This is a genomic window from Herbiconiux daphne, assembly GCF_024979295.1.
GTDB classification, from domain to species: domain Bacteria; phylum Actinomycetota; class Actinomycetes; order Actinomycetales; family Microbacteriaceae; genus Herbiconiux; species Herbiconiux daphnes.
In genome coordinates this window covers 342,576-400,246 of the sequence record NZ_JANLCJ010000003.1, presented here as the reverse complement: position 1 = coordinate 400,246, position 57,671 = coordinate 342,576, and the positions used below count along the sequence as shown (strand labels likewise).

Genomic DNA, 57,671 nt, shown 5'->3' with positions numbered 1-57,671 from the left:
ACCCCGGTCACGCAGCGGTTCGGTGCTCGTCACCACCCCCACGGGCGCCGTGGGCATCGACGTCGAGGTCGTGGTGGTCGCCGTCCTGCAGGAGTCGGTGTGGCCGAACCTGCGCCAGCGCGGCTCACTCCTGCACGCGCAGACGCTCAGCGCCCTGGCCGAGGCGGGCGGCGCCGCTGTGGCTGCGCCCGGTGGCGTCTCGGTCGAGGTCGACCTGACGCTGTCCGCGGCCGGTGGCGCAGCCACCGACCCGGATCGCGCCGCGAGGGAACGCGACGGCGTCGAGGCGCACCTCGGCGGGCCCTCTGCCGTGTCCGCCCCGCGCACCGGTCTGCCCGCCGATGACACCCGCGCCGACGTGCTGGCCGACGAGCTGCGCATGTTCGCCCTCGCCGTGTCGCGCTCCACCGAGCTCACCGTGCTGAGCTGCGTGGCGAACGACGACGAGCAGCCCTCGGCCTTCTTCGGGCTGGCACCGGATGCCGGCCCGGTGCGTGTGGTGCGGCATCCGCTCACCCTGCGCGGCACCACCGGCTATCTGCGCCGCCGCCTCACCGAAGAGGGCGACCAGCGCGCCGCCGCCGCCCTCGCGCGACTTGCCGCCGAGGGCGTGCCGGGCGCGCACCCGGCCGAGTGGTACGGCCTGCTCGCCGCGTCGACCGACGAGCCCGTCGTCGACCCCGACGACCCCGACGCCGTGGTGCGCGTCTCGCCCTCGCGCATCGAGGCCTTCGAGAGCTCGCCGCTGATCTGGTTCATCGACCAGGTCGCCGGCGGATCGAAGGGGCTCGCGGCCGGCATCGGCACCATCGTGCACTCGGTGATGGAGCAGGTCTCCGCCGATCCCGACGCCGATCTCACCAGCGACGAGCTCTGGAACGCGTCGCAGCAGCGCTGGCAGGAACTGCGCTTCGAGGCGCCCTGGATCGAAGAGCGCGAGAAGCGCGCGCTGCGCACCAAGTTCGACGGGCTGAGTGCCTATCTGCGCAGCTTCGCGGCGTCGCAGCACGAGCTGGTGGGCGCCGAGGCGACGTTCGGCTTTCGCCAGGGGCGCGCCGAGGTGAACGGCTCGATCGACCGCATCGAGCGGCGCGCCGACGGCACCGTGGTGGTGATCGACCTCAAGACCGGCAAATACCCGGCGTCGGCCCGCGACCTGCCGCGGCACGCCCAGCTCGCGACCTACCAGCTGGCCGTGAAGTCGGGTGCGGTCGAGGGCTTCGCTCCGGATGCCGCGGCCACCGCCTCGGGCGGAGCCGCCCTGCTCTACGTGGCCAAGGGCGAGCGCGGGCTGCGGTTCACGGTGCGGGCGCAGGATCCCCTCGACGACGACGCCCTGGCCGACATCGCCGATCGCATCGAGAAAGTGGCCGAGGGTATGGCCGCGGCGACCTTCCCGGGCGTCGCCGACCCCGAGGAGCGCGACTTCCAGAACAACTACGACTACCGCATCCAGTTGATCAAGGCGGTGTCCGAGTGACCGACGCGCTGTTCGACCTCGACGACCTCGACGACCCCCGCGCATTCGAGCGGTTCGAGCGCCCAGCTCGGAGACCTGGCTCGAGCGAACACGCACATGCACACGAAAACGATGACGCCGATGACTTCGGCGACTTCGGCGAAGCCACGAGCGCGAACACGGGCCAGGCCGCCGGCCCGAGCACCGGCCCGGGAGCCTCGACGGGCTCGCGCCCGGTCGCACCCTTCCCGCGCGCCGCCGGGCGCATCTCGGCCATCGAGATCGCCGAACGCCTCGACCTGCCCCGGCCCACCGATCAGCAGCGCGCCGTGATCGAGGCGCCGCTCGATCCGCGCATCGTGGTCGCGGGCGCCGGCAGCGGCAAGACCGAGACGATGGCCAACCGGGTCGTGTGGCTGATCGCGAACGGCCTGGTCGCCGTGCCCGAGGTTCTCGGTCTCACCTTCACCCGCAAGGCTGCCGGCGAACTGGCCGAGCGCATCCGCACGCGCCTGCAGCAGCTGGTGCAGGCCGATTTCGCGCACGTCGCCTTCGACCCCTTCGACGCGCCGTCCATCGCGACCTACAACGCCTTCGCGAACAGCATCTTCCGCGAGAACGCAGTGGTCATCGGCCGCGAGAGCGAGGCCGCCGTGCTGAGCGAGGCGTCGGCGTGGCAGCTCGCCCGCAAGGTCGTGGTGTCGAGCGCCGACCCGCGTCTGCTCGAGGTCGAGAAATCGGTCGACGTGGTGACGTCGGCGGTGCTGTCGCTGAGCCGCGCACTGGCCGACAACGTGATCACGTCGGCGGGCGTCAGTGCCTATGCCGAGCGGTTCCTGCAGCTCGGCGAACTTCCGCTCGGATCCGCCCGGCTCAAGGGCGTTCCCGGCGACCTCGCGAAGGCGCTCGGCAACGTGGCGGCCCTTCCGCTGTTGCTCGACCTCGCCGACGCCTATGCGGCCGAGAAGATCCGGCGCGGCTACGTCGAGTACTCCGACCAGATCGCGCTCGCCCTCGCGATCGTCGAGGGCACCCCGCGCGTGGTCGACGACTACCGCGACCGCTTCCGGGTCGTGCTGCTCGACGAATACCAAGACACTTCCGTGGTGCAGACCCGGCTGCTGTCAGCCCTGTTCCGCGGCCAGGCGGTGATGGCGGTCGGCGACCCGCACCAGTCGATCTACGGATGGCGCGGCGCGAGTGCTGCGAACCTCGCCCGCTTCTCGGCCGACTTCGCCCCGGCGCAGCGCGACGTTGCCGCCGAGCCCGACCGTGCCGCGCTGTCAGGCCTCGCGGCGCAGCCCCACCTCCCGGCTCCCTCCGCGGCGCCCGACCCGGGGCATCCGTTCGCCCTCTCGACCAGCTGGCGCAACCCGAGCCTCGTGCTCGACGCGGCGAACACGCTGGTGGCCCCGCTCACGGCGACCGCGGGTGTTCCGGTCGAGCGCCTCGGTCCGCGGCCGGGAGTCATCCGGGGGAGTCTCGACGTGTCCTTCAGCGAGACCGTCAGCGACGAGGCCCGGGAGGTCGCCGTCTGGCTCGAGGCGCAGCTGAGCGTGCGCGACACCGAGGGCCGTCGCCGCTCGGCCGCGCTGCTCTGCCGCTCGGTGAAGAAGATCGAGCCGTTCACCGCGGCGCTCGAGGCGCGGGGCATCCCCTATCACGTGCTCGGCATCGGCGGCCTGCTCGGGCAGCCGGCCGTCGCCGACCTGGTCTCGACCTTGCGCGTGCTCTACTACCCGACGGCCGGGCCCGACCTCGTGCGCGTGCTCGGCGGCGCGCGCTGGCGCATCGGAACGAAAGACCTCGTCGCGCTGCGCTCACTGGCCTCGTGGATCTCTCAGCGCGACCACCGCTTCCAGAAGCTCGACGGGGCAGTCGCCGGCCAGCTGCGCAGCTCGGTCGTGGCCGACGAAGACCGCTCGATCATCGACGCCCTCGACTTTCTCGCCACCGCGTCGCCCGGCCACACGGCGGTGGCGGGGTTCAGCGACGTCGGTCTCGAGCGCCTCACGGCGGCGGCCCGGCAGTTCGCCTCGCTGCGCACGCGCGCCGGTCTCGGTCTCGTCGACTTCGTCGACCTCGTGCAGCAGCAACTGCTGCTCGACATCGAGGTGCTGGCGAGCCCCCACGCCACCGCCGGGCGGGCCAGCCTCGACGCGTTCGAGGAGCAGCTGACGTCGTTCCTCGCGCTCGATCCCACCGCGGGTCTCGGCGACTTCCTCTCCTGGCTCGAGGAGGCCGAGAAGCGCGACCGGCTCGAGCCGCGCACCGAAGAGCCCGAGCCGGGCACCGTGCAGATCCTCACCATCCACGGTGCGAAAGGGCTGGAGTGGGATGTCGTGGCGATTCCGCGCATGGTCGAGAGCGAGCTGCCCGGCGACCCGCGATCCAACCTCGGCTGGCTCTCGTTCGGGGAGCTCCCGTTCGACTTCCGCGGGGATGCCGCCGAGCTGCCGTCACTGGCGTGGCGCTCGATCGAGGCGCAGTGCGACTTCAAGCCCGCTCTCGACGCGTTCAAGGCGGCGAACGCCGACCACTACGCCGCCGAGCAGCGCCGCCTGATCTACGTCGCGGTCACGAGGGCCCGGGTGAACCTGCTGCTGTCGGGCTCGTTCTGGACCACGGGCGTCAAGAAGGTGCGCGGCCCCGGCCTCTATCTACGCGAACTCGAAGCCGCGGGGGTCATCGGCACGGGCTTGCTTCCCGCAGTCTCGGCGTTCGACGAGAACCCGCTCGCCGAGTCGGAGAACTGGACCACCTGGCCGAGAGACCCATTGGGCTCGCGTCGGCCTCGCGTGGCCGCGGCGGCGCAGGCGGTGCTCGCGGCCGACCCGGCCATGGCCACTCCCTACGACCACGACATCGAGTTACTGCTGGCCGAGCGTGCCGCCCTGCGGGGCGAACGGATGCTCGATGTGCCCGTTCGCATCCCGGCCTCGCGTTTCAAGGACTACGTGGCCGACCCCCAGGCGGTCGTGCGCGCCCTGCAGCGCCCGATGCCCGAGCGTCCGTTCCGCCAGACCCGGCTCGGCACGCGGTTCCATAGCTGGGTCGAGGAGCGGTTCCGCCAGGCCGGCGGGTCGGAACTCGTCGATCTGGCCTTCGTGGCGGGGGAGAGCCTCGACCTCTTCGACGACGAGCTCGAACCGTTCGACGACGAGTTCGAGCCCTTCGGCGACCGACTCGATCCCCTCGGGCTCGATGAGGAGGGGGTCGGGTCACTCGAGACCGCGGCCGACGACCTCGCCGACGACCTCGATCGGCCCACGACCTCAGCCGCGACCGCGCCCACAACCGCGGCCGCGCCCACGACCGACGTCGACGAGGACCGCCGGTTCGCCCAGCTCGTCGCGACCTTCGAGGCCTCGGAGTTCGCCGGTCGCCGTGCCGAGGAGGTCGAGGTCGAGATCCACCTCGTGCTCGCCGGCCGCGTCGTGGTGTGCAAGATCGACGCGATCTTCGCCGACGGAGACACCTTCACGGTGGTCGACTGGAAGACCGGAAAAGCTCCGGTCGACGCTGCCGATCTCGAACTGAAGCAGCTGCAGCTCGCCCTCTACCGCCTCGCCTACGCGCGGTGGAAGGGCATCGACGTCGACCGGGTCGACGCGGCCTTCTACTTCGTCGCCGACGACGAGGTGGTGCGCCCCGAGCGGTTGTTCAGCGAAGACGAGCTCGTCGCCCTGCTTCGGGAATCGATGCTCTGACCGGCATCCGGCGACCCGCATCCGGCATCCCCACGCCGGGCCGTAGGCCGCCGCAGCCGTCAGTCTTCGGCGATGCGGTTCGCGTGCTCGGTGCGGCTGTCGCCCCCGCGGCCAGGAACCGGGGTGCGGTCGAGCATCGCCTCGACGTCTTCGACGGCCATGATCTGGCCGGTGTCGGTCGACAACGGGTTGAGCAGGTCGTTCTGAACCGTGGCGCTCAGGCTGCCGAGCATCGCCTCGGCGTCGGCGATGACCGACTGGTCACGGATGTCGACACCGTGCAGCAGCCAGCGGGCGATCTCGAGCTCGGCGTAGAGCCGCGCACGCTTGCGCAGCTGCCGGTCGGCCGGGCGCGAGACGGAGTGCTCGTAGGCGGCGTAGACGCGATCGGCGCTCTCGGCGCTCGACGCGGAGTTGAGCCAGAAGAGGTCGAGGGCCGGATCGCCGACGCGCAGGTTCTGCCAGCCGAGGATGCCGGTGACCTGCTGATCGACGAGCAGGAACGACTCGGGGGCGAGCGCACCGTTGACCACGGTGGGCTGGAACTGCCAGAGCGCGCTGTCTTCGAGGGCGAGCGACCAGCGGGTGAGCAGCTCTTTGGGCACCTTGCCCGACGCGGCGGCGCGGTCGGCCAGCTTGCGCGAGGTCGCCGCGATCTGGGTGGCCGTGTTGGTGGCCAGCCCCGCGTCGGAGACGACGGAGGTGGGCAGCGAGTGCACCGCCGCGATGGCCCGGCCGATCGAGTCGGAGGCGCTGTTCTCGCCCCCGATGTCGTCGAGCGCACCGGGCAACCCCTGGATGTAGTCGTAGACCACCGCGCGTGTCTCGCCGATCGGCGCCTGCCCGACGTAGGAGGGGATGTGGAAGGGCAGCCGCGACCGCACCCCCGGGGTCAGGGCGTTGAGCGCCACGAGGTCGCGCGACTGCTCCGATTCGGCGTCGCTGGAGACGGGAACACGCACCACGTACTCCTCGCCGGAGCGCAGCGTCACGACCGCGGCGTCGAAGCGCCCGTTGGTCGCGCTGGTGAGCGCGCGGGTCGTGACGATGTCGGCGCCCGAGACGGCGGAGGTCGCGAGCGCGGCTAGAGTGAGGTGGGATCTCGCCATGTCTCTAGGGTAGGGCGGGTCCTGTCCGGCCACGGCTTTCGCCACGCACGATTGGGCAACCATGTCACGCGCTTTCCAGTCAACGCTGCCGCTGTCACGACACCGGATCGACCGCGATCATGTCAGCCGCGCCGACACCGCCCTGCTCGACGCACGCTGGGCGGGCTCCGAGGCGCGGGTGCTCGTGCTGCACCGCGGCCAGGCCCTCGCCACCCGGGGCGCCAACCCTGCCGACTACGACGGCTTCGGCCCGGCGCCGACGGTGCGGGTGCATCCGGAACTCGATCTTCGCTCACCCCGCGACCTGCCCGCTCTCGTGCTCGAGCAGCTTCAAGGGGAGGGCGGCATCCGCCTCTATCTCGGCTTCTCGCTCGACGACTCGGCCGCACTGCCGCAGAACACCCCCCTGTTCGCGATCTCGGTGACGGATGCCGCCGCCGCAGCCCTTGAGACCGCGACATCGAGCTGGCTCAACCTGCGCATGGTGGCCTCCGACCTCGACGACGTGAGCGCCGGAGCCTTCACCGAAGCGCTCGCCGTCACCAACTGGCACACCACCCACACGCACTGCCCGCGTTGCGGTGCCCCGACCACCGTCGAGAGCGGCGGCTGGGTGCGCCGGTGCACGGTGGAGGACATCGAGCTCTTCCCGCGCACCGACCCCGCGGTGATCGTGGGCATCGTCGACCACGACGACCGCATCCTGCTCGGCTCGAACGCGCTGTGGGAGAACAACCGCTACTCGCTGCTCGCGGGCTTCGTGGAGCCGGGGGAGTCGCTCGAGGCGGCCGCCATCCGCGAGATCGGCGAGGAGTCGGGGGTCGTGATCGACGACCCGCACTACGTCGGCTCGCAGCCGTGGCCGTTCCCGGCCTCGCTCATGGTGGGCTTCATGGCGACGGTCTCCGAGGCGCATCCGGCCGGACTGCGGCCCGACGGCGACGAGATCCTCGACCTGCGGTGGTTCAGTCGAGCCGAGATCGCCGATCCGGCGACCGACGTGCTGCTGCCCGGGCACGCCTCGATCGCCCGTGCGATCATCGAACGGTGGTTCGGGGGCCCGCTGCCGGAACCGGAGGACGGATGACCGAGCCTTCCGCCGACGATATGCTGACGGCCCTCGACCCCCAGCAGCGCGTCGCCGCGAGGTCGCTGCTCGGGCCGGTGTGCATTCTCGCCGGAGCCGGAACCGGCAAGACGAGGGCGATCACGCACCGCATCGCCTACGGTGTGGCGACCGGCGTCTACTCGCCGAACCGCGTGATGGCGCTCACCTTCACGTCTCGTGCCGCCGCCGAGCTGCGCACGCGACTGCGGCCGCTCGGTGCCGGGGGAGTGGCGGCCCGGACGTTCCACTCGGCCGCGCTGGCGCAGCTCAACTACTTCTGGCCGCAGGTCATCGGCGGCGAGGCGCCGAAGATCATCGACAACAAGGCGAAGGCGATCGCTCACACCGCCGAGCTGCTGCGCCTGCGCGTCGACACGGCGACGCTTCGCGACATCGCCGCCGAGATCGAGTGGCGCAAGGTCTCGAACATCAGCATCGCCGACTACGCCCTCAAGGCCCGCACGGCGCGCACGATGCCGTCGACGATCTCGGTCGAGCAGATGATCGCGCTGCACGAGGGCTACGAGAAGCTCAAAGACGAACGCCGTCAGCTCGACTTCGAAGACGTGCTGCTGGCCACGGCGGGCATGATCGAGATCGAGCCGTCGGTCGCCATCCAGGTGCGCGAGCAATACCGGTTCTTCATGGTCGACGAGTACCAGGACGTGTCGCCGCTGCAGCACCACCTGCTGCTGCAGTGGCTGGGCGACCGGCGCGACCTGTGCGTGGTCGGCGACGCGAGCCAGACCATCTACTCGTTCGCCGGCGCGAGCGCCGACTACCTGCTCGACTTCGAGCGCCGCCACACCGACACCACCGTCGTGACGCTCGAACAGAACTACCGGTCGACGCCCCAGATCATCGCGGTGGCGAATCGGCTCATGCGCGGGCGCCCGGGCGCCCTCACGCTGCACGCCGCCAAACCCGACCTCGACGACGAGCCGTCAGCGACCGCCCCCGCGAGCCCGGGCTCGAACGCCGATCAGCAGGGCTCCGCCACCGCCGGCACGACTACCGAGGGCGTCGAACCGCGCCTGACCGCCTACGCGAGCGACCTCGCCGAGGCGGACGGCGTCGCTCGCGAGATCGCCGAGCTCGTCGCGTCGGGCGTGGAACCGCAGCACATCGCCCTGCTCTACCGCACCAACTCGCAGTCGGCGGTGCTCGAGCAGGCGCTCGCGGCCGCCGGCATCAGCTACCAGCTGCGCGGAGCCACCCGCTTCTTCGACCAGCCCGACGTGAAGCGCGCGGTGATGGAACTGCGCGCGGCCTCGGTGTCGATCGTCGACGAACCCCTTTTCAAATCGGTCAGCGACGTGCTGCGCACCCGCGGCTGGTCGCAAGACCCTCCCGAAGGCGTGGGCGCCGTGCGCGACCGCTGGGAAGCGCTCAACGCCCTGATGGGTCTCGCCGAGAGCATGCCGCAGGGCAGCACGTTTCGCCAGTTCACCGACGAGCTCATGGAGCGGCAGTCGTCGCAGCACGAACCGACCGTGCGCGCGGTGACGCTCGCCACCCTGCACTCGGCGAAAGGCCTCGAGTGGCCCGTCGTGTTCATCGTCGGCGTCGCCGAGGGTCTGCTGCCGATCAGCTACGCCACCGGCTTCGAGGGCATCGACGAAGAGCGGCGCCTGCTCTACGTGGGCATCACCCGCGCTCGCGAACGGCTCGGGCTGTCGTGGGCGGCGGTCGGCACTCGGCGGGGTGGGGCCCGACAGCCGTCGCGCTTTCTCGAGGAGAGCGGCATCCGCACAACGGATGCCGCCGCACCCGCTCGACCGTGATCGCGTGACCGGGCAACCCCGGTCGTCGCACGCGCACGGCATGGGTCGTCCACACGCCATCGCCGGAACCCGGGGATGCTGTCGCGAAGAACTCCGTCGCCACCCGCCCGACCGTCGCAGCGGCCGTGGCGACCCCGAGCGCGTCGGCTGACGGCGCCGGGCGCACCACCGCCTGGCAGGCGATCGCCACCCAAGCCGGGTCGAGATCGATCCGATGGTGCTCGAGACAGGCCGCGCACGGTCCGGCGGGCGGCGACACCACCGGCCCCACCCGCACCGATCGATCGCCGAACTCCACCAGCAGATGCGGCACGTCGTCGCGCAACCACACCGCCGCCCGCCGCGGCGACGTCGCGTAGTGCGACACGATCACCGCCAGATCGGGTCGCCGCCCGACGGCGGCACCCGCGCTCCTATCGGCGCCGCCGGCGTCGGGCACATCGCCATCGCCTGCACCTCCACCACCGGGCGCACCACCGCCCAAACCGCCCACCACCACCGCGCCGAGCTGCCGCAGCAGCGCCTCGATCGCCTCGGCACCCGGCCCGCACCCGTCGAGCGCGATCAGCCGCCCGTCGAGCCCGGCTGCCGGAGCGGTGTCGCCGAGCACCCCGGCGAGGCCGGTGAGCAGCTCGTCGACCTCGGCCTCACCCACGCCCCGGTTCGCCGCGAACGTCGACAGGAGCGGCCGCGAGACCCCGCGGGCCAGCACGTCGAGCAGGAGCTCCAGCGGTGGCGACAGCGACCCGAGCCGGGCCACCGCCGCCTCGACGCCGAACTGAACCGACGTCGGCGTGCGCCACACCATGGGGTGATCGGGATTGAGTCGCAGAACCATGCCCGCATCCTGCCCGAGCGATCACCCCCGGAGCGGGTTATCCACAGCTCTAGGGCGCGGGAGGCTGCTCGCCGTCGTCTTTCGACTGCTCCTCGCGCAGAAGATCTTCGAGCGCCTGATCCATCTCGTCGGGCTCTGGCGCGCCCGCGGTCAGGCGCGCGATCAGAGCAGCCGGGTCATCGAGGTCGTCGGAGGTGGGAACGACGTCGGGGTGCGACCACAGGGCGTCGCGCTGCTCCTGGCCCACGGCATCCGTCACCGCCTGCCACATCGCGGCGGCGTCGCGCAGCCGCCGGGGCCGCAGCTCGAGCCCGATCAGAGCGCCGAACGCCGACTCCGCCGGGCCGCCCGTCGCGCGACGACGGCGCACCGTCTCGGCGATGGCGTTCCATCGGGGCAGTCGCGTCGACGCCTGGGCGGTCACGACATCGACCCAGCCCTCGATCAGGGCGAGCGTGGTCTCGAGGCGCGCGAGGGCGTGCAGCTGCTGCTCGGTCTTCGGCGGGATGAGCGCCCCGCTCGCCATGGCGTTGCGCAGCTCTTCGGGGTCGCTCGGGTCGAAGCTCTCGGCCAGCTGCTCGAGCCGGTCGGTGTCGATCGCGATGCCCTTGGCGAACTCCGTGATCGACGAGATGACGTGCAGCCGCAGCCAGCGCGCGTGCCGGAACAGACGCGCGTGCGCCAGCTCCCGGATGGCCAGGTAGAGCTGCACCTCGTCGATCGGGATGTCGAGACCCTCGCCGAACTCGGCCACGTTCTGCGGCACGAGCGCGGCCTGACCCTCTTCGAGCAGCGGGATGCCGACGTCGCCGCCCGACACGACCTCTTGCGAGAGCTGGCCCACGATCTGGCCGAGCTGCATGGCGAACAGGGTGCCGCCGAGGTTGCGCATCAGCTGGCTGGCACCGGCGAGCATGCCCGACATCTCTTCGGGCGCCTGATCGCGCAGCACGTCGGTGAGCGCGTCGGAGATGCTGACGGCGACCGGCTCGGCCAACTGCGTCCACACCGGCACCGTCGCGGTGGCCCACTCCTTGCGGGTCAGTAGTCGCGGCGCCACGGCCGAATCGGAGAGCGCCGTCACCTCGTCGAGCCAGAGGGATGCCACGTGCAGCGCCTGATCGAGCGCGGCACGCGTCTGGTCGGTGATGCTGAGGCTCGTCTTGCCGGCGATCTCCTCGGCCTGGGTGCGCGCGGCATCCCAGTTCACGCCGTCGGTCGACGCCTGCATGGCGTTCTGCAGCTGCGCCATCAGCTGCGACACGGCCGCTGGGTCGGAGGGGAGCCCGGCCGCGCTCGCCAGCTTCGACGGATCGATGTCGGAGTTGCCGGACAGGAACGCGCGCAGCATGTCGCGGAACTCGTCCTCGGGTTCGTCGCGGGGCTCGTCGCTCACGATGTGTCCTTCCTCGTCAGACGACCCACGGTGCTGGGCGGAGATCGTTGCTCTCCGGAACTTCCATGCGGGCTGTCAGATTGTGTTTCTACGCTAACTCGTGGCCCGCCGCCCAGGCTGGGTTTTCCCATAAGCTTGAGCGCCGAGCCGTGCGCCCGTGGCGAACATCCGGATGCCGGTCGTGCGCGCCCGTTGCCTGCTACTCGTCGCGCCCCGCCGCCAGACCCCCACCGGGAGAGGATTCCGTGAGCCTGTTCGAACCCGAGGAGCGCCCTCGAGCGTCGCGACGAGTGCGAACCGGGTGGACCGTGCTGGTGCTCGCCCTCGTGCTCGGCCTCGTGATGAGCTTTCTGCCCGCTCCCTACGTCATCGAGCAACCCGGGCCGGTCTACAACACCCTCGGCACCCAGGAGCAGGGCGGAAAAGACGTTCCGCTCATCTCGATCTCGGGCGCCGAGACCTACCCCACCGACGGTTCGCTCGACCTGCTGACCGTCTCGGTGCGCGGCACCCGCGAGCAGCGCCCCTCCTGGGCCGAGATCGCCGCCTCGTGGTTCGACTCGAGCCGGGCCGTGTTGCCGATCGACAGCATCTACCCGCCCCAGATCACCACCGACCAGCGCAACGAGCAGAACGCCGCGCTCATGGTCAACAGCCAGCAGGAGGCCATCGCGGCCGCCCTGACCGACCTCGACATCGCCTACACGACCAACGTCGCGGTGGGAGCCGTCGACCCCGAAGGGCCCTCCAACGACGTTCTCGTGTCGGGCGACGTGATCGTGTCGGTCAACGGCACGAGTGCGACCGACATCGACGAACTGCGGGCGGCGCTCGCCGCCAACGGCACCGACGCCCCCGCGGCCGTGGCCGTGCGGCACGCCGACGGGTCGGAGGAGACCTTCCAGATCACCCCGATCATCTCGGAGCAGACGGATGCCCCGGCCATCGGCATCACCGTCGGCTACAGCTACGACTTTCCGTTCGACATCGACATCCAGCTCGACGACGTCGGCGGCCCGAGCGCCGGCATGATGTTCGCGCTCGGCATCATCGACACCCTCACCCCGGGCGAGCTCAACGGCGGCCAGAACGTCGCGGGCACCGGCACCATCGACGCGGCGGGCGATGTGGGCGCCATCGGCGGCATCCGGCAGAAGCTCTACGGAGCGAAGGATGCCGGCGCCACCTGGTTCCTCGCGCCGGCATCGAACTGCAACGAGGTGGTCGGTCACGTGCCCGACGGTCTGACCGTGTTCGCGGTCTCGACCCTCTCCGACTCGATCGCCGCTCTCGACGCCATCGCGGCGGGCTCCGACACCTCCGCGCTGCCCATCTGCGAGACGGTTCCCGCCACCCCGTGACACCCGGCGGGCGCACGGGCACCCGCCAGGGTGTTCCCAGCGACCCGCACCTAGGCTTGCGTTGTCTAGGATTGACGCACCGCACCACCCCGCAAGCACAGAGGCACACGTGACTTCCCAAACAGCAGAGAAGCCCGCACGACGCTCGAGAGTGACTCTCGCGATCGCGATCGCGATCGTCGTCGTGCTCGCCATACTCTTCTTCGTCTTCTCCACCCTCTACACCGAGATCCTCTGGTACGACCAGCTCGGGTTCTTGAGTGTGCTGACCACCCAGTGGGTGGCCGGCGCGGTGATGTTCTTCGTGGGCTTCCTCGCGATGGCGGTGCCGGTCTGGGCGTCGATCGAGATCGCGTTCCGCTGGCGGCCGGTCTACGCCAAGCTCAACTCGCAGCTCGACCGCTATCAGCAGGTCATCGAGCCGCTGCGCCGCCTGGCCACCTTCGGCGTTCCCGCCGTGTTGGGCCTCTTCGCCGGCGTGGCCACGGCTTCGCGCTGGCAGCTCACCCTGCAATACCTGAACCGCACCGCGTTCGGCCAGACCGATCCGCAGTTCGGCCTCGACATCTCGTTCTACATCTACGACCTGCCCTTCTGGCGCGGCGTCGTCGGTTTCGCCTCCGCGGTCGTCATCGTTGCGGGCCTCGCGGGCATCGCCACGAGCTACCTCTACGGCGCCATCCGGTTCAGCCAGCGTGAGGTGCGCATCTCGAAGATCGCGCGCATCCAGATGGCGGTGACCGCGGCCCTCTACCTGCTGCTGCAGGCGGTCAGCATCTGGCTCGACCAGTACGCCACGCTCGCCAACAGTTCGGGCCTCATCACGGGTGCCTCCTACTCCGACGTCAACGCCACCATTCCCGGGCTCCAGATCCTCGCCGGCATCGCCGCGATCGTGGCCGTGCTGTTCATCGTCGCCGCCGTCATCGGCCGCTGGCGCCTTCCCATCATCGGCACCGCCCTGCTCATCGTCAGTGCGCTCATCCTGGGTTCGCTCGCGCCGTGGGTGGTTCAGCGCTTCCAGGTCGACCCGAGCGAGCGCACGCTCGAGCAGGAGTACATCCAGCGCAACATCGACATGACCCGAGACGCCTACGACGTCGCCGACGTCGAAGAGACGCCCTACGACGCCACCACCACCGCCGAGCAGGGCGCGCTGCGCAACGACGCCGCCACCACCACGAACATCCGCATCCTCGACCCGGCGCTCGTGACGAAGTCGTTCCAGCAGCTGCAGCAGTTCCGGCAGTACTACCAGTTCCCCGACCACCTCGACGTCGACCGCTACAGCATCGACGGCCAGGTTCAGGATGCCGTGGTCACCGTGCGCGACATCAACATCGACGCGCTGGGCTCGTCGGCCACCTGGTACAACCAGACCGTCGTCTACACCCACGGCTACGGCGTCGTGGCGGCCTACGGCAACCAGCGCTCCGCCGACGGCCAGCCCGTGTTCATCGAGTCGGGCATCCCGTCGGTCGGCCAGCTCGGCGACTTCGAGCCGCGCATCTACTTCGGTGAAGACAGCCCGCCCTACTCGATCGTCGGCGGCCCCGAGGGCACGTCGAAGATCGAGCTCGACTACCCGTCGGGCGAAGACGGCGCCTCGCAGACCTACACCACGTTCGAGGGCGACGGCGGGCCGAAGCTCGACAACATCTTCAAGCGGCTCGTCTATGCGCTGAAGTTCCAGTCGGAGCAGATCTTCCTCTCCGACGCGGTGAACGACGACTCGCAGATCCTCTACGACCGCGATCCCGCGCAGCGCGTGTCGAAGGTGGCGCCCTACCTCACGATCGACTCCGACCCCTACCCGTCGGTGGTCGACGGGCACGTGGTCTGGGTGGTCGACGGCTACACGACCTCCACCAACTACCCCTACTCGAAGGTGCAGTCGCTCAGCGAGACAATCGCCGACACCTACACCCCGTCGCCGGCCTACCCGGTCGACGACATCAACTACATCCGCAACTCGGTCAAGGCCACGGTCGACGCCTACGACGGCAAGGTCACGCTCTACGCCTGGGACGACAAAGACCCCATCCTGCAGACCTGGCAGAAGATCTTCCCGTCGACCGTCAAGCCGATCAGCGACATGTCGGGCGACCTGATGAGCCACGTGCGCTACCCGGCCGACCTGTTCAAGGTGCAGCGCTCGATCCTCGGGCAGTACCACGTGACGGATGCCGGTTCCTTCTACTCGCAGGAAGACGCCTGGACCACGCCGAATGACCCCACCTCGCCCTCGACGAGCCCGACGCTGCAGCCGCCCTACTACCTGACGCTGCAGATGCCGACGCAGACCGATCCGTCGTATTCGCTCTACTCGACCTTCATCCCGCTCTCGCAGCAGGGGGAGGCCACGCGGAGCGTGCTCACGGGCTACCTCGCCGTCGACTCGAATGCGGGTGACGCGGAGGGCACGAAGTCCGACGATTACGGCAAGTTGCGCCTGCTCGCCCTGCCGAAAGACGACACGGTGCCCGGCCCCGGCCAGGTGCAGAACAGCTTCTCGTCAGACCCGGGGGTGAGCTCTGCGCTCAACCTGCTGCGTCAGGGTGAGAGCCAGGTGATCAGCGGAAACCTGCTGACCCTGCCGGTCGGTGGCGGGTTGCTCTACGTGCAGCCGGTCTACGTGCAGTCGCGTGGTGAGACCAGCTTCCCGCTGCTGCAGAAGGTGCTGGTGTCGTTCGGCAACAAGATCGCGTTCGAGAGCACTCTCGACGCGGCCCTCGACTCGCTGTTCGGCGGTGACTCGGGTGCGCCCGCGGGCGACGGCGACGTCACGCCCGACGACGGCGGTGGCCAGACCACGACTCCGCCCGACACCGGAGACACGCCCGACACCGGGTCGACCAACCCCACCGGCGACGCCGAGGTGATGTCGGCTCTCGCCGCCGCGCAGCAGGCGCTCACCGACCGTGACGCCGCCATGGCCGCGGGTGACTGGACGGCCTACGGCGAAGCCGACAAGCGCCTGAAAGACGCCATTGCCCAAGCGATCGCCGCGTCGGAGAATTAAGGCATCTCGTCATAACGGGCAATATTCTGCCCCTAGAGCTGGCTTTCGGCGATAAAGTGCAGGATAATGCCCGTATGGCTGTGGTGAGCGCGGAGACGACCGAGGAATTCGAGCAACGGCTGGGAGGCCGCATCCGTTCGCTGCGCCTGTCGCGCAATCTCGATCAGTCGACCGTGGCGTCGAAGGCGGGCGTGAGTCTGCGCACGATCAAGAATCTCGAGGCCGGCCGGGGGTCGAGCGTGGCGACTCTCGTGCGCGTGGTGCGAGCTCTGGGGCGGGGCGACTGGTTCGACGCGCTCGAGCCCGCGGTGTCGGTCAGCCCGCTGCGGATGCTGGCGCAGGAGCGTCGCGACGCCTCGCCACAGCGGGCGTCGCGGTCAAGGGCGACCCGGCCGGTCGAGGGCGCGCCCGAAGCGGACCGGTCGGGCGCGATCTCGGGCGCGGCGTCGACCGGCGACGGGGAGGCGCGCTGATGGCCTTCGCCGCCGTGTCGGTGATCGAGGTGCGCGCCTGGGACCGGCTCGTGGGCGCGCTCGCGCTCGACTCCGGAACGGGCTACTTCGCGTTCGAATACGACCCGGACTGGGTCGACGGGGGAGTCGAACTGGCGCCGCTCAGCACGCCGCTGGAGCGCCGCGTGCGGGTCTACACGGGCCTGCCCGAGCCGACGTTCCACCGGTTGCCGCCGTTCATCGCCGACGCGCTGCCCGACGACTTCGGCAACGCCCTCGTCACGGCCTACCTCGCGTCGAACGGTGTCGAGCGCAGTTCGATCACCGCGCTCGACCGGCTCGCCTACCTCGGGCATCGGGGCATGGGGGCGCTGGAGTTCAGGCCCACCCGCGGGCCCCAGCGCCGCAAGCCCACCGCGCTCGAGCTCTCCGACCTCGTCGTCGGAGCCCGAAGCGCCCTGTCGGGCCGCATCGAGGGCGACCGGGAGGCGGCGGCGGCGCTGGCGAACCTGATCCAGGTCGGCACGTCGGCGGGTGGCGCCCGTGCCAAGGCGATCATCGCGTGGAACCCGGCCAGCGGCGAGGTGCGGTCGGGCCAGTTGCCCGCCGAAGACGGATTCGAGCAGTGGATGATCAAGCTCGACGGCGTGGGGCGCGACACCGAGCTCGGCAGCAGCGCGGGCTACGGGCGCATCGAATACGCCTACTACCTGATGGCCACGGCGGCGGGCATCGAGATGTCGACCTCGCGACTGCTCGAGGAGAACGGTCGCGCCCACTTCATGACCAAGCGGTTCGAGCGGCGTGAGCCGGGAGGCACCTCGGCCGCGGCATCCGGAGGCCGTCGAAGCGAGGGCAAGGTGCACATGCAGACCCTCTGCGCCATGGGCGAGCTCGACTACAAGCAGCGGGCCACGCACGACTACGCGCAGTACTTCCAGGTGATCGACGCCCTCGGGCTCGATGAAACGCAGCGCACCGAAGCCTTCCGGCGGATGGTGTTCAACGTGCTCGCGCGCAACTGCGACGACCACACGAAGAACTTCGCTTTTCTGCTCGACCCGCCCGAGAGCGGTGGGGTGTGGCGCCTCGCCCCGGCCTACGACGTGACCTACGCGTTCAACCCGTCGGGGCAGTGGACCTACCAGCACCTCATGTCGGTGAACGGATCGTTCGCCGACATCGGGCGCGCCGACCTGCTGGCCGTGGCCGACCGGTTCCAGATCGCCGACCGGTTCGACGTGATCACGCAGGTCGCTGACGCGATCGCGAGGTGGCCCGAGTTCGCCGAGCAGGCGGGGCTCACGGCCGACGACGTCGATCGCATCCGGCAATCGTTCCCGGCGCTGTGATCACGAGCCCGCGAAACTCGTGCTAGAGTAAATTCTTGTGCCGCGGGGTGGAGCAGTTCGGTAGCTCGCTGGGCTCATAACCCAGAGGTCGCAGGTTCAAATCCTGTCCCCGCAACGAAAACGCAGGCGGGCCTCAGTCGAAAGACTGGGGCCCGCTTCTTTTTTCCCCTGACGCCTTCGGCGACAGCCACCGTTCGAGTACCCTCGATTCGAAGAGTTTCCCTGGGTACGAGGGGGTCGAGTCGCATGGTGGCCATTGCTCCTCGTCGGGTGCTCGCGGCGATCACCCTGCTGGTGGTCGGCGGTCTCGTCGCCTCGTGCACCGGTGCGACGCCGGCGTCCTCGCCTTCATCGTCCGCGAGCGTCTCCTCGACCGTCGAACCGAATGACGGGGCCACGGTCGACGAGTTCTCACCGCTCGTCGTCTCGACGGTCGTGGGGGATCCGATTCCCGTTCGCGGCACGGATGACCTTTACCACGTGGTCTACGAGTTGGAGGTGCTCAACGCGTCGCCGCGGCCGGCGCGGATCGACAGTGTCGTGTCGTCGGCCGGCGGTGACGAGATCGCATCGCTCCGGGGCGACGAGGTCGTCGCCCGCACGATTCCCATCGGTGATTACCCGTTCCCGCCGGAGGCCGTGTCACAGATTCCTGCCGGCACGACCGCCGTGATTCTCATGGACACGACCTTCGCGTCGCTCGCAGACGTGCCCGAACAGATCGAGCAGACGATCAGCGCGACCTTCGGAGACGTGCGAGAAGGTCAGGCGAACTACGCCCACCTCTTTCCCACGGAGGCCGTCGCTCGAGCTGTGACGCCGGTCGGTTCGGGGCATCCGGTGGTCGTCGGTCCGCCGCTGGAGGGGTCGGATTGGGTTGCCGTCAACGCCTGCTGCACCCTGTCGCCGCACCGCGGTTCGATGATCCCGATCGGCGGGCGGATCAACGCCTCCGAACGGTACGCCATCGACTGGTCACGATTCGACCTCACGCGTCCGCTCGTCGAGAACGGTGCGCAATCGACTTTCTCGGGCGACCCGACCGACAACGCCGACTACTTCACCTACGATCAACCGGTCCTGGCCGTCGGTGACGGCGAAGTCGCGGCCGTCGTGGATGATCTTCCGGATGCCGAGCCCCACGTTCTTCAGGAGGATCTGCCGTTGAACGACTACGGCGGCAATCACGTCGTGCTCAAACTGTCCGAGGGCGTCTACGCGTTCTACGCGCACCTCAAGCCCGGCTCGACAACGGTCGAGGTCGGAGACCGGGTGGAGCTCGGTGACGAGATCGCGCGAACGGGCAACAGCGGCAACACCACGGAATCCCATCTGCATTTCCACGTCATGGACGGTGTGGCGCCGCTCACCTCCACGAACCTGCCGTTCGAGATCAGCTCGTTCGAGATGATCGGCACGGGTAGCGACGACGGCAGCGAGTTCATCCGCGATGAGGGTGCGCGCGAGAGCGAACTCCCGCTCATCCTGTCGGCGATCGGCTTCCCAGAATAGGGCACGCCCTCGTCGATCCTGGGTCTGGGTGAACAGTGGGCGACGAGGCCCGCCGGGCGATTGACGCGGCGCCCGGCGGCTGCGCACACTCGATGCGTGGACGACGCATCCCTCATCCTGCGGCGCACGGGGATCGCCTGCCTCGCCGTGGCGATCGTGCTGTTCTTCGGGGGCTTGCTGGTGTTCGCCGGCGGGCTCGACGCGGCGCTGATCGCCATGGTCTTCGGCTTCGGCGGCTTCGTTCTCGGCATCGGGTTTCTCGCGGCAGCACGTCGCGCCTGAGTTCGTCGGCCTGTCAGTGGCCGCCCGTCAGCGGCCGCCCGTTAGCCGCCGCCCGTCAGTGGGCGTTCTTGATGGTGAAGTACGAGCCGCGGATGGTGCCCGCCAGCTTCGACTTCTGACGGGCGAACTTGAAGCGCGAGGCGAGTTCTTCGGGAACCTCCATGCCGTCGGAGAGCTTGAAGCCCACCGCGCGCTTGCCCGCGTCGTCGAGCGCGTAGAGCACGTTGATCGACAGCCCGCTCTGATAGAAGACGTAGGCCCAGCGGGTGCCCTCGACCTCGAACTCGGTGGCCTCCAGCGCGGGTGACGCGATCACGATGTCGCGTTCGTCTTTCAGGATGCCGGTCACCCAGTCGATCGTCTCGGCGGCCTCGTTCGCGGGCTCGACGGTGAAGACGTGGTCGTACTTGTTCTTGAAGTAGCGCGCCTCGTTCGCGCGGAGCCCGGCGAGGGCGTCGACGACCGGCGACGACTCCAGCCCGACCGGCGAGACGTTGGTGAAGTCCACGACATACGACATCTGGTGCATTCCTCTCACATCCCGCGGGTGCGGTGATGTGTCAAATGTAGTGACCGGCGCGAACGGGCACTTCTCGAAAACTGCTCGATCCCCGGGCGGGGTGCCCGGCATCCGTTCAAATCCCGGTTCCGCGCGCGTCACTCCCCGTTCACCCGGCGCCGACAGGGTGAAGCGCGTGCTCACCCCTGTCTCGCGCCCGTTCGCCCTCACGGCCGGTTCGGCTCTCGTTCTCGCCGGGCTCTTCGCGGTTCCGGCCGCCGCATCCGCCGCGTCCGATCCCGCCGCATCCGCCACCGCCGCCTCCGCCACCGGTCAGGTGCGCATCACCGAGTGGGAGTACAACGGCTCGGAGTTCGTCGAATTCACCAACCTCGACCAGCAGGCGATCGACCTCACCGGCTGGTCGTTCTCCGACAGCGGTGCCGAGCCCGGAGACGTCGACCTCAGCGCAGCCGGCACGGTGCAGCCGGGGGCGTCGTTCGTGCTGAGCGAGGCATCCGCCGCCGACTTCCGCAGTGAGTGGGGACTCGCCTCGACCGTCGTCGTGATCGGCGACAACACCACCAACCTCGGTCGCGCCGACGCGATCAACCTTTACGACAGCACCGACGCCCTGGTCGACACGCTGACCTACGACGACCAGTCCGGCGCCGGCCCGCGCACCTCGGCCGCGAGCGCGTGGCCGTCGACCGAAGCCGCCCTCGGCGCCGACAGCGCCGCGGACTGGACCCTCTCCACCGCGGGCGACATCGAAGGCAGCTGGACCTCGGCCTCGGGCTACGTGGGGTCGCCCGGTGTGAGCCGCTTCGGCCAGGCCGGCCCGGGCGACCCCGGCGACGGTTCGGACGCGTGGAAGTCGATCAGGCTCAACGAGGTCACTTCCGCCAACGACGACCCCACCCACGACGGCTACGAACTCGTCAACACGGGCGACACGGATGTCGACGTGGCCGACTGGCAGCAGGCCGACAGCAGCAGCAACCCGGCGCCGGTCGAGGCTCCGAACGGCACCGTCGTTCCCGCGCACGGCTACCTCGTGCTGCTGTCGAACCAGGGCCTCAGCTCCGACGGCGACTCGGTGAAGCTCTACCTGGCCGACGGCTCCACCATCGTCGACTCGGTCGGCTGGGGCGCGAACGACGCCCAGCCGGGCTCGTGGTCGCGCTGCGGCGACGCCACGGGCGCCTGGGCGCACACCGCCGCCACGAGCTGGGGCGCGTCGAACGCCGGGGCCTGCGCCGGCGAGATCATTCCGCCGAGAGACCCGGGCAACGGCGGCGAGGTCGACTGCCAGACCGAGGGCGCCTCGGGCAGCGGCCCGGCGATCGCCGGCGGCATCGCCTGGCCCGGAAGCCAGGACTGGGTCGTCTCCGACAACGAGTGCCAGTTCGTCACGCCGCTCTCGGGGCAGGATGTCTCGGGGCTCGACATCGACCCGACCGATCCCGATGTGATGTGGGCGGTCAAGAACAAGAGCCACGTCTACCGCCTCGTGAAGAGCGGCGACCTGTGGGTGCCCGACACCGCCGACGGCTGGAGCGCGGGCAAAGACATCGTGTTCCCCTCCGGCGGTGGCCAGCCCGACTCCGAGGGCATCACCGTGGGCCCCGACGGCATGCTCTACATCACCACCGAGCGCGACAACGCCGCGAGCGGGGTGCCGCTGGAGAGCGTGCTGCGCTACGACCCCACCGCGGCCGGTGCCACCCTGCAGCCGACCGCCCAGTGGGTTCTGACTGCCGACCTCGCCGACGTCATCAGCACCACGGGCGGCGCCGACTCCAACCTCGGGTTCGAGGGCATCACCTGGGTGCCCGACTCCTACCTCACCGCGAACGCCTTCGTCGACCAGAGCACCGGCGCAGCCTACGACCCGGCCGACTACCCGGGCCACGGCACCGGACTGTTCTTCACCGCCCTGGAGAAGAACGGCCACCTCTACGCCTACGCGCTGAATGGCGACGGCTCGTTCCACCGCGTCGCCGCGGTCGAGACCGGTCTGCCGATGATCCAGGACACGCAGTGGGATGCCGACGCGCAGCGCGTCTGGGCGGTGGCCGACAACACCTCGGCCGGCTCGACCGTGCTGCTCGGCCTGGATGCCGACGGGGCCTTCGCGGTCGACCGCGTCTACAACCGGCCCACTGGATTGCCCGACTACAACCTCGAGGGCTTCGCCGTCGCGCCGAGCTCGACCTGTGTCGACGGGGTGAAAGAGGTCATCCGCTCCGATGACGGCAACAACGGCGGCCACTCGCTCTGGTCGGGAACCGTCGCCTGCGACCTCGCCCTCGGCTCCCAGGGCCCGACGCCTCCCGGCGCGCAGACCCCGACGGGCCCGGGTGGCGCCTCCACGCCGGCGGTGCTCGCGGCTACCGGCGCCGACCCGCTCTCAGGTCTCGCCGTCGGCGCGCTGCTGCTGCTGGCCGGCGTGGCACCGATGGTGCTGCTGCGTCACCGCGACCGCACGCGCAACCGTCGCGAGGTGTGAGGCATAAATGCCGCGGGTGTCGGCGCTCTGGTTGTGCGCGCATCGGGTCGGTACGCATGAGGTGTGAGTTCTGACGGATCGGATGCGTCGCGGATGCTGGGCGCCCGCATCCGCGACGAGCGGCAACGGCTGGCGCTCAACCAGATGGATCTCGCCGAACTCGCCGATCTGCACTTCACGAACCTCGGCAAGATCGAACGCGGCCAGGCCAACCCCACCCTGCACACCATCGTGCGCATCGCCGCAGCCCTCAACCTCAACCCCGCGGAGCTGGTCGACGGGCTCTCGGCCGACCAGTTGCCCCAACGGTCGCACGGCGTGACGGCGGCCGACTTGATCCGGGCCCGGGAGGCCGCAGCCCGCGCCGACCCTGCCTAGGCTGGAGGCATGCGTTCACCGGGAAGCACGGTCGTGGTGCTCGTCGGCGCCGTCACCGACGACATCGTGCGCGCCCTCGGCCGGCTGCCCAACGTGCAGGCCGTGCGCCTGACCGGCGACGACACCGATGGCGCCCCGAGCGTTCGCGAACTGCTCGGATCGGCCTCCCGACCCTTTCTCGTGCACGATCTCGATCCACTCCAGAACGTGGCCGCGGCCTGGATCGCGTTCTTCGCCGACCCGTCGACCCGCGGCGTGCTGCGGATCGAGATCGAGTCGGCGCTCACGGCGTTCGCGGCCGGGGAGGCCGTTCTGCCCGACTACTACCTCGTGCTCGACCCCGAGCACCTCGAGCCCGCCGAGAGCCAGTGGTGGCTCGGCGTGCTCGCAGCGGTGGCGCCGAGCCGCGTCATCCCGGTCGAGCCGAGAACGGCGGCGGTGCAGCGGGCGCTGGGCGCACTTCCGACCGGCCGCGCCTGGCCCGACCCGGCCGGTTGGCTGCGCGAACTGCACCTGCAAGTGCCCGACCGCGCGGGCCTGCTGTGACGCCGAGCGGAATTTCCGGACCCGCTCGGCACTTGCACCAAACGACACCGTGGAGCATTCACCCACCGAGAAGTGGTGCAATGGATGCATCCCGCGAACGACCCGCACCTGAAACTCCGAGGCTCCTGTGACCACTGACGTAGACCAGACGACGACCGCGGCGACGCTGGAGCTGCACGACGTCGAACGCATCCGCGCCGACTTCCCGATCCTCGGGCGCGAGGTCAACGGGCATCCGCTGGTCTACCTCGACTCGGGCGCCACCTCGCAGAAACCCCAGCGCGTCATCGACGTCGAGCGCTCCTACTACGAGCTCAACAACGCCGCCGTGCACCGCGGCGCCCACACCCTCGCCGGCGAGGCCACCGAGCTGTTCGAAGACGCACGGGCCACTGTCGCCCGCTTCGTGGGGGTGGCCGACGACGAGATCGTCTGGACTTCCAACGCCACCGAGGGCCTCAACCTGATCGCCTACGGCATGTCGAACGCGTCGCTCGGGCGCGGGGGAGATGCCGCCCGCCGCTTCCGCCTCGGCGAGGGCGACGAGATCGTCGTCACCGAGCTCGAGCACCACGCCAACCTGGTGCCGTGGCAAGAACTCGCGTTCCGCACCGGGGCGACCCTGAGAGTGATCGGCGTCGGCGACGACGGCCGCATCCGGCTCGACGACGCCGCCGAGATCATCGGCGAGCGCACCCGGGTGGTGGCCTTCGCGCACGTGTCGAACGTGCTCGGCGCGGTGAACCCGGTCGCCGAGCTCGTGGCGCTCGCGCACGGGGTGGGCGCCCTCGTCGTGCTCGACGCCTGCCAGTCCGCGCCGCACCTGTCCCTCGACCTCGCCGCGCTCGACGTGGACTTCGCGGTGTTCTCGGGCCACAAGATGCTCGCGCCGACCGGCGTGGGCGTGCTCTACGGCCGGTCGGAGTTGCTGAACGCCCTGCCGCCCTTCCTCACCGGCGGTTCGATGATCACCACCGTCGGGCTCACCGAGTCCGAGTTCCTGCCCGCCCCGATGCGGTTCGAGGCCGGCACCCAGCGCGTGTCGCAGGCGATCGCGCTCGCCTCGGCCATCGACTATCTCGGCGAGGTGGGCATGGCGCGCATCGCGGGCTGGGAGGCACAGCTCGGCGAGCGTCTCTACCAGGGCCTCGTGGCGATTCCCGGTGTGCGCGTGCTGGGGCCGGCACCGGATGCCGCCGCCGGGGTGGAGCGCGTGGGGCTCGCCAGTTTCGTGGTCGACGGCATCCACTCGCACGACGTCGGCCAGTTCCTCGACGATCGCGGCATCGCCGTGCGGGTGGGCCACCACTGCGCGCAACCCGTGCACCGGCGCTTCGGGGTGACCGCCACCACCCGGGTGAGCACCTATCTCTACAACACGCCCGACGAGGTCGACCAGGCCGTCGCGGCCGTGGCCGACTCCCGCGCGTTCTTCGGGGTGGCGTGATGGCGTCGCGCGAGCTGGAGAGCATGTACCAGCACGTCATCCTCGACCACGCCAAAGAGAAGCACGGCTTCGGGCTGCGCGACGGCGCGACGGGGTCGTCGCACCAGATCAACCCCACCTGTGGCGACGAGGTGACCCTCAACGTCTACCGGGCCGCCGACGGTCGCGTCGAGTCGATCGGCTGGGAGGGCCAGGGCTGCTCCATCTCGACCGCCTCGGCATCGCTGCTGAGCGACATCGTGCACGACCTCACGGCCGACGAGGTGACCGAACGCATCGCCGCGTTCCGCGAGCTCATGCAGTCGAAGGGGGCGATCGAGGGCGACGAAGACCTGCTGGGCGACGCGGTCGCTCTCGGCGGTGTGTCGCGCTACATCACCCGCATCAAGTGCGCGATGCTGCCCTGGGTCGCGTTCGAAGACGCGCTCGGCCTGACGCCCGCACGCTGACGACACGGGCTGCTCCCGCCCGGGCGCACCCGGGTGTCGTGCGCCGCCCCTAGGATCGCAGCATGACCGACGACAGCCCCGCCGAGCCGGGCGCAGAACGCCGCCGCCTCGCCGAGACCTCGTCCGACGGCGTGCCCGACGCCGCTCCGGGCTGGCGCGACTGGGGCCCCTACGTTGCCGAGCGGGCGTGGGGCACGGTTCGCGAAGACTACAGCGCCGACGGCGACGCCTGGCGGTTCTTTCCGCACGACCACGCGCGGTCGCGCACCTATCGCTGGAACGAAGACGGCATGGCCGCGTTCTGCGACGACCAGCAGAACTGGTGCCTCGGCCTCGCCCTCTGGAACGGCGTCGACCCGATTCTGAAAGAACGCATGTTCGGCCTCTCCGGCCCCGAGGGCAACCACGGCGAAGACGTCAAGGAGTACTGGTGGTATCTCGACGCCACCCCCACCCACTCCTGGCAGCGCTGGCGCTACCACTACCCGCAGGCCGAGTTCCCCTACGACGAGCTGGTGTCGGTGAACGCCGCCCGCTCGAAGACCGAGGCCGAGTACGAGCTCGTCGACACGGGCGTCTTCGACGACGGCCGCTACTGGGTGGTGACGGTCGACTACGCCAAGGCCGGGCCGCGCGACCTGCTGATGTCGGTCACGGTCGAGAACGCCGGCCCCGACGAGGCCACCATCCACGTGCTGCCGTCGCTCTGGATGCGGAACGTGTGGTCGTGGGACACCGAGCCTCCCGAGAGACCGCGGATCGCGGCATCCGGAGGCCGAGACGGCCGCACGATGGTCGCGAGCAGGCCCGGCGCCGCCGACCTCGTGCTGCGCATCGACCCGGGCGAGGGCGCGTCGGCCGAGGCGCTCTTCTGCGAGAACGAGACCAACCGCGAGCGGCTGTTCGGTGAGCCGGCCTCGACCCCCTACCCGAAAGACGGCATCAACGATGACGTGGTCGCCGGTGCGGCGACGGTGAATCCAGCGCTCGACGGCACGAAGGCGGCGTTCCACCAGGTGCTGACGGTGCCGGCGGGCGGGTCGCGCGTGATCAGACTGCGGTTGACGGAGCGGGCGGATGCCGCGGCATCCGTCGACCCGTCGGGCGGCGCCGCGGCATCCGCCGAGCCGTCGGGCGGCGTCGACCCGTTCGGTGACTTCGACGCCGTGATGCACTTGAGGGCCGCCGAGGCCGACGAGTTCTACGCCTCGGTGCTGCCCGCGACGACCACCTCGCAGGAGGCGGCGATCGCCCGGCAGGCGTTCGCGGGGCTGCTGTGGTCGAAGCAGTTCTTCCACTTCGACGTGCGCCGCTGGCTGGCCGGCGACCCGACGTCGCCCCCGCCGCCGCCCGGGCGCGAATACGTGCGCAACGGCGACTGGCGGCACCTGTCGAGCCGCGACGTCATCCTCATGCCCGACCCGTGGGAGTATCCCTGGTTCGCCGCGTGGGACCTCGCGTTCCACTGCGTGACGATGGCCCACATCGACCCGGAATACGCCAAGGCGCAGCTGATCCTCATCCTGCGCGAGTGGTACATGCACCCGAACGGGCAGCTGCCCGCCTACGAGTGGGACTTCGCCGACGTGAACCCGCCGATCGAGGCGTGGGCGGCGCTGCGGGTGTTCGAGATCGACGGCGGTCGCGACTTCCATTTTCTCGGCCGCATCTTCCACAAGCTGCTGATGAATTTCACGTGGTGGACGAACAACAAAGACCACGGCGACAACAACCTGTTCGAGGGCGGCTTCATGGGCCTCGACAACATCGCGCCGCTCGACCGCTCGACGCTGCCGCCCGAGCTCGGGGTGCTCGAACAGGCCGACTCGACCGCCTGGATGGCGACCTACGCGCTGCATCTGCTCGACATGGCGCTGCTGCTCACCGCCCACGACCGCGCCTACGAAGACGTGGCCACGAAGTTCTTCGAGCACTTCCTCGTGATCGCGTCGTCGGCGAACGACGCCGGGCTGTGGGACGACGCCGACTCGTTCTATTACGACCTTTTGCACCTGGCCGACGGCCGCGAGGTGCCGATGAAGGTGCGCTCGCTCGTGGGCCTCGTGCCCGTCACGGCCTCGCTCGTGTTCGACCGCACTAAGATGGGCCGGCTCGAGGAGTTCCTGCACCGCGGTCAGGTGTTCCTCACCCGCAACCCCGGTTACCGCTCGCTCGTGCACGTGCGCGAGTCGGGCGCCGCCGGCTTCACGAGCCTGATGGCGCTCGTCGAGCCCGAGCGGCTCAAACGGGTGCTCGGCGGGGTGGTCGACGAAGACGGCATGCTGTCACCGCACGGCATCCGCAGCATCTCGGCCTGGCACCGCGAGCATCCGTTCCGGGTCGACGTCGGGGGCGCCGAGGCGGTCGTCGACTACGAGCCGGGCGAGTCGACGTCGGGTCTGTTCGGGGGCAATTCGAACTGGCGGGGGCCGGTGTGGTTTCCGCTCAACGTGCTCATCATCGAGTCGCTGCGCGGCTACGACGAGAGCCTCGGCGAGACCCATCGCGTGGAATACCCGGCGCGGTCGGGCCGGCTGCTCACCCTGGGCGAGGTCGCCGACGACCTGGCCGAGCGGCTCGTGGGGCTGTTCGTCAGCGACGGCGACCGCCCGCGGCCGGCGGATGCCCGCTACCCCCTGCTCTCGGTGGATGCTCGGTGGCGCGACAACATCACCTTCTACGAGTACTACCACGGCGACACCGGGCAGGGCCTCGGCGCGTCGCATCAGACAGGCTGGACGGCGCTCGTCGCCCACCTCATCGTCACGAAGGAGCAGCGGCCGAAGCGGATCGCGGCAGTTCCGGATGCCGCGGTCGGCGCGGGATCGTGAGCACCACGAGCCCCGCGGCCAGCACGACGAGGCCGATGACGGCCATCTGCTGCAGGGTCTCGCCGAGCACGAGGGTGCCGAGCAGGGTCGCGGTGAGCGGTTCGGCGAGCGTCAGGGTCGACACGGTCGAGGCCGGCAGGCGCTTGAGGCCCCAGCCGAACAGCAGGTAGGCGACCACGGTGGTGACCACCCCCAGCCAGAGCGCCATGGCGAGCCCCGGGCCGGTGGCGAGCCAGGCGGTGTCGGTGGTGAGCAGCAGCGGCAGGCTCAGCACGGCGGCGACGCCGAACACCGCTCCCATGGTGGCGGTGGGGGCCCACCCGCGCTCGAGCAGGGCCTTGCCGGCCAGGGTGTAGACGGCATAGGAGGCGCCGGCCGCGACCGAGGCGAGAAGGCCGGGAACGCTGATGGCGGCATCCGTTGCGCCCGCGGCATCCAGGGCGCTGGCGGCATCCGTGGCGCTGGTGCCGACCGAGCCGACCGGCCCCTGGCCGAGCAGGCCGCTGATGAGCACGACGCCGACGGTGGCGATGAGGGTGGCGACGAGCCACAGCACTCCGGGGAACCGGCGGCTGAGCAGCCAGTCGAGAAGGCCGGTGAGGATGGGGGCCGAGCCGAGCGCCACCACCGTGCCGACGGCGACACCGTTCTCGCTCGTGCCGGCGAAGAACGCGGGCTGGTAGGCGAGAACGCCGAGCGCTCCGATGGCGACCAGCACTCCGGCGGGGAGGCGGCGCGCGCTCGGCGACGGGCGTGCGGCGGGGGCCTGACCGCCACGACCCCGCCACCAGGCGAGCAGGCCGACCACACCGAGCAGGCCGCCGCCGATGAGGATGCGTGCGGCTCCGATCGATCCGGCCGACGCGTCGACCGGGCCGAACGCCTGGGCCGTGCCGGTGGTGCCGAAGCACACGGCGGCCAGCACGACGGCCAGGTAGGGGAGCATTCCCCCAAGCTACACAATCGGCCGACGCGGGAGAGGTGCGCGGGTCAGGTGACGGGCGCTGCGGCCGAGGTGCGCGGGTCAGGTGACGGGCGCCGCGGCCGAGGTGGAGATGATGAGCACGCAGACGAGCCCCACGGCGGCGATGGCGCCGAAGCAGACGGCCATGAGCAGCAGCCGCAACCTCGCGGGCCGCACCAGCAGTCGCACCTCGACCATGGCGACGTAGAGCAGCGCGATCGCCACGATGCCGACGATCGCGACTCCCGTGGAGTTGACCTGCTGCAGGCTCCAGAGCAGCACGACGGCGATCGCGCCCATGATGGCGCCGAGAACGAGCCAGCTCGTGCCCTTCGAGGTGGTGAGCGAGGGCTGGTTGGTCACGCGGGTGGGGTCGTCGCGGGGATCGTCGGACATGATCGCCTCCGCCTTCCACTGTACGCGGGAACGGGTCACTCGGCCGAGGCGAGCGCCCAGATCGCGACGCCGTGCAGGCCCCGGGCGCGGGCCAGCTGCATCCGCAGGTCGCGGGATCGCTCGTCGCTCCACCAGAGCACGGTGGCGTCGTCGAGCGTGGCCGTCCACTCGCCCTGCACCGCATCGTAGGTCGCCCGGTCGTGGGCGATGGCGCGGGCATCCGTGATGCGCAACGTCGTGCCGGGGGAGCCGTCGCCCGGCCAGGAGTAGCCGTAGGCGCCGATGCCGAGGTCGATCGATGCGGGAGGAACGCCGGAGGCGAGCAGCGCGTCGAGCGAGGCGTTCACCCAGGGCAGGCCGCCGACGGGCCCGGGTGGGCTCCACGACGGGCCGTGCTGGTCGTAGCCCATCAGCACGACCCGGTCGACGCTCGGCAGCAGGCCGGCGAAGTCGTAGCCGGCGGCGACGTAATCGGCGGGGGTGCCCTTCGACATCACGGCGATCGAGATGGGGATCTCGCCCGCGGCCGTGCCCGGGCCGCGGCCCGGCACGAGGTCGAGCGCGGCGTCGAGCTCGCGGGCGAAGGCGGTCAGCCCCGGAGCGTCGTCGACGGCGAGGTATTCGATGTCGAGCTGCACGCTGTCGTAGTCGCCCGCGACGACGGTATCGATGAGCTGGCCGATCACCGCCGTGCGGTTGGCGGGGTCGGCGAGCAGCGCGCGGCCGATCCCGGGTGAGAAGTCTTTGAGGGCGCTGTCGAAGTTGGCGATCAGCAACTCGGCGTCGAGCCCGTGCGCATGGGCTTCGGCGACGACCGCGGCGGCGCTGTCGGTCGGGGGGATAAGGGCCTTCCCGTCGCCCGTGATCGTGGCGCCGAAGACCCCGATCATGGTGGCCAGCCCGGCGTTGGCGGTGACGTGCCGCACGGAGTCGTCGTCGACGAGCAGGTAGCCCTCGACGCCGAACGGGTCGGCTTCGTCGGTCGGCCTGTCGGTGCTGCTCGGTGTCGGCGTCGTTGTCGTTGTTTCGGGGTCCGCCGGGCCGGTGCTGCTCGGCGTCGGGCGCGGCGAGCCCAGAAAGGTGCCGCCGGCCGCGAGTTCCGACGCGCAACCGGTCAGCATCGCCGCCCCCGTCAGAACCGCGACCAGTAGCGCCCCCGTGGAGCGGGCCGATCGGGTCATGCTCTCATTCTGCGTCGCCGGCCGCGGCTCGCGCGGGGGCGACGGCGAAGTCGGCGGTATTTGCGGTTAACCGGCGTGCGAAGCGACGCCGTCGGGGGCATCGGGGCCGTTGTCACAGTGCGTCACGGGCGGTTGCGGCATCCGTCGGCTCGTTAGCGTGGGGGCGAACCGGCCCGCGACGAAACGGCCGACGACGAAGGGACGACAGGATGGCGCGGCGCAAGCTCAAGCTCGGAGCAGTGCTCGTGGGGGTCGGCGACGGCAGCACGCCGGAACTGTGGCGCCACCCCGACGTGCCGACCGACGCCAGCATCGACATCGACTGGTATGTGCGGCAGGCGCGCGAGGCCGAGGAGTCGGGCTTCGATTTCGTGTTCATCGTCGACAGTCAATATGTGGAGCCGAGTTTTCCGAACCACCACCTCAACCGGCTCGAGCCGTCGACGCTGCTCGCCGCCGTGGCCGCGCGCACCTCGCAGATCGGCCTGATCGCCACCGTCAGCACCACCTACAGCGAGCCGTTCGACATCGCGCGGCGGCTGGGGTCGCTCGACCTGATCAGCCGGGGGCGCGCGGGCTGGAACATCGTGACCAGCCAAGACCCGGGCACGGCGGGCAACTTCGGGCGCGACGCCCACGAGGACTACCCCACCCGCTACCGCCGTGCGCTCGAGAGCGTCGAAACAGTCACGGCGCTCTGGGACAGCTACGAACCGGATGCCTTCAGCACCGACAAGACCGCGGAGCGATTCCTCGACCCGGCCAAGCAGCACCGCATCGATCACGTGGGCGAGTTCTTCCGGGTGACCGGGCCGCTCAACCTGATCGGGTCGCGGCAGGGGCATCCGGTGCTCGTGCAGGCCGGCACGTCGCCGGAGGGCCGCGACCTGAGTGCCCGCGTCGGCGAGATCGTGTTCAACTTCGCGCCCGACCTGGAGTGGGGGGTCGCGTTCACCGAAGACATCCGGTCGCGGCTCGCGGCCTATGATCGCGACCCGGGCGACGTGCTCATCGTGCCGGGGCTGACGATCGTTGTCGGCGACACCGACGCGGATGCTCGGCGGATCTACGAGGCGCGCAAGGAGTCGGTGGCGCTGCCGCCGCTGCTGTTCCAGTTGGGCCGCGCGTTCGGCGGGCGGGACTTCACCGGTTACGACCTCGACGCGCCGTTCCCCGACGTCGACGCCTCGCGCGAGGGCGGCGCCCTGGGCGGGGCCGCGGCCATCAAGCAGCGCGCACTCGACGAGGGACTCACGCTGCGGCAGACGCTCCGCACGTTGCAGTCCGATCACTGGGCCACGTTCGTGGGCGCTCCCGCCACGATCGCCGCCGAGATCGAGCGGTGGTATGCCGCGGGTGCTGCCGATGGCTTCAACCTCTTCGTGCAGCATCCGGAGGACTTCGCCCGCTTCCGCGCCGAGGTGCTGCCGCTGCTGGTCGCCCGCGGCCTCTTCCGCACCACCTACGAGGGCGACACCCTCCGCGCCAACCTCGAGCTCCCCGTGCCCCTCAACCGCCACGCCCACGCCGCGCCGGTCTCCGCCCCCGCCTCCGCCCCCGCGCCCGTGGCCCGCTGACCGCCCTCGTGTGGCGACCCCATGCCGCGCGAGAAGTCACTTCTCACTCCATCCGCCCCCCTTCTGCAGCGAATCTTGACGTCTCGCGAGGGCGGGGTGGTGGTGCAGGGACCGGCGACGCCAGCACTCCGCGCCGAGAAGTCATTTCAAGCTGCATCCGCGCTGCTATTGCACCGATTCTTGACCTCTCGCGATAGTTCTTGACCTCTCGCGATAGTAGGTGGCGGTTCGTGAGCCAACGCGAGTCGGGGGTGGGCGCTCAGGTGTCGCGTGGCGCGGGGCGGCTCCGGCCAGCGCCCCCACCCTCGCCGAGAAGTCACTTCCCGTTGCATCCGCCCCGCTCGTGCACCGATTCTTGACGTCTCGCGATAGTGGGTGGGGGAGGCGTCGCGTCGTGCTCAACGAGCCCCCGCGCCGAGGAGTCACTTTTCGGTGCGTACGGGCGGGTTTTGCACCGAGGAGTGACTTCTCGGGAGGGTGGGGGCGGTTCGAGGCAAGACGAGGGCACGGGGGTGCACGCAGCGGGCCGCACTCGACTACCCGGGCTGAGCGCGTGGCCGCGCCAGCGACCGCGCGCTCAGGTGTCGCGGCGCGCCGCAGAGGCGGCGGCGCGCCCCGGCGCAGCCGCGCGCAGCACGGCCGCGCCGGCAACCAGCACAGCGCCCACCTCAGCTAGAGCAACGCCCTCTCCCGCTCCACCAGCGGGAACACGTCGCTCGCGATGCGCTCCAGCTCCTCATCGAGGGGGGAGGACTGGATCAGCAGCAGGGTGATGCCGGCATCCTGGTAGTTCCGGATGCGTTCGGCCACCTGCTCGGGCGTTCCCACCAGGTTGGGGCGGAGGCCACGGGTGCCGACCGAGTACTCGCGCTTCGACAGCTCGACGTCCAGGCGCGAGTTCGCGCGGAACTCCTCGAACGACGCGTAGCCGGGCGACGCCGCGTCGACCGTCGTGATGCGCTCAAGTTCGCGCTGGGCCTCGGCCTCGGTGTCGCGCACGATGACGTAGGCCGCCATGCCGAACTCGCGGAACGGTGCCCCGGTGACCCGCAGGCGCCGCTCGTTGAGGTCGGTGACCTTCTCGCGGGCCTCGTCGACGGTGCCGCCGTGCAGCACGTAGGCGTCGGCGAACCCGGCGATCGCCTCGCGGCCCGACTCGCTCTCGCCGCCGGCGAAGATGACGGGTGCGGTCGCGGGCTTCGGCGACAGGATGGCGCCGTCGACGTCGTAGTAGGAGCCCGAGTAGTCGAACGGGGTCTCGCTCCAGAGTCCCTTGAGCACGTCGACGAACTCGCGCGCCTGCACGTAGCGGTCGTCGTGCGAGGCGAACGTGCCGCCGTACTGCTTGGCCTCTTCGGCCCACCAGGCCGCCACGAGGTTGAGTGCGAACCGCGAGCCGGGGTCGCCCGCGCCCGCACCGCCGATGTCGCTGATGGTGGCGGACGTCTTCGCGATCACCGTCGGCAGGTGGAATCCGGGGCGCACCGCCGTCATCACCCGCAGCCGCTCGGTGACCGCGAGAATGGCGGTCGACAGCGACCACGCCTCGAGGCTGGGGGCGTCGATGCCCTTGCGGTCGTTGAGGTAGAGCTCCGGCACGAGGGTGGTGTGGTAGCCGAGACGGTCGGCGAGGGTCGACACGCGCTTGATGTAGTCCCAGGTGGCCGGCATCCCCTCGTCGCCGATGTTGCGCAGGAAGCCGCCGTAGACGGGGGTCCAGTATCCGAAGTGCATGATTCTCCTAGTTGGCTCGGCTGAGAGCGACCGACGGGCCGGCGACGAGGGCGAGCGACCGGTCGAGGTCGGCGATGAGGTCTTCGACGTCTTCGAGCCCGATCGAGAGCCGCACAGTGGCACGCGAGAACCCCGCGAGGGCGAGCTCGCTGTCGCCGAGGTGACTGTGGGTGGTGGTGGCGGGGTGGATGACGAGACTGCGCGCATCGCCGATGTTGGCGACCAGCTTGAACAGGCGCAGGCTGTCGACGAACCCCTCGATCAGCCGCTCGACGCCCGCGGCATCGGCGTGCGCGTCGTCGACGACGAGGTCGAACGAGAACACCGATCCGGCGCCGCGCGGCAGGTAGCGCTGAGCGCTCGCGTAGCCCGGATCGTCGGGGAGCCCCGGATGCCGCACCAGCGCGACCGCCGGGTGCGACTCGAGGAATGCCGCCACGGCTAAGGCTGACGCGGTCTGCTTGGCGACGCGCAGGTCGAGCGTCTCGATGCCTTGGATGATCTGGAAGCTGTTGAACGGCGAGAGCGACGGCCCGAGGTCGTGCACGAGCTTGACCTTGGCGTAAACGAGGAACGCGCTGCCCTCGCGCCCGAACCGCTTCCAGAGCACGACGTCGCCGACACGGCCGAAGGGCTCGGTGAACTGCGGCCAGCGGGCGGGCTCGGCGCCGAAGTCGAAGGTGCCGAGGTCGACGATCACGCCGGCGAGCGAGCTGCCGTGGCCGCCGAGGAATTTGGTGGCCGAGTAGACCACGATGTCGGCACCGAACTCCTTCGGGCGCTGCAGGTAGGGGGTGGCGATGGTGTTGTCGACGATGAGCGGCACGCCCGCGCGGTGGGCGATGTCGGCGACATCCTGAACCGCGAGCACCGACGCGGTGGGGTTGCCGATGGTCTCGGCGAAGAAGGCGCGGGTGTTCGGGCGGGCGGCGTCGCGCCAGGCGGCGAGGTCGTGCTGGTCGACGAGCGTGACGTCGATGCCGAAGTCGGCGAACGTGTCGGTGAGAAGGTCGAGCGTGCCGCCGTAGAGCTGGCGGGCGGCGACGATGTGATCGCCGGTCTTGGCGAGGGTGAGCAGGGCGATCAACACGGCCGACTGCCCCGATCCCGTGGCCAGCGCGGCGACGCCGCCGTCGAGCGCGGCGATGCGCTCTTCGAGCACGGTCTGGGTGGGGTTGCCGGTGCGGCTGTAGAGGTTGCCCTTCTTGCGCAGCGAGAAGATGTCGCGCGCCGCCGAGAAGCTCTCGAACTCGTAGGCCGCCGTCTGGTAGATCGGCACGACCGCCGGGTTCTGCGCGGCGGCGGTGGTGAACCCGCTGCGGATCTGGCGCGTCGAGAAGCGGCCTTCGCCGGAGGCGGCGAAGTCGCGGGCGCCGCGGGAGTCGCCGGAATCGGCGGAGTCGCGGGAATCGGCGGCGGCGTCGGTGGGGGAGTCGTCTGTGGTCACGCATCGAGTCTGTGGTGGCCGGGTCACGCGGGGCAATCGTCTTACGTTATGTTTCAGAACATAACTGCCGATGTGGTCATAATGTCCGAAACAAACGCGCGCGCCGAGCGCCGCCCAGCACGAGGAGCCGACGTGAGTGCCGACGTGAATTCGAACCCGCAGTCCACCGACCCGTGGGTGAACCCCACCGCCGCCCTGCGCGGCTCGATCGTGGTGCTCGCGGGGCGGGGCGAGAGCGCCGCCGTCTACGAGCGGTTCTCGAACCGCCTGGCCTACGACGGCTACCGCGTGACGGTGGTGCCCGACTCGAGCCGCGACGTCGACGCGACCGCTCGCGACGCCGCTCGTCTGCTCGCCGACCGGGGAGACGTGCCGAGCGTTCTGATCGGCTCCGACACCGGCGCGGCGGTCGCCGCGGTGCTGCTGGCCCAGGGTCGCGTCTTCGCCGACGTGGCCGTGCTCGCCGGCCTGCCTGCCGCCGACTCCGCCCGGTCGCTCGACTGGGAGGCCGAGCTCGAGGTGCGCAGCGCCTGCCCCGTGCACCGCGGCGCGCTCGCCCGCGACGGCGCCGTCGAGCACGGCGCGCTCGCCCGGCGCGACGCGGTGGTCGAGGGCGTCGATGCCCGGGTGGCCGGCGGCATCCTGGTGCCCGTGCTCACCGTGCACGGCGGCGCCGACGCCCTGAGCGACGTGGAGACGGCGCTCGCGCTCTACCGGGCGATTCCGGATGCCGAGAGCTACGTGATCGAGGCAGGCCGCCACGACATCCTCAACGACGTGACCCATCGTTCGGTGGCCGCGACCATCGTGCTGTTCCTCGAGCGGTTGCGCACGCCCGGACGCACCCGCGTTGTCGTGCCGGCGACCGAGGTGCTCGCGGGCGCCGCCTGAGCGCGACGGCGACCGTCACCAGGGCCGATTGTCACCGGCCTCGCACCGAACATTGGATACCATGAGGCGAGATTGATCGCCGCAGTGCCGGCGAGAGCGGGAAAGGCTCCGTCATCGTGCTCTCCAAGACCGACCGCCCCGGCCGCAGCGACAATGCCGGCCGCAGTGACAATGCCGGCCGCGCCGACCGCGCCGACCGCGCCGACCGCGCCGTCGTGGCCGCCGACTGGCTGGCCGCCCGTCTGGGCGACCGCTCGCCCGCTGGCATCAGCGAGCTCGTGGCGGGCCTCATCCGGTCGGGCGCCCTCGAGTCGGGCACACGTCTGCCGACGGTGCGCGATTTCGCCCAGGCCGCCGGCACGAGCATCGGCTCGGTGCTCGCCGCCTGGAACTCCCTGCGCGAACTGGGCTTGATCGAGACCCACCGCCGCGGGGGCACCACCGTCACCGCGCCGCGCGAGCCGGGCGGACGCACGCAGCCCTTCGCCGGCTGGGCCGCGGTCGACCTGGCGCAGAGCGCTCCCGACATCTCGCTGCAGCCCGCCCTCGGAGACGCGCTGCTGTCGACCCTCGACGACAAAGAGCTCAACGTGTTCGGCCGCGAACACATGACCGACCGGCTGCAGGCCGCCGTCGAACCGACCTGGCCGTTCGCGGCCGAAGCCTGGACCACCGCGGGCGGCGGCACCGAAGCGCTGCTCCTCGCCACCGCGGCCGCCGCACCGCCCGGCTCCCGGGTGGCGGTCGACGAGCCGCTCAGTCCGGGGTTTCTCGACACCCTGCGCGACCTCGAGCTCACCCCCGTCGGCGTCGCGGTCGACGACGACGGCCCCGTTCCCGACTCCCTCCGCGCCGCCATCGCCGCCGGCGCGGTCGCCTTCGTGCTGCAGCCCGGCGCCCCGTTCGCCGTGCGCCACGCCCTCACGCCCGACCGTGCCCGCGAACTCGCCGCGGTCGTCGCCGCCGCATCAGAGCACGCCCCCGCGACGCCCCCCACCGAGCCCACCGAGTCGCGCGAGACGACCCCCGGGCCTGCACCCGCACCACACCCCGCCGCCTGCCCGGCCCCGTTCTGGGTCGTCGAAGACGACTCCATCGGCCCGCTCGCCGCCACCGAGCCGCCGTCGCTCGGGGCGTTCGTGCCCGATCGCGTCATACGAATCCGCAGTTACTGCAAGGCCTACGGCATCGACGTGCGCACTTCGGTCATCGCCGGGGCGAAAGAGCTCGTCGATCGCAGCATCCGTGTGCGCAGCTTCGGCGTCGGCTCGAACAGCCGCATCCTGCAGAACACCCTCGCCTACCTCGTCGACTCGGCCGCGGCCGCCGAATCGGTCGACGTCGCCCGGGCAGCCTATTCGTCGCGCCGGGCCGCCCTGCTCGCCGCGCTCGAGGCCGAGGGGGTCTCCGCGCACTCCGGGCCCGGCAGCCTCGTGGTCTGGGTCGACGTCGCCGACGAGACCGACGCCGCCCTCGCGCTGGCCCGCCGGGGCATCTACGTGGGTGTGGGCGCGAAGTCGTTCGTCACCGCCCAGCCGCGTGCACTCCTCCGCATCTCTGTGACACAGCTGCCGGATGACGCCGCGCTCGTCTCCGACCTGGCGCGGGCCGTGGCCGAGGCCGCCGCCGCACCCCGGCGCGAGTTCTTCGACTGACCTCGCCGCCCGCGTCAGGGTTTCTGTGACATAACGTTTTATGACAGAAACAAAGTGAAAGAAACCGGGCCTTTGTTCGTCAAGAGGCAACAATCGACTCCAGCGGGGCAACCGCACCGACGGAGGGACGACTTTCATGACCGAACGGCTCGAGAACACGCAGCGTGACGGCATCGAGGGCGGCGCGCGCCAGATCAAACTCGGTGCCGTGCTCACCGGAACCGGCGGCCCGGGGCATTTCAACACCTGGCTCGACCCCGAGATCCCGGGTGACGCGTCGATCGACATCCACTGGTACATCGAGCAGGCACGCATCGCCGAGGCCGCGAAGTTCGACCTGGTGTTCATCGTCGACAGCCAGTTCATCACCCCCGACTCGCCGCCCCACTACCTCAACCGCCTCGAGCCGCTCACCCTGCTCTCGGCCCTCGCGGTGTCGACCCGGAACATCGGCCTGGTGGCCACGCTCACCACGAGCTACAACGACCCGTTCAACACCGCCCGCCGCTTCGCGTCACTCGACCTGATCTCGGGCGGCCGCGCGGGTTGGAACGTCGTCACGAGCGGCGACGCGGGCACCGCGGGCAACTTCAGCCTCGACGAGCACTACGACTACGACACCCGTTACGGCCGCGCGCTCGAGCACGTGCGCACCGCGCAGGGGCTGTGGGACTCCTACGAAGACGACGCCTTCCCCCGCGACCGCGCGACCGGGGTGTTCCTCGACCCGTCGAAACTGCACGCGCTGAACCACGAGGGCGAGTACTTCCGGGTCGTCGGCCCGCTCAACATCTCGCGGTCGCCGCAGGGCCAGCCGGTCATCTTCCAGGCGGGCGACTCCGAGCAGGGGCGCGACCTCGGCGCCGAGATCGGCGACGGCATCTTCACGCACGCGCCTTCGATCGAGGCCGGCCAGGCCTTCTACGCCGACATCAAGGGCCGGGCGGCGGCGAAGGGCCGCAACCCCGACCACGTGCTGGTGCTACCCGGCATCTCCGTGTTCGTCGGCGACACCGACGACGAGGCGCGCGAGATCGAACTCGCCACCCAGCGGGCCGACGGCGGTTTCGAGCAGTCGCTCGCCGAGTTCGGCCGCTCGTTCGGCTGGCACGACTTTCGGCAATACGACCTCGACGCCCCGTTCCCGGCCGACGTGCTGCAGTACTCCGAGCGCAGCTTCCACACCCAGGCGAAGAAGATCGTGGAGTTCGCCGAGGCAGGCGGCCTGACCCTGCGCCAGGTCGTCGAGACGATCTCGAGCCCCAAGCGCACCCCCTTCGTCGGCTCGCCCGAGACGGTCGCCGATGAGCTCCAGCGCTGGTTCGACGAGCGCGCGGTCGACGGCTACAACATCCACGTCGGCCACCCCGACCAGTTCCGCCGCCTCGTCGACGAGGTGCTGCCCATCCTGCGCGAGCGCGGCGTGCTGCGCCGCGACTACGAAGGCACCACGCTGCGCGAGAACCTCGGGCTGCCGTTCGTGCCCAACCGGCACACCGTCGCCCGCGACGCCGCCGAGCGGGCCGAGCGCGAAGCGCTCACGAGCGAGCACGCCCTCGAGCAGCAGGTCGCCGCCAACGCCTGAGCCGCGGCATCCGGTGGCCGCAGCCCCCCACGACTTCCCAGCACCATCTGTCCGATTCCGAACAACGGAGAACCACACGTGAGCACCACAGCATCCCGCTTCGCCGCCCGGGCGGTGAGAACAGCCGCGATCATCACCGCAGCGACCCTCCTCGTCTCCGGCTGCGCCGCCAGCAGCGGCGCGTCGAGCGGCGGCGACGACGCGCAGCCCACCACGTTGCGCTGGGCCTTCAGCCTGCCGACCTCGTGGGACCCGGTGACCAGTCGCACCGGCAACGACATCAACACCGTGAGCCTGGCGTATGCCTCGCTCACGCAGATCGACAAGGACGGCAACGTGCTCCCGTCGCTCGCCGAGAGCTGGAAGTACAGCGACGACGGCAAGAACGTGACCTTCACGCTGCGCCCCGACCTCGTGTTCACCGACGGCACCCCGCTCGACGCCGAAGCCGTCAAGGCCTTCTTCGAGCGCGGCAAGACCCAGGAGGACTCGTTCCTCAAAGACCAGCTCGCCACCGTCGACACCGTCTCGGCCGACAGCGACGTGGATGTCACCCTGCACCTCACCGGCGTCGACTACCAGATCCCGGCCCTCGTCGCCGGTCGCACGGGAGCGATCTCGAGCGAGAAGGCGGCCACCGACGACGTGGCCAAGCTCAGCACCTGGCCGGTCGGCGCAGGCCCCTTCAAGATCACCGAGTTCGTGCCGGAGTCGCACGCGACCTTCGAGAAGAACCCCGATTACTGGGATGCCGACAACATCCACATCGACACCTTCGAGCTCTCGGTCGCACCCGACCCGGCGACGCTCGTGGCCGGCATCCAGTCGGGCTCGTTCGACGTGGCGACACTGCCGGCCGCGAAGATCGACGAGGCGAAGGCATCCGGTCTCACCGTCACGGTCGCCCCGTCGCTCGCCGTGAGCGACGTGTCGATCAACGCCAACAAGGCGCCGTTCGACGACCCGAAGGTGGTCGAGGCGTTCCGCTACGCGTTCGACCGCCAGGAGTTCGTCGACGTCATCACGCAAGGGCAGGGCGCTCCGACGAGTCAGCCGTTCCCCGAGGGCAATCCGGCCTACAACCCCGAGGTCGACGAGCTCTGGAGCTACGACCCCGACAAGGCCAAGCAGCTGCTGAAAGACGCCGGCTACGGCGAGGGCGACCTGACCATCGAGATCACGGCCGCGTCATTCAGCGAGCAGGGCGCCGAGATCGCGCAGTCGCAGCTCGCCAAGATCGGCGTGAACTCCACCATCTCGCTCGTGCCGCCGGGATCGTCGACGTGGCAGAGCGAGGTCTACATCGCCAAGAACCCGCAGCTCGCCATCGACGGCACAATCGGGCGTGAGACGCCGGTACAGAACCTGCTCGCCGTCTACGGCCCCCAGGGCATCATGAACCTGTCGGGCCCCAACGCCTCCGACGCGTTCCTCGCGGCGCTGCAGAAGGTGCGCGAGACGCCGCTCGACGACCCGGGTTACCAGGCCGCGTTGCAGGACGCGGTGAAGGCCGGTGTCGAGCAGTCGCCCACCAACTACATCTACAGCTCGCCGTGGATCATCGCGTCGAGCCCCAAGGTGAGCGAATTGAACCTCCTGCCGTCGCAGTTCCGCTGGGAAGACGTCACTGTAACGCAGTAGGACGCGGATGCCCCGGCATCCGCAACCCCGAGAGGAGCACGGCGCATGACGACCGACACGATCGCACGACGGCAGCCGCCGGTGGTGACGCCCGCCGACCCGGCCATCTCGGCCGACGCGGCCGCATCGACCAGACCGGCGACCCCGGTCAGGGCGAGAGCGGATGCGTGGCACCACGTTCGCGGCGTGCTGCTGTGGCTCGTGCGCACCGTGTTGATCGTCGTGCCCGTGTTCCTCTTCTCCACCTTCATCACCTTCCTGCTCGGGGCGGCGAGCGGCCTGAACCCCGCCGCCACCCTGGCCGGCGACTCGGCGACGCCCGAGATGATCGCGCAGCTGAACGCCCAGTACGGGCTCGACAAGCCGATCGTGCTGCAATACCTCGACTGGATCGGCGGGGTCGTCACCGGCGACCTCGGCACCTCGTGGTTCAACCACACGAGCGTGGCCGAGCTGATCGGCCAGCGGCTCGCGATCAGCGCCTCGATCGCCGGGTTCGCGCTCATCATCGGCATCGTGTTCGGCACGCTGCTCGGCCTGGTCGCCGCCGTGAACCAGGGCAGGTTCGTCGACCGCGCCATCACGGCGGTCGCCTCGTTCATGTCGACGCTGCCTCCGTTCGTGGTGTCGATCGGGCTCATCGTGGTGCTGAGCGTGTGGCTCCACCTGCTCCCGTCGGCGGGCTATGTGCCCCCTCAGCAGGACTTCTGGCGCTGGCTCTCCCTCATCACCATGCCCGCCATCGCGCTCAGCCTCGACACGGTGGCCGAGATCGCCCGGCAACTGCGCACCGGCCTGGTCGCGACGCTGCAGGAGAACTACGTGACCGGTGCGGTGGTGCGCGGGCTGAGCCGCCGGCGCGTGCTCTTCGGCCACGCCTTGCGCAACGGCGCCGGGCCGGCGGTCGCCATCCTGGGCATGAAGATCCCGACGCTGCTGGGCGGCGCGGTGGTGACCGAGACGATCTTCAGCATGCCGGGCTTCGGCATGCTCTCGGCCGACTCGGCACTGCGGGGCGACGTGCCGGTCGTGCAGGGCACGCTCGTCGTGGCCATCGTGCTCGTCTTGTTCTTCAACATCGTGGTCAACGTCGTGCTCGGCGGCCTGCGACCGGCCTCCCGACGGGTGCGGTGATCGACGTGCTGCGTGCCGCCCTGCGCCTGCCGAGCGCCAAGATCGCCGTCGGCATCCTGATCGTCATCGCGTTCCTCGCGATCTTCGGGCCCCTCGTCGCGCCGTTCGACCCCTACGCGCAGAACTCGAAAGATCTTCTGCAGGGGCCGACCCTCGAGCACTGGCTCGGCACCGACGACCTCGGCCGCGACGTCTTCAGCCGCCTGCTCGCCGGCTCCACCGTGTCGGTGCTGGCCGCCATGCAGTCGGTCGTGGTCGGCCTCGTGCTCGGCGCGTTGCCGGGACTGCTCTCGGTCTACCTCGGCCGCACCTTCGAGTGGATCACCCTCCGCATCATGGACAGCTTCATCACCCTGCCCTTCCTCGTCTTCGCGATCGCCATGACGGCCCTGCTCGGCAACGGGCTGACCCAGGCGATGGTGGCCGTCGGCATCCTGATCGCCCCGGCGTTCTACCGCGTGACGAGGGCCGCCGCGCTCACGGTGTCGCACTCGCAATACGTCGAGGCGGCGCAGCTGTTCGGCGCCACGACGGCCTGGGTGGTGCGCAAGCACGTGTGGAAGAAGGTGTTCCCGGCCATCGCCGTGACCACGGCGAGCATGACCGGCGCGAGCCTCGTGATCGTGTCGTCGCTGACCTTCCTCGGCATCGGCATCGTGCCTCCCGAGCCCACCTGGGGTGGTCTCCTCGCCACCGACCTCGGCAACCTCTACCAGCGCCCGTTCGGCCCGGTGGTGCCGGCGCTCGTCATCATCGGCACGGTCTGGGCCCTCAACGCCCTCGCCGACGCCCTGAAAGACGCGACCACGGATGCCGGCGCCCCGCCGGTGTCGAAGCAGAAGCGACGCGAACTCCAGGCGGTGCCCCATGGTGCGTGACGACATCCTGAGCGTGACGGGTCTGCGCGTGGTGACCCGCGACGGCGACCCCCTGGTGCACGACGTCTCGCTCGCCGTCGAGCGCGGCGGCGCCCTCGGCATCGTGGGGGAGTCGGGCAGCGGCAAGTCGTTGACCTGCCGCTCGATCCTCGGCATCCTGCCGCCCGGGCTCCGTGTCGACGCCGGAACCGTGACCTTCGACGGCATCGATCTCACCGGCCTCGACTACCGGAGCTGGCAGGGACTTCGCGGCAACCGCATCTCGGCCGTGTTCCAAGACCCGGCGTCGTATCTCAACCCCTCCATCACGGTGGGCAAGCAGCTCTCCGAGGTGCTGCGGGTCAAGACCGGGCTCTCCCGCCGGGCGGCGCACGCCCGCAGCCTCGAGCTGTTCGAGCAGATGGGCCTACGGGAGCCCGCTCACGTCTACCGGCAGTACCCGTTCGAGCTGTCGGGCGGGATGCTGCAGCGCGTGCTGATCGCGATCGCGCTGTCGGCCGACCCCGAGCTGCTGATCGCCGACGAGGCCACCACCGCGCTCGACGTCACCGTGCAGGCCGAGGTGCTCGACCTGCTCGAAGACCTGCGGCGGGACCGCGGGCTCACCCTCATCCTGGTGTCGCACGACCTCGCCGTGGTGTCGCAGATCTGCGACCACGTCGTGGTGATGCGTGACGGCGTGGTGGTGGAGTCCGGCACCGCCGACGACGTGCTGAAGCGGCCGCAGCACGAGTACACCCGGTCGCTGATCGAGCACCACACGGCCTACGGCATCGAGAAGTTCCTGGCAGAGGAGGTGCTCGATGTCTGAGCTGCTGGAGGTCGACGGCGTCGAGGTGTCCTACGGCCGCGGTCGTGCCGAGCGGCGCATCCTGCACGGCGTGAGCCTGTCGCTGGCGGCCGGCGAGTCGGTCGGCCTGATCGGCGAGACCGGGTCGGGCAAGACCACGCTCGCCCGCACCATCCTCGGTCTCACCCGGTTGACGGCGGGCTCGGTGCGGTTCGACGGCGAGACCGTGTCGGGTCTCGGAGCGCGGGCGCTGCGATCGTTCCGGCGCTCGGGGCGGCTGCAGTACGTGTTCCAGGACCCTCTGCAGAGCCTCGACCCCGACGTGACCGTGCGCGACTCGATCGGCGAAGGTCTGCGCATCCGGGGCGGGCTGACGGCGCCGGATGTCGCGACCCGCGCCGAGGCCGCGCTGGCCTCGGTGGGGCTGCCGGCCGACCTGCTCGGGCGCGTTCCCGGTCAGCTGTCGGGCGGTCAGCGGCAGCGCGTCGCCATCGCCCGGGCCCTCGCGCTGCAACCGCGGCTGCTGCTGCTCGACGAGCCGGTGAGCGCGCTCGACGCGGCCAACCGCATCCAGGTGCTCGACCTGCTGCGCACCCTCGGCACCGATCAGGGCATCGCGAAGCTGTTCATCTCGCACGATCTCGGGTCGGTGGCCGGGGTCACCGACCGCATCGCCGTGCTGTTCCGGGGCGACATCGTCGAGGTGGGATCGACGCGCGACATCATCGCGCGGCCGCAGCATCCGTACACCCGGCTGCTGGTCGGCTCGGCCACGACGCTCACCGGCGGAGGAGTCGACCGGGAGCGCCGGCGCGAGCTGCGGCAGGCGTTGGCTGACCACGGGTGAGGTGCCGCGTCGCCGCGGTCAGGGCCGCGTTCGTGGCCGCAATGTTTCCATCGTGTTACCCCTTGCTTCGTGACCCCTGGAGGGGGGTAGTCTTCGACAAACGTTCACGCATATAAGGGGAGCACTACGTGAAGACACGTCATCGGAGACTTGCCGCACTGAGCATCGGAACGGGGGTGATGCTCGCAGGGGTCGCCGGTTTCGGGTCGCAGGCCGCGTTCGCCGTCGATCCCGCCGACTTGCAGAGTCGCGTGACGGTCGACGGCATCATGACCCACCTGCAGGCCCTGCAGGACATCGCCGACGTCAACGGCGGCACGCGCGCCATTGGAACGCCCGGCTACGAAGCCAGCGGCGAATACGTCGAGTCGGTGCTGCAGTCGGCGGGCTACACGCCCGTTCGGCAGGACTTCCAGGCCACGACCCAGTCGCTGCAGGCCTTCTCGCTCGCCCTGCTCGGCACCACGAGCGTGCTCGACCCCGAGACGGGCGTCATCGCGCCGGAGGAGCCCGCGCGCGTGCCGATGGAGTTCACGCCCGGCACGGTCGCGGTGGGCGGGCCCATCGTCGGCGCGTCGATCGTCGCTCCGACGACGGCCACCGGATGCTCGGCCGAGGAGTGGGGCGGCGTCGACGCCACCGCCCAGGTCGCCATCGTCAGCCGCGGCATCTGCTCGTTCGCCGAGAAGTCGCTCGCGGCGGCGGAGGCGGGCGCCGTGGCGATCCTGGTGTACAACAACGAGGACGGGCCGCTGAACGGCACCCTGGGCGAGCCCGTCGAGGGCCTCATCCCGTCGGTCGGCCTCACGCAGGCCGAGGGCGCGGCCGTGGTCGCCGCCCTGCCGACCGACCCGACCGTCGACCTCACGATCGAAGAGACGACGACCACGGTCGACACGTTCAACATCATCGCCGAGACGTCGACCGGCCGCACCGACAACACCGTCATGATGGGCGCGCACCTCGACTCGGTTCCCGAGGGCCCGGGCATCAACGACAACGGCAGTGGAACGGCCACCATCCTCGAGACGGCCGTGCAGCTCGCGGCATCCGGGCCCCTGAACAACCAGGTGCGGTTCGCCTGGTGGGGTGCAGAAGAGGTCGGGCTCGTGGGCTCGAACCACTACGTCGAAGACCTGGTCGAGAACAACCCGGCCGAGCTCGACGAGATCGCGACCTACCTGAACTTCGACATGGTCGCCTCGCCGAACTACGTGATCAGTGTCTACGACGCCAACCAGTCGACGTTCGAGGCGCCCGTGGAGGTGCCGGCCGGCTCGGTCGAGACCGAGAAGGCGTTCACCGACTACTTCGACGCGAGCGGGCAGCCGTGGATCGACACGGCCTTCGACGGCCGCAGCGACTACGACGCGTTCATCGCGAACGGTGTGGCGTCGTCGGGTCTGTTCACGGGCGCTGACGAGGTGAAGACGCCCGAGCAGGTGGCCCTGTTCGGTGGCATCGCCGGTGAGCAGCAAGACCAGAACTACCACCAGCCCAGCGATGACATCGCGAACATCAACACCGATGCCCTCGGCATCATGGCCGGCGCGATCGCCTCGGTGACGGCGTCTCTCGCCAACGACACCTCGGCGATCAACGGCGTGCAGCCACCGGCGCCGACCACTCCGCCGTCGACGACGGCGCCCGTGGTCGACCCGGCTGCGACCGGGCCCCAGCTGGCCGCCACCGGGCCCGCCGACGGCGCGCTCGGCGCGTTCGGCGCACTGCCCCTGGGCGTGCTGATCGTGGCGGCCGGTGTGGCGCTGACGGTGGTGCGGCTGCGGTCGCGGGTTCAGCCCGTGCGGGAGGATGCGTCCCCGAAGTAGGGGCCACAAAATAGGTGGAAAGTACTCAACCAGGGCGGCGGCTCGGCCAACCTAGCGTGGGGGGATGATTCTTCGTTCCGCCTTCCGTCTCGGGTCTGCAGTCGCAGCCACCGCCCTGGTCGCCACCGGCCTCATCGCGGCCCCGGTCGTCTCCTCTCCCGCAGAGGCGTCGACCGGGGCCGCTTCGACGGTCAACGTGATGGCCCCGCTCTGGATCGACGACTGGGCGAGCGACGGGCCGGCCTGGCGGTCGTTCGTCGGCTCGCTCGCGGTGGCCGACGCCCAGGGCGCCGACGCGGTGGCGGTCGACGTCTGGTGGGGCAAGACCGAGCCGACCCGCGGCGACTTCGACTGGGCCTACTACGACAAGCTGTTCGCGGCGGTGCGGTCGGCCGGTCTCGACCTGGTTCCGGTGATGTCGTTCCACCAGTGCGGCGGCAACGTGGGCGACTCGTGCTCGATCCCCATCCCGTCGTTCGTCTGGGAGCCCTACCAGATCTGCGGGTTCGTCGGCTGGTGCAGCAACGTGCCGGTCGAGAACTACTTCGTGAGCGAATACGGCAACACCGATCGCGAGGCGCCGTCGCCCTGGGGCGTCGGCAACGACCGCACGCTCATCGACATGCGCGACTTCATGAACGCCTTCGAGGCGCACTACAGCTCGGGCGCCACCGACTTCAGCGCGGCCTTCCAGGAGATCACCATCGGCACGGGGCCGGCGGGCGAACTGCGGTTCCCGTCCTACGCCGCCCACGACTCGAAGGTGGCGGGCAACCCCGCCGGCTACCCGAATCGCGGCACGTTCCAGAGCTACACGCCCGCCGCCATCCGCTCGTTCGCCGACTGGGCGGTGGCGCGCTACGGCTCGGTGGCCGGGGTGGGCACCGCATGGGGCATCCCGGGCCTCGTCTACACCGCCATCTCGCCGCCCACCGACCACGAGCGGTTCATCGACTCGGGTTCGTTCCACTCCATCGCCTACGGCCGTGACTTCACCCGGTGGTACAACGATAGTCTGCTGCAGCACGGCCGCGAGGTCATGCAGCAGGCGATCGGGGCGTTCGACGGCGCGCTGGCCGCGGTGCCGCTCGGCATGAAGATCCCCGGTGTGCACTGGCAGACCATGGCGTCGAGCCCCATCCAGCGGGCGCCCGAGGTGGCGGCCGGGCTCATCCACACCGACCAGGACTACAACGGAACATCGACGGATCACGGCTACGACGGCATCCTGAACCTGGTGCACGACCTCGACGTGAACGGCGACGGCATGTCGCCGCGGCACGACATCATCCTGCACTTCACGGCGCTCGAGATGCCCGACGGGCGGGAGTGGGACGGCGGGTCGCACGCCTACTCCGATGCGGCGTCGCTGGTGGGCTGGGTGGCCCAGGCGGCGGGCAAGGCGCACGTGACACTGAAGGGCGAGAACGCGCTGAGCGGCGGGCTCGGCAGCGTCGGGTCGGCGAGCTCGGTGGGCTGGGTGCACATCCGCGACGCGTTCGCGGGCACGCCGTCACGCTACTCGGGCCTGACGGTGCTGCGGATGTCGGACGTCACGGCGAGCGGTTCGGTGGCCCGGAGCGAGTTCGAGCGATTCATCCGCGACTTCGGGTGAGGTCTGGCCCGGGGACAAGCGTCAACCATACTTCGTCCAGCACGTACCCGACGGTGCGGTTCGCTGCGATGCTCGCAGCCCACCCTCGATGCTCGGGTGTCGGCGTCGCTCGAGCGACGCTCAGCGCAGCATGGGCGGTGGCGACATCCCCGTGCTGTCCAGTACCACCGCCAGCCCCGCGCAGACAGGTGGGTCACGGGGCTGCCGGCGGACGCGGAGATCAGTACGCGGGGCTCAGTAGTGGGCGAGCCCGCTGCCCACCACGACGGTGCCGAGCACCAGCAGCACGACGGTGGTGACCGTGGAGCTGTTGCGTTCGATCCACTCGCGCGTGCCCTCGAGCGGCCGGCGCATGCGGGCCGGGTCGGCGACCGCGAAGATGATCGGGGCGGCGATGGTCGAGATGCCGAGCACCACGAACACGGCGATGCCGACGACTGCTTCGGCGAAGGTGGCGCCGGTGGCACCGATCGCGACACCGGCGGCGAGGGTGAAGAGCAGGTTCTTGGGGCGCAGCATCAAGATGAAGCCGAGCCCGAGCGAGGGGATCGGGCCGAGGCTCGAGACCTTCGACATCCACTTCGGCGTGCCGGCGGCCGGGTTGTGCTCGTGGCGGCGGCCGCGGCGCCAGCGGATGGCGGCGAGCACGAGCAGGCCGACGCCGATGAGCATCTCGATGGTTCCGATCAGCGGGCTCTTCGCCTCGGGCGGCGCCGGCGGCAGCAGCGTGGCGATCGCGCTGAACAGGGTCGTCAGCCCGAGCAAGCCGATCACGGCGCCGATCAGATAGGTGAGGCTCGACCACCGACCACGCGGCGAGAGCAGGATGAGCACCATCACCACGATCGGAACCGAGCTGAGCGCCACACCGAGGGCGAGCGGCAGGATGTGTCCGATGATGGCCGCCATGGCCACATTCTACGAGTGTCTCGTCTCGACGCCCGCGCGACGGCGGCACCGGGCATCGTATTCTGGCGGAGTGACACGGTCGATGACAGACCGCGCTCTCGTGGCCGTGCTGGCCGCCAGATTCGTTCGCGCGCGGTGGGGGATGCGGTTCCGCTCGCGCGCGCGGTTCGACGCCTGGCAGCGGCGGCGCATCCGCTCGTTCCTGCGGCGGCTGCCCGAGGCTCCGTTCTATCGCGACATCGCCGCGGCAGCCGACCGGCCGGGGCGCCTGCGCCTGCTCGACCAGCTGCCGATCGTCGACAAGAGCACGCTGCTCGCACGGTTCGACGAGCTCAACACCCACGGCGTGCGTCTGGCCGACGCGATGTCGGTGGCGCTCGAGGGGGAGCGCACCCGCGACTTCTCGGGCGTCGTCGACGGCGACCTGTCGGTGGGGCTGTCGAGCGGCACCTCGGGCCGGCGTGGCGTGTTCCTGGTGAGCCCGCGCGAGCGCATGCTCTGGGCCGGCACGATCCTCGCGCGCGTGCTCGACCGGCAGACGGTGGCTCAGGTGCTGCGACCGTGGCGCCCGCCGGTGCGCATCGCGTTCTTCCTGCGCGCCGGAGGGTCGCTCTATGAGTCGGTGGCGAGTTCGCGCATCCGCTTCGCCTTCTTCGACCTCACCCGCCCGATCGAGGCCCATGCGGCGGTTCTCGACGCTGCGGCGTCACGCGGCCAGGCGGCCGACGTCGTGGTGGCGCCGGCATCCGTGCTGGCGGCCCTCGCCCGCCGATCGCTCGACGGTGGGTCACTCGAGGGCGGGTCGCTCGATGGCGGGCAACTCGCCGGTGGATCCCTCGCTGGTGGATCGCGGATGTCGCCGCGGCTCGTGATCTCGGTCGCCGAGGTGCTCGATCCCGACGTCGCCGACCTCGTGGAACGCGCCTGGGGCGCGGCGCCGCGGCAGGTCTATCAGGCCACCGAGGGTCTGCTGGCGATCACGTGCGAGCACGGGGCGCTGCATCTGAACGAGGAGTCGGTGCACATCGAGCGCGAGTGGCTCGACGCCGAGCGAACGCGATTCATCCCCGTGGTCACCGACTTCGATCGTCGAACGCAGATCATCGCGCGCTATCGGCTCGACGACGTGATCCGGGTGGGCTCGGCTGCGCGGTCTTTCTCGTCGCCGTCGTCGTCGTCTGCGTCGGTGGGCGCCGACGCTGCCGCCGGTTCGGCGTCGATGGGTGCCGGCGCAGCCCCTGGCTCGGCAGACCCCGCTGCCGGCTCCCGCTGCGAGCGCTGCGCTTGCGGGCGGGTCACCGAGGTCGTGGCGGGCGTCGACGGTCGGGCCGACGCGGTGCTGCGGTTACCGTCGCTCGACGGGCGCAGCACCGTCGAGGTGTTCCCCGACGTCGTGAGACGGGCGATGACCGTAGCGTCGCGCGGATATTCCGATTGGCGCATACGCCAGACCGGCCTCGACCTCCACGTCTCGCTGGACGAGGTCGACACCGAACACGAAACAGAGGCCGAGGCCGCGGCCCAGCGCGAGACGCGCGTAGCGGCAGTCTCGGGCGCGGTGGCGGCCGAAGCCGCCCTCACCGAGCTGTTCGACGCCTACGGATGCCACGCCACCATCGTCTTCGACCCGTGGACACCGCCCGAACCCGGCATGAAGGTGCGCCGCATCGTTCGGGAGTCCACCTCGTGACCGCGTCGATCCCGCGCCCGACGCGCGTGCTGGTGACCGGCGCATCCGGATTCGTCGGAGGCGCCCTCTTCCGCCGGCTGCAGGCCGACCCGTCGTTCGAGGTCGTCGGGCTGGGGCGGCGGCCGCTCGCCGATGCCGACTACCGCGCCATCGATCTCGCCGGCCCCGGCGCTGCCGACGCACTCGGCGCGCTCGAGTTCGTGCCCGACGTGATCGTGCATGCGGCCGCGCGCACCTCTCCCTGGGGGTCGCGCGTCGACTTCGCCCGAGACAATGTCGACACGACGAGGGCTCTGCTGGAGTTCGCTGGGCGCGGGAGTGCGGCTCGCCGGCCGCGATTCGTGTTCGTGTCGACGGCATCCGTTCTCTATCGCGCGGTCGATCAAGTCGGGGTGGCCGACGACGCTCCGGTCGGCAGGCGGTTCGTGAACGGCTATGCGGCCTCGAAGTTCACCGCCGAGGAACTGGTGCGGGGTTACGCCGGCGAGTGGGTGGTGCTGCGACCCCGCGCGGTGTTCGGACCGGGCGACACCACGCTGTTCCCCCGGGTGATCGAGGCCGCGGAACGGGGGCGCCTGCCGAGATTCCGCGAGGGGAGGCGGGGCCCGGTGCTCTCGGATCTCGTCTACATCGACACGTTCGTCGAGCAGCTCGTGGCGGCCTTGTCGGAGCGGGAGGCCGTCGGGCGCACCATCACCGTCACCAATGGCGAGCCCGTCGACCTGCAGCGCACGGTGCTCACGCTGCTCGAGCGCCTCGCTGTGCCGACGCCGACGCGCGAGGTGCGGCGACGGGCAGCACTCTGGGCCGCGACGGCGGTCGAGGCCGCGTGGCGACTCGCGCGGCGAGCGGGGGAGCCGCCGGTCACGAGATACTCGGTCATCGTGTACGCGTATTCGAAGACCTTCGACCCCACCCTCTGCCGCCGCGTGCTCGGCGAGCCGGCCGTCTCGGTGGCGGAGGGCCTCGACCGCCTCGTCGCCTCCCTCACCCGGGAGCCCGCGTGACGACCCCGCGCGCCCTCGGCCACGACCCGGTCGGTTCCCAGCGGCCCGTCCGCGCCCTCGCGCCGGTGTCCGTGTCCGCACCCTCGCCGGCATCGTCCACCGTGCCGGCCCCCGCCCCTCTCCGCTCGCGCATCGCCGCCGTCGCCACCTACCTCCCCGACACCACCCGGTCGGCCGACGAGACCGAAGAGCTGCTCAGCCGCCTCAACCCCGAGCTCCGCCTGCCCACCGGACTCGTGCGCCGCCTCACCGGCGTCGAGCGCGTGCACCTGCGACCCGACGGGTGGCAGACCTCCGACCTCGCGGTCGCCGCCGCCCGCACCGCGCTCGAACGCTCACCCGGACCGATCGACCTGCTCCTCTTCGCCTCGGCCAGCCAAGACATGATCGAACCCGCCACGAGCCACATCGTCTCGGCGAAGCTCGGCCTCGACTGCCCCGTCATGGACGTCAAGAACGCCTGCAACAGCGTGCTCAACGCCCTGCAGGTGGGCGACGCCCTCATAATGTCCGGGCAGTACCGCCGCGTGCTCATCGCGAGCGGCGAGCAGCCCTCACACGCCGTGCGCTGGCAGCTGGCCGACCAGGCCCAGTTCCTGAGGTCGTTCGCCGGCTACACCATGAGCGACGCCGGAGCCGCCCTGATCCTCGAGCGCACCGACGACACGACCCCGGATGCCACCACGAACCGAAGTCGCACCGACGACTCGGGCCCGGATGCCGCCACCCGGGCCCCCGCGCCAACCGTCCCCTTGGCGCGCCCTCGTGTCACCGGGGCCGCCCACGACCCCGCGTCGCCCGAGCCCGAGTCGAAGCCCGAGCCCCACCCCGCGCCCCCGGCAGCCGGCATCCTGGGCAGTCGCTTCGTCGCCCACTCAACGCACTGGAACGTCGGCACCCTACCCACCGGCGGATCCGTCAACCCGCACGCCGAGGGCGGCAGCTACTTCGACATGGACGGCGCCGCCCTGCAACAGGCCTTCAGCGAGGTGGGCGTCGGCCTCGTCGAGCAGACCGTCGCCGACCTCGGCTACGCGGTGCCCGACCTTGATTTCGTCGCCGTGCACCAGGTCGCCCTGCGCTACCACGAGACGATCGTGCGGGTGCTCGGCGTCGACCCCGGCCGCACGGTCGTGACGATCGCCGACCACGGCAACCTCGCATCCGTCAGCCTGCCGCGGCAGCTCGAGCTCGCACTCGAGCGCGGCATCGTGGGTCCGGGCAGCCTGATCGCGATGGTCGGGCTGGCGGGCGGCATCTCGCTCGGCGCGATGGTGGTGCGCCTGTGACCCGGCCAGACGCGACCGTCTCGACCCCTCGCCCGGGCGGTGAGCGGGCCTGGGAGGCGCGGGTGCAGCGGGCCGCGCATCCGGTGGCCTATCCGATGCTGGCGAGCATCCGCCGGCCGGTCGTGCGCGTGCCGGGCCTCGGGGTGGTGGTGACGGATGCCGCCTTGCTCCGCTCGGTGCTGCTCGACTCGTCGGCCTTCACGAAGACCGGCCCCGGCTCACCAGCCGACCTGTGGACACCCGTGCTCGGACCTTCGGTGCTGCTCAACATGGAGGGCGCCGACCACGCGACCCTGCGCCGCCGCCTCGCGCCCCTCTTCGCCCCGGCCTACGTCGGGGAGCTCACGCGAGCCACGATCGGCGAGGCCGCGAACGCCCTCACCCGCCGCCTCGTCTCCGGCGAGAGCGTGGACTTCGTCGCCGAGGTGCGCGAATACGCGGGCCAGGTGATCAGTCGCCTGGTCGGACTCGACCGCGACGTCATCGGCGAAGACCTCTTCGCCCGCGTCTCGGCCGTCACCGGATTCGTGCGCCTGTCACGGCCCCGCTTCACACCCCCGCAGATCGCGGCGGCCCGCGACGTCCTCGACGAACTCACCCACCACGCCCGCCGCGCCTACCGCGAGGCCCCCGCCGCCTCGCCGGCCGAAGCCGCCGCCCCGTCGGCCCCGGCCGCGGCATCCGCTCCACCGACCCTCGGGGCCGCCACCGTGCCGGCCCGCATGCGCCAACTCGGACTCACCGAAGACGAAGCCATGGGCGCCGTCGGCGCTTTCGTGCTGACCGGAACCGAGACGCTCGTGTCCTACCTCCCGCGGCTGATCGCGATCCTCTCGGACACCGCGTGGCTCGACCGCATCGCCCGCGACCGCGCCCTCGTCGACGCCGCGGTGGCCGAGGGGCTCCGCGTCACCACCCCATCGCCCGTGATGCTGCGCAGCGTCGCCGCGGAATCTTCAGTCGGCGGCGTTGCCGTGCATCCCGGCGACCGGATCATCCTCGCCACCTTCCTGGCAGATCGCGCCGCCGGCGGCTTCGACCCCGTCGCCAACCCCGCGGCGTCCCTCAAACAACTCTGGTTCGGCGCCGGCGCCCACTTCTGCCTCGGCGCGCCCCTCGCGATGGCCCAGATCACCACCACCCTGAACGCGATCCTGGATGCCGCCGCCCAAGCCCCCCTCCGCATCACCTCCCGTCGCCCCCAACGCGGCACCCTCATCCCCGGCTACGCCCACCTCACCCTCGCCCGCGCCTGACCGCCCGCTTCCTCCCTCCACGCGGCAGCCCGCCCGAGCCCCGGCCCGCCCGCACCCCGCTCGCCCGACCCCCAGCACCCTCCGCCCCTTCCGCGAGTGGTCAAATTCGGCGCCAAACCTCCTGCCTTCCCGCCGAAAGTGACCACTCACGCGCGTGGAGAGTGCGCTCTCCTTGGCCGGCCTATCCCGATGTAGCCGAGTGGTCACAAAGTGCGCCAAAATCGGCGCCTTGGCGCCGTTTGTGACCACTCGCGAGGGAGGGGAGGCCGCGGAGGGAGCCACGCGGGGCGCGGGCGGGCGTGAGAAGTCGAAATGTGTGGCAGCGGGGGTGGGTTTGCAACGGAAGTCGACTTCTCGTGGGGGGGGTGGAGGGCCGCTGGGCCGCGCGAGCGGGGCCGTGGGGCGCGCGGGCGCGGCCGGCGTGCGGGCACCGCGGCGGCGGGCGGGGGCGTGGGGCCGCAGGGACGGGCGGGCGCGAGAAGTAGAAAAGTGTGGCAATGAGGGTGGGTTTGCAACGAAATTTGACTTCTCGTGGGGGTGGAGGCCGCGCGAGCGGGGCGGGTGCCGCGCCGCGGCGCAGCCGCGGGGCGCGGCAGCGCGGGCGGGGCGGGCGGGGCCGCGGGTAGAGTCGAGCGATGCGAGCTCTTGTGTTCAACGATGCCTATTCGGTGTCGATGGAAGACGTTCCCGACCCCGAGATCCAGGTCGCGACCGACGCGATCGTGCGGGTCGTCGCCACGTGCGTCTGCGGCTCCGACCTCTGGTACTACCGCGGCGACACACCCCGCAGACCGGGCTCGCGCATCGGCCACGAGTTCGTCGGCGTCGTCGAGGCGATCGGCACGGATGTCGGCACCCTGCGCGTCGGCGACTTCGTGATCGCCCCCTTCATGTACAGCGACGGAACCTGCCCGCACTGCCTCAACGGCATCACCTCCTCGTGCGTGCACGGCGGCTACTGGGCCGCCCGCGGCGTCGACGGCGGACAGGGCGAGTTCGTGCGCGTTCCCCTCGCCGACGGCACCCTGGTCGTGGTGCCCGGCGGCCGCCCCGACGACGCCCTCATCCCGCACCTGCTCGCCCTCTCCGACGTCTGCGGCACCGGGCACCACGCGGCGATCGGCGCCGGCGTGCGCCCCGGTTCGGTCGTGGCCGTGGTCGGCGACGGGGCCGTGGGGCTGAGCGGCATCCTCGCCGCCCGCCGCCTCGGAGCCGAGCGCATCATCGCCCTCAGCCGCAACCCCGAGCGCCAGGCCGTCGCGACCGCGTTCGGCGCCACCGACCTCGTGGAGGTGCGGGGCCAGGATGCCGTGGTCGCCGTTCTCGAACTCACCGGCGGCCTGGGTGCCGACGCCACCCTCGAATGTGTCGGAACCGGCGAGTCGATGAACACCGCATTCGCCATCGCGCGGCCCGGGTCGCGGGTGGGGTTCGTGGGGGTGCCGCACGGCGTCGAGTTCCCGATCGACATCGCCTTCTACAACAACGTCGGGCTCGGGGGAGGGCTGGCGCCCGTGCGCGCCTACCTGCCCGACCTGCTCGCCGACGTGCTCGACGGGTCGATCGAACCCGGCCGGGTGTTCGATCTCACGGTAGAATTCGAACAGCTGCCCGAGGGCTACGCGGCGATGGACGAACGCCGCGCGATCAAGGCGATGGCGAGGCTTTCATGACCGACAGCACCCACACGACCAGCACCCACACGACCAGCACCCACACGACCAGCGCACACGAGAACGGCGCCCACACCGACCTGCTGCAGAGCGCACCGGGCGAGGTCGTGCAGGCCGAACTCGTCACCGACGACCTCGGCTTCGGCGTGGCCGTGGCCCAGTTCGCGCCCGGCGCCGACAAGACGGCGAACCTCGAGACCATCGCCCGCCTCGCCCGCGTCGCGAAAGAGCGCGGCGCGGCCCTCGTGGTGTTCCCCGAGTACTCGTCGTTCTTCGTCGACCCGCTCGGCCCCGAGCTGGTCGAGAACGCTGAACCGCTCGACGGACCGTTCGTCACCGTGCTCGCGGGACTCGCGGCCGACCTCGACCTGCACATCATCGCCGGCATGGCCGCCGAGGTGCGCGACGAACGCCGGTTCTCGAACCTGCTCGTCGCCATATCGCCGGCCGACGGCGTCATCGCCACCTACAGCAAGCTGCACCTCTACGACGCTTTCGGCGCCCACGAGAGCGAATGGGTCGAACCGGGCTCGGTCGACGAACCCGAGACGTTCTCGATCCAGGGCGTGACCATCGGCATGCAGACCTGCTACGACATCCGCTTCCCCGAGGTGTCGAGAAGACTCGTGGATGCCGGCGCCGACGTGGTGGCCGTGCCCGCCGAGTGGGTGCGCGGCCCGCTGAAAGAGCACCACTGGCGCAGCCTCGTCACCGCGCGAGCGCTGGAGAACACCATCTACGTCGCCGCGGCCGACCAGACGCCGCCGGTCGGCGTGGGCGCGAGCCTCGTGGTCGACCCGATGGGCGTGACGATCGCCTCGCTCGGCGAGCGCGAAGACGTGGCGGTGGCGTTCATCGACCCGCGCCGCATCGACGAGGTGCGGCGCATCAACCCCGCCCTGGCACTGCGCCGCTTCGCGGTGGTCGAGCGAACGGACTAATTTTCCGCTCGCCGAACCGCAATGGTGGACGGCGGCCGGAAAATTATCCCGTTCCGGCACCACATCCCGAACGGTGACCGCTCAGCGCCCGAGCCGCGCCAGCTGCGCCAGCTGCGCCGCCGCGCGCTCGAGCACGTCGACCTTCTTGCAGAACGCGAACCGCACCAGACTGGCGTACTCCTGCCCGACCTCCTCGTGGCAGAACGCACTGATCGGCACGCCGACGACACCCGCCAGCGCCGGTAACTCGCGGCAGAGCGTGGCGGCGTCGGCGTAGCCGAGCGGCGCCGCGTCGGCCACCACGAAGTAGGTGCCGTGCGGCACCGTCACGTCGAAGCCCGCCTTGACGAGCCCCTGCGAGAGCAGGTCGCGTTTCGCCTGCAACGTGGCCGCGATGCCGTCGTAGAACGAGTCGGGCAGCGCCAGGCCGAGGGCGATGGCCGGCTGGAACGGCGCCCCGTTGACGTAGGTCAGGAACTGCTTCACCGCGAGCACCGCGGTCACGAGCTCGGGCGTCGACACGATCCAGCCGATCTTCCACCCCGTGGTGCTGAACGTCTTGCCCGCCGACGAGATGGTGACCGTGCGTTCACGGGCGCCCGGCAGGGCCGCCACCGGAATGTGCGGGTAACCGAACGTGAGGTGCTCGTAGACCTCGTCGGTGACGATGATGGCGTCGTGCTCGTGCGCGAGCT

43 protein-coding genes and 1 tRNA gene (2 of these 44 cut by a window edge) are annotated in these 57,671 nt (G+C 70.6%); 34 read left to right on the top strand and 10 right to left on the bottom strand.

Going from position 1 to position 57,671, the window contains the following annotated elements; all coding sequences use genetic code 11:
- Positions 1 to 1,480, top strand: the 3' portion of a protein-coding gene (locus N1032_RS10600; protein WP_259539034.1) for a PD-(D/E)XK nuclease family protein. 2,018 nt of this gene lie to the left of the window's left edge; 1,480 of the gene's 3,498 nt are visible here — the last part of the coding sequence; its start codon lies beyond the left edge, outside the window; its stop codon occupies positions 1,478 to 1,480.
- Positions 1,477 to 5,169 carry an ATP-dependent DNA helicase gene (locus N1032_RS10595; RefSeq protein ID WP_259539033.1) on the top strand — a complete coding sequence of 1,231 codons (3,693 nt, stop codon included), beginning with the start codon at positions 1,477 to 1,479 and terminating at the stop codon, positions 5,167 to 5,169. Before N1032_RS10600 ends, N1032_RS10595 begins: the two co-directional genes overlap by 4 nt.
- A gap of 59 nt (positions 5,170 to 5,228) precedes the next feature.
- Here the strand turns inward: N1032_RS10595 and N1032_RS10590 are convergent, their stop codons facing one another.
- Complete coding sequence (locus N1032_RS10590; protein ID WP_259539032.1) at positions 5,229 to 6,278, bottom strand: phosphotransferase; 1,050 nt, start codon at positions 6,276 to 6,278, stop codon at positions 5,229 to 5,231.
- Between the two features lie 61 nt (positions 6,279 to 6,339).
- Here N1032_RS10590 and nudC point away from each other — a divergent pair, with 61 nt between their 5' ends.
- Positions 6,340 to 7,365: an NAD(+) diphosphatase gene (gene nudC / locus N1032_RS10585; protein ID WP_259539031.1), complete on the top strand. Its 1,026-nt coding sequence runs from the start codon at positions 6,340 to 6,342 to the stop codon at positions 7,363 to 7,365.
- Positions 7,362 to 9,170 carry an ATP-dependent helicase gene (locus N1032_RS10580; protein WP_259539030.1) on the top strand — a complete coding sequence of 603 codons (1,809 nt, stop codon included), beginning with the start codon at positions 7,362 to 7,364 and terminating at the stop codon, positions 9,168 to 9,170. The genes nudC and N1032_RS10580 overlap by 4 nt, the downstream gene beginning before the upstream one ends.
- Before the next feature lie 887 nt (positions 9,171 to 10,057).
- Here N1032_RS10580 and N1032_RS10575 read toward each other — a convergent pair.
- Entirely contained in the window at positions 10,058 to 11,404 is a 1,347-nt protein-coding gene (locus N1032_RS10575; protein ID WP_259539029.1) for a zinc-dependent metalloprotease, read from the bottom strand.
- Positions 11,405 to 11,649: 245 nt separating this feature from the next.
- Between N1032_RS10575 and N1032_RS10570 the strand changes: the two genes are divergently transcribed.
- The 7 genes from N1032_RS10570 to N1032_RS10540 all read left to right on the top strand — a co-directional run bounded on the left by N1032_RS10570 (position 11,650) and on the right by N1032_RS10540 (position 19,385).
- Positions 11,650 to 12,765, top strand: coding sequence for a YlbL family protein (locus N1032_RS10570; protein ID WP_259539028.1), 1,116 nt, complete (start codon positions 11,650 to 11,652; stop codon positions 12,763 to 12,765).
- A gap of 151 nt (positions 12,766 to 12,916) precedes the next feature.
- On the top strand, positions 12,917 to 15,787 hold the full coding sequence (locus N1032_RS10565) for a UPF0182 family membrane protein (RefSeq protein ID WP_259539027.1): 2,871 nt from the start codon (positions 12,917 to 12,919) through the stop codon (positions 15,785 to 15,787).
- 74 nt (positions 15,788 to 15,861) lie between these two features.
- Positions 15,862 to 16,260 (top strand): helix-turn-helix domain-containing protein, encoded by a 399-nt coding sequence (locus tag N1032_RS10560; protein WP_259539026.1) that lies wholly within the window; start codon positions 15,862 to 15,864, stop codon positions 16,258 to 16,260.
- The gene (locus N1032_RS10555; protein WP_259539025.1) at positions 16,260 to 17,591 is read left to right on the top strand and encodes a type II toxin-antitoxin system HipA family toxin; all 1,332 of its coding nucleotides are present in this window, start codon (positions 16,260 to 16,262) and stop codon (positions 17,589 to 17,591) included. Before N1032_RS10560 ends, N1032_RS10555 begins: the two co-directional genes overlap by 1 nt.
- Before the next feature lie 41 nt (positions 17,592 to 17,632).
- Positions 17,633 to 17,706: transfer RNA gene (locus tag N1032_RS10550), tRNA-Met, on the top strand.
- A 131-nt stretch (positions 17,707 to 17,837) separates the two neighbouring features.
- Positions 17,838 to 19,103 (top strand): M23 family metallopeptidase, encoded by a 1,266-nt coding sequence (locus N1032_RS10545; protein WP_259539024.1) that lies wholly within the window; start codon positions 17,838 to 17,840, stop codon positions 19,101 to 19,103.
- Between the two features lie 96 nt (positions 19,104 to 19,199).
- Entirely contained in the window at positions 19,200 to 19,385 is a 186-nt protein-coding gene (locus N1032_RS10540) for a hypothetical protein (protein ID WP_259539023.1), read from the top strand.
- 55 nt (positions 19,386 to 19,440) lie between these two features.
- On the opposite strand, the gene N1032_RS10535 is transcribed toward N1032_RS10540, so the two are convergent.
- A complete protein-coding gene (locus tag N1032_RS10535) occupies positions 19,441 to 19,905 on the bottom strand; it encodes a phage tail protein (RefSeq protein ID WP_259539022.1) in 465 nt (154 codons plus the stop codon).
- Between the two features lie 175 nt (positions 19,906 to 20,080).
- Here N1032_RS10535 and N1032_RS10530 point away from each other — a divergent pair, with 175 nt between their 5' ends.
- The 6 genes from N1032_RS10530 to N1032_RS10505 all read left to right on the top strand — a co-directional run bounded on the left by N1032_RS10530 (position 20,081) and on the right by N1032_RS10505 (position 28,047).
- Complete coding sequence (locus tag N1032_RS10530) at positions 20,081 to 22,396, top strand: lamin tail domain-containing protein (protein WP_259539021.1); 2,316 nt, start codon at positions 20,081 to 20,083, stop codon at positions 22,394 to 22,396.
- 63 nt (positions 22,397 to 22,459) lie between these two features.
- Entirely contained in the window at positions 22,460 to 22,774 is a 315-nt protein-coding gene (locus N1032_RS10525; RefSeq protein ID WP_259539020.1) for a helix-turn-helix domain-containing protein, read from the top strand.
- Between the two features lie 9 nt (positions 22,775 to 22,783).
- A complete protein-coding gene (locus tag N1032_RS10520; RefSeq protein ID WP_259539019.1) occupies positions 22,784 to 23,320 on the top strand; it encodes a hypothetical protein in 537 nt (178 codons plus the stop codon).
- Positions 23,321 to 23,447: 127 nt separating this feature from the next.
- Positions 23,448 to 24,767 (top strand): SufS family cysteine desulfurase, encoded by a 1,320-nt coding sequence (locus N1032_RS10515; protein WP_407933022.1) that lies wholly within the window; start codon positions 23,448 to 23,450, stop codon positions 24,765 to 24,767.
- Positions 24,767 to 25,216: a Fe-S cluster assembly sulfur transfer protein SufU gene (gene sufU, locus N1032_RS10510; RefSeq protein WP_259539018.1), complete on the top strand. Its 450-nt coding sequence runs from the start codon at positions 24,767 to 24,769 to the stop codon at positions 25,214 to 25,216. Before N1032_RS10515 ends, sufU begins: the two co-directional genes overlap by 1 nt.
- Before the next feature lie 62 nt (positions 25,217 to 25,278).
- Entirely contained in the window at positions 25,279 to 28,047 is a 2,769-nt protein-coding gene (locus tag N1032_RS10505) for an MGH1-like glycoside hydrolase domain-containing protein (protein ID WP_259539017.1), read from the top strand.
- Here the strand turns inward: N1032_RS10505 and N1032_RS10500 are convergent.
- The 3 genes from N1032_RS10500 to N1032_RS10490 form a co-directional block, all read right to left on the bottom strand.
- Positions 27,980 to 28,993: a DMT family transporter gene (locus tag N1032_RS10500; RefSeq protein ID WP_259539016.1), complete on the bottom strand. Its 1,014-nt coding sequence runs from the start codon at positions 28,991 to 28,993 to the stop codon at positions 27,980 to 27,982. The genes N1032_RS10505 and N1032_RS10500 overlap by 68 nt on opposite strands.
- A 78-nt stretch (positions 28,994 to 29,071) precedes the next feature.
- Positions 29,072 to 29,407: a hypothetical protein gene (locus N1032_RS10495; RefSeq protein ID WP_259539015.1), complete on the bottom strand. Its 336-nt coding sequence runs from the start codon at positions 29,405 to 29,407 to the stop codon at positions 29,072 to 29,074.
- A 35-nt stretch (positions 29,408 to 29,442) separates the two neighbouring features.
- Positions 29,443 to 30,588, bottom strand: coding sequence for a glycosyl hydrolase family 18 protein (locus N1032_RS10490; protein ID WP_259539014.1), 1,146 nt, complete (start codon positions 30,586 to 30,588; stop codon positions 29,443 to 29,445).
- 209 nt (positions 30,589 to 30,797) lie between these two features.
- On the opposite strand from N1032_RS10490, the gene N1032_RS10485 reads away from it, so the two are divergent.
- A complete protein-coding gene (locus N1032_RS10485) occupies positions 30,798 to 32,165 on the top strand; it encodes an NtaA/DmoA family FMN-dependent monooxygenase (RefSeq protein ID WP_259539013.1) in 1,368 nt (455 codons plus the stop codon).
- Between the two features lie 672 nt (positions 32,166 to 32,837).
- Here the strand turns inward: N1032_RS10485 and N1032_RS10480 are convergent.
- Together N1032_RS10480 and N1032_RS10475 are read right to left on the bottom strand one after the other, a co-directional pair.
- Positions 32,838 to 33,899, bottom strand: a complete 1,062-nt coding sequence (locus N1032_RS10480; RefSeq protein WP_259539012.1) for an LLM class flavin-dependent oxidoreductase — start codon at positions 33,897 to 33,899, stop codon at positions 32,838 to 32,840.
- 7 nt (positions 33,900 to 33,906) lie between these two features.
- Positions 33,907 to 35,346, bottom strand: coding sequence for an O-acetylhomoserine aminocarboxypropyltransferase/cysteine synthase family protein (locus N1032_RS10475; protein WP_259539011.1), 1,440 nt, complete (start codon positions 35,344 to 35,346; stop codon positions 33,907 to 33,909).
- 81 nt (positions 35,347 to 35,427) lie between these two features.
- Here N1032_RS10475 and N1032_RS10470 point away from each other — a divergent pair, with 81 nt between their 5' ends.
- The 10 genes from N1032_RS10470 (at position 35,428) to N1032_RS10425 (ending at position 48,211) form a co-directional block, all read left to right on the top strand.
- Positions 35,428 to 36,237 carry an alpha/beta hydrolase gene (locus N1032_RS10470; RefSeq protein ID WP_259539010.1) on the top strand — a complete coding sequence of 270 codons (810 nt, stop codon included), beginning with the start codon at positions 35,428 to 35,430 and terminating at the stop codon, positions 36,235 to 36,237.
- A 116-nt stretch (positions 36,238 to 36,353) separates the two neighbouring features.
- On the top strand, positions 36,354 to 37,892 hold the full coding sequence (locus N1032_RS10465) for an aminotransferase class I/II-fold pyridoxal phosphate-dependent enzyme (protein WP_259539009.1): 1,539 nt from the start codon (positions 36,354 to 36,356) through the stop codon (positions 37,890 to 37,892).
- A 136-nt stretch (positions 37,893 to 38,028) separates the two neighbouring features.
- Entirely contained in the window at positions 38,029 to 39,477 is a 1,449-nt protein-coding gene (locus N1032_RS10460; RefSeq protein ID WP_259539008.1) for an LLM class flavin-dependent oxidoreductase, read from the top strand.
- Between the two features lie 78 nt (positions 39,478 to 39,555).
- Positions 39,556 to 41,118 (top strand): ABC transporter substrate-binding protein, encoded by a 1,563-nt coding sequence (locus N1032_RS10455; RefSeq protein WP_259539007.1) that lies wholly within the window; start codon positions 39,556 to 39,558, stop codon positions 41,116 to 41,118.
- Positions 41,119 to 41,163: 45 nt separating this feature from the next.
- Entirely contained in the window at positions 41,164 to 42,252 is a 1,089-nt protein-coding gene (locus N1032_RS10450; protein ID WP_259539006.1) for an ABC transporter permease, read from the top strand.
- Positions 42,249 to 43,130, top strand: coding sequence for an ABC transporter permease (locus N1032_RS10445; protein WP_259539005.1), 882 nt, complete (start codon positions 42,249 to 42,251; stop codon positions 43,128 to 43,130). Before N1032_RS10450 ends, N1032_RS10445 begins: the two co-directional genes overlap by 4 nt.
- Complete coding sequence (locus N1032_RS10440; RefSeq protein ID WP_259539004.1) at positions 43,120 to 43,941, top strand: ABC transporter ATP-binding protein; 822 nt, start codon at positions 43,120 to 43,122, stop codon at positions 43,939 to 43,941. The genes N1032_RS10445 and N1032_RS10440 overlap by 11 nt, the downstream gene beginning before the upstream one ends.
- On the top strand, positions 43,934 to 44,767 hold the full coding sequence (locus N1032_RS10435; RefSeq protein WP_259539003.1) for an ABC transporter ATP-binding protein: 834 nt from the start codon (positions 43,934 to 43,936) through the stop codon (positions 44,765 to 44,767). Before N1032_RS10440 ends, N1032_RS10435 begins: the two co-directional genes overlap by 8 nt.
- 128 nt (positions 44,768 to 44,895) lie before the next feature.
- Positions 44,896 to 46,596: a M20/M25/M40 family metallo-hydrolase gene (locus N1032_RS10430; protein ID WP_259539002.1), complete on the top strand. Its 1,701-nt coding sequence runs from the start codon at positions 44,896 to 44,898 to the stop codon at positions 46,594 to 46,596.
- 64 nt (positions 46,597 to 46,660) lie between these two features.
- The gene (locus N1032_RS10425; RefSeq protein WP_259539001.1) at positions 46,661 to 48,211 is read left to right on the top strand and encodes a family 14 glycosylhydrolase; all 1,551 of its coding nucleotides are present in this window, start codon (positions 46,661 to 46,663) and stop codon (positions 48,209 to 48,211) included.
- Between the two features lie 234 nt (positions 48,212 to 48,445).
- Here the strand turns inward: N1032_RS10425 and N1032_RS10420 are convergent, their stop codons facing one another.
- On the bottom strand, positions 48,446 to 49,120 hold the full coding sequence (locus tag N1032_RS10420) for a GAP family protein (RefSeq protein ID WP_259539000.1): 675 nt from the start codon (positions 49,118 to 49,120) through the stop codon (positions 48,446 to 48,448).
- An 82-nt stretch (positions 49,121 to 49,202) separates the two neighbouring features.
- Here N1032_RS10420 and N1032_RS10415 point away from each other — a divergent pair, with 82 nt between their 5' ends.
- From N1032_RS10415 to N1032_RS10390, 6 genes are all read left to right on the top strand, one after another.
- Positions 49,203 to 50,810: a hypothetical protein gene (locus tag N1032_RS10415; protein WP_259538999.1), complete on the top strand. Its 1,608-nt coding sequence runs from the start codon at positions 49,203 to 49,205 to the stop codon at positions 50,808 to 50,810.
- Entirely contained in the window at positions 50,807 to 51,817 is a 1,011-nt protein-coding gene (locus N1032_RS10410) for an NAD-dependent epimerase/dehydratase family protein (protein WP_259538998.1), read from the top strand. Before N1032_RS10415 ends, N1032_RS10410 begins: the two co-directional genes overlap by 4 nt.
- Positions 51,814 to 53,106: a 3-oxoacyl-ACP synthase III family protein gene (locus tag N1032_RS10405; RefSeq protein ID WP_259538997.1), complete on the top strand. Its 1,293-nt coding sequence runs from the start codon at positions 51,814 to 51,816 to the stop codon at positions 53,104 to 53,106. Before N1032_RS10410 ends, N1032_RS10405 begins: the two co-directional genes overlap by 4 nt.
- Complete coding sequence (locus N1032_RS10400; protein WP_259538996.1) at positions 53,103 to 54,362, top strand: cytochrome P450; 1,260 nt, start codon at positions 53,103 to 53,105, stop codon at positions 54,360 to 54,362. The genes N1032_RS10405 and N1032_RS10400 overlap by 4 nt, the downstream gene beginning before the upstream one ends.
- A gap of 635 nt (positions 54,363 to 54,997) precedes the next feature.
- The gene (locus N1032_RS10395; protein WP_259538995.1) at positions 54,998 to 56,035 is read left to right on the top strand and encodes a zinc-dependent alcohol dehydrogenase family protein; all 1,038 of its coding nucleotides are present in this window, start codon (positions 54,998 to 55,000) and stop codon (positions 56,033 to 56,035) included.
- Complete coding sequence (locus N1032_RS10390) at positions 56,032 to 56,976, top strand: carbon-nitrogen hydrolase family protein (protein WP_259538994.1); 945 nt, start codon at positions 56,032 to 56,034, stop codon at positions 56,974 to 56,976. Before N1032_RS10395 ends, N1032_RS10390 begins: the two co-directional genes overlap by 4 nt.
- Positions 56,977 to 57,057: 81 nt before the next feature.
- On the opposite strand, the gene N1032_RS10385 is transcribed toward N1032_RS10390, so the two are convergent.
- Positions 57,058 to 57,671 carry the 3' portion of a pyridoxal phosphate-dependent aminotransferase gene (locus N1032_RS10385; protein WP_259538993.1) on the bottom strand. 592 nt of this gene lie beyond the right edge of the window, so the window shows 614 of its 1,206 coding nt (coding positions 593-1,206); its start codon lies beyond the right edge, outside the window — the gene reads right to left on this strand; the stop codon is at positions 57,058 to 57,060.

Excerpts from the sequence above, each read along its gene's own strand:
- N1032_RS10590 (WP_259539032.1), bottom strand. The coding sequence starts at position 6,278 with ATGGCGAGATCCCACCTCACTCTAGCCGCGCTCGCGACCTCCGCCGTC.
- nudC (WP_259539031.1), top strand. The coding sequence starts at position 6,340 with ATGTCACGCGCTTTCCAGTCAACGCTGCCGCTGTCACGACACCGGATC.
- N1032_RS10580 (WP_259539030.1), top strand. The coding sequence starts at position 7,362 with ATGACCGAGCCTTCCGCCGACGATATGCTGACGGCCCTCGACCCCCAG.
- N1032_RS10560 (WP_259539026.1), top strand. The coding sequence starts at position 15,862 with ATGGCTGTGGTGAGCGCGGAGACGACCGAGGAATTCGAGCAACGGCTG.
- N1032_RS10555 (WP_259539025.1), top strand. The coding sequence starts at position 16,260 with ATGGCCTTCGCCGCCGTGTCGGTGATCGAGGTGCGCGCCTGGGACCGG.
- N1032_RS10545 (WP_259539024.1), top strand. The coding sequence starts at position 17,838 with ATGGTGGCCATTGCTCCTCGTCGGGTGCTCGCGGCGATCACCCTGCTG.
- N1032_RS10535 (WP_259539022.1), bottom strand. The coding sequence starts at position 19,905 with ATGTCGTATGTCGTGGACTTCACCAACGTCTCGCCGGTCGGGCTGGAG.
- N1032_RS10520 (WP_259539019.1), top strand. The coding sequence starts at position 22,784 with ATGCGTTCACCGGGAAGCACGGTCGTGGTGCTCGTCGGCGCCGTCACC.
- sufU (WP_259539018.1), top strand. The coding sequence starts at position 24,767 with ATGGCGTCGCGCGAGCTGGAGAGCATGTACCAGCACGTCATCCTCGAC.
- N1032_RS10505 (WP_259539017.1), top strand. The coding sequence starts at position 25,279 with ATGACCGACGACAGCCCCGCCGAGCCGGGCGCAGAACGCCGCCGCCTC.
- N1032_RS10500 (WP_259539016.1), bottom strand. The coding sequence starts at position 28,993 with ATGCTCCCCTACCTGGCCGTCGTGCTGGCCGCCGTGTGCTTCGGCACC.
- N1032_RS10495 (WP_259539015.1), bottom strand. The coding sequence starts at position 29,407 with ATGTCCGACGATCCCCGCGACGACCCCACCCGCGTGACCAACCAGCCC.
- N1032_RS10490 (WP_259539014.1), bottom strand. The coding sequence starts at position 30,588 with ATGACCCGATCGGCCCGCTCCACGGGGGCGCTACTGGTCGCGGTTCTG.
- N1032_RS10485 (WP_259539013.1), top strand. The coding sequence starts at position 30,798 with ATGGCGCGGCGCAAGCTCAAGCTCGGAGCAGTGCTCGTGGGGGTCGGC.
- N1032_RS10480 (WP_259539012.1), bottom strand. The coding sequence starts at position 33,899 with ATGCACTTCGGATACTGGACCCCCGTCTACGGCGGCTTCCTGCGCAAC.
- N1032_RS10470 (WP_259539010.1), top strand. The coding sequence starts at position 35,428 with ATGTCCGAAACAAACGCGCGCGCCGAGCGCCGCCCAGCACGAGGAGCC.
- N1032_RS10460 (WP_259539008.1), top strand. The coding sequence starts at position 38,029 with ATGACCGAACGGCTCGAGAACACGCAGCGTGACGGCATCGAGGGCGGC.
- N1032_RS10450 (WP_259539006.1), top strand. The coding sequence starts at position 41,164 with ATGACGACCGACACGATCGCACGACGGCAGCCGCCGGTGGTGACGCCC.
- N1032_RS10440 (WP_259539004.1), top strand. The coding sequence starts at position 43,120 with ATGGTGCGTGACGACATCCTGAGCGTGACGGGTCTGCGCGTGGTGACC.
- N1032_RS10435 (WP_259539003.1), top strand. The coding sequence starts at position 43,934 with ATGTCTGAGCTGCTGGAGGTCGACGGCGTCGAGGTGTCCTACGGCCGC.
- N1032_RS10425 (WP_259539001.1), top strand. The coding sequence starts at position 46,661 with ATGATTCTTCGTTCCGCCTTCCGTCTCGGGTCTGCAGTCGCAGCCACC.
- N1032_RS10420 (WP_259539000.1), bottom strand. The coding sequence starts at position 49,120 with ATGGCGGCCATCATCGGACACATCCTGCCGCTCGCCCTCGGTGTGGCG.
- N1032_RS10415 (WP_259538999.1), top strand. The coding sequence starts at position 49,203 with ATGACAGACCGCGCTCTCGTGGCCGTGCTGGCCGCCAGATTCGTTCGC.
- N1032_RS10395 (WP_259538995.1), top strand. The coding sequence starts at position 54,998 with ATGCGAGCTCTTGTGTTCAACGATGCCTATTCGGTGTCGATGGAAGAC.
- N1032_RS10390 (WP_259538994.1), top strand. The coding sequence starts at position 56,032 with ATGACCGACAGCACCCACACGACCAGCACCCACACGACCAGCACCCAC.